This window comes from Paenibacillus chibensis, assembly GCF_004001045.1.
Classification (GTDB): domain Bacteria; phylum Bacillota; class Bacilli; order Paenibacillales; family Paenibacillaceae; genus Paenibacillus_AQ; species Paenibacillus_AQ chibensis.
On record NZ_BIMK01000040.1, the window covers coordinates 1 to 57,671 of the forward strand.

Here is a 57,671-nt window from a genome sequence, read left to right on the forward strand (position 1 = left end):
TTCGACCGAGTTTTGCAAGCTTTTTTTGAAATCTTTTTTTCAGGATTTTCAAAGTCATATGCTTGCTGCCTTGCAGTTTTCACTGCATTTCTTGGCCGGAATAATAATATACCATGGATTCAGAGAGTATGCAAGTGTTTTGTGAAAAATGTTTTAAAAGCATGTTCATATCGTATTACGTGTAAAACCCTTCGAACACACCAGCTCGGTTCCTCACCATGCAAGCACATCGATCTGCGCTTCCATATACGATGCAGTTCCTTGCGACCAATTACAATTCAAGATGGGTTCATCTATTGAAACCGGGTCATGCCAAGCCCTGTTCCTCTAGCGGAGGGTATACGACAACAAACCTCTCCTTTCTCGATTAAGGCTGTACCCCGTGGGACTCGTAAGCACCCTCCCCCCGTCTAGAATGGACCTCTTTGCACGAATGGACGGTATGATGTTCTATGCGATGCTGTCACCCCTTGTAATCGCCATCTGATTTCACGCTGACCATGAGTTCAGCATCCATCGTAGTCAGCAGCTTTGAACGCAAAAAAGGAACAGTCGTGATCAAGCCACGCTGTTCCTTTTATATAACAGAGGGAATGCCTCTGTCAGGCTATAACTGAATACTACTCCTGCGTACGGTTTCTCATATGCGGGAAGAGCAGCACGTCGCGAATGGACGGCGAATTGGTCAACAGCATCACGAGACGGTCCACACCGATGCCCAGACCGCCTGTAGGCGGCATGCCGTATTCCAGGGCATTAAGGAAGTCCTCATCCATCTCATGCGCTTCGTCATTGCCCTGCTCACGTTCTTTGATCTGTGCTTCGAAACGTTGACGCTGGTCGATCGGGTCGTTCAGCTCGCTGAAGGCATTGGCATGCTCACGCGCCACGACAAACAGCTCGAAACGGTCCGTGAAGCGCGGATCCTGCTCGTTTTTCTTCGCCAGCGGCGAAATTTCAACCGGATGTCCGGTCACAAAGGTCGGCTGAATCAGCGTCTCTTCCACGAACTCCTCGAAGAACGCATTCAGGATATGGCCGAAGGTCATATGCGGCTCCACTTTCACGTTATGCTCTTTGGCGAGACGGTGTGCTTCTTCATCGGTCATGTGAACGCCGAAATCGACACCCTTCACTTCTTTAACCGCATCCACCATGGATACGCGGCGCCATCCCGGTGCCAGGTTGACCTCATGCCCTTGATAGTTAACGACTTGAGTTCCCAGCACTTCCTGCGCGATATGCGCGATCAGGCTTTCGGTCAGGTTCATGATGTCCTTATAATCCGCATAGGCTTCATACAGCTCGATCATGGTGAATTCCGGATTGTGGCGTGTGGAAATGCCTTCATTACGGTATACGCGTCCGATTTCGTATACTTTCTCCAGCCCGCCGACGATCAGGCGTTTCAGATGCAGCTCGATTGCGATACGCATGTAAAGCTGCATGTCCAGCGCATTATGATGCGTAATGAACGGCTTGGCCGCCGCGCCGCCTGCGATGGCATGCAGGGTTGGCGTTTCGACTTCCAGATAACCTTGCGAATCGAGATAACGGCGCATCGACTGGATGATCCGGGAACGGGTAATGAAGGTTTGCTGCACTTCAGGGTTAATGATCAGATCGACATAACGCTGACGGTAGCGAAGCTCCACATCCTTCAGTCCGTGATATTTGTCAGGCAGCGGATAGAGAGACTTGGAAAGAACCTCGACTTCGCTTGCTTTGATCGTGGTCTCGCCTGTTTTGGTTTTGAACATGGTGCCGGCGATGCCGACAATATCTCCGAGATCCAGCAGACGGAAGGCTTCAAACGCTGCTTCAGGAACGGAATCCTGGCGCACATAGATTTGAATTTTACCGCTGAGGTCCTGGATATGGGCAAAAATAGCCTTGCCCATGCCGCGCTTTGCCATAATTCGGCCTGCTACGCGAACTTCCGCATGCTGCTCGTCCAGCTCCTCTTTGGTCATGCCGTCGTACTTCGCGATCAGATCGCCCGCATGATGCGTCCGGTCGTATTTTTTACCGAAAGGATCAATGCCCAAGCTGCGAAGCTCGTCCAATTTGCCGCGGCGAATCTGCAGCATCTCGCTAAGTTCAATTTCTTGTTCGTGGTTGTTTGTTTCTTCCGACATTTTAAATTGTCACTCCTTCTATCTCACTGCCTGCCGCCAATCACGTTACAGGGGTCTAGCATCGATTGAATCAAAGAAAGACTCAGCCGCACTGCGCTACATTCCATTATATCTGAAAAAAAAGCTTCCTAAAGGAAGCTTTCTAACAATCCTAAAGACGGATCTTACTTTTTGATATCGATAATTTTGTATTGGATGACGCCAGCAGGAACGTTAACGTCCACCGTAGTACCTTTTTGCTTGCCCAAAATCGCTTTGCCAACCGGGCTTTCGTTCGAAATTTTATTGTTAAGGGGATCGGATTCAGCCGTACCCACAATGGTGTACTCCATGGTATCGCCGTACTCCAGATCCTTCACGATGACCGTTGCGCCGACACCGACAATATCCGTATTGATTTCGTCGTTGTTGATAATGCGCGCGTTGCGAAGCATTTTTTCCAGGGTAATGATGCGCCCTTCAATAAAAGCCTGCTCGTTCTTGGCATCTTCGTATTCCGAGTTTTCGCTGATATCCCCGTAGCCGATGGCTACTTTAATCCGTTCCGCAACCTCGCGCCGTTTGACTGATTTCAGGTTCTCGAGTTCGTCTTCCAGCTTTTTGAGTCCGTCCTGTGTCAGAATGACTTCTTTATCGCTCATCTTAACCGATTCTCCTGTCATGTAAATAAATTTAAAACTACACGATTATAGAGTGAACTACCATGTTAGCTTTAGATCAATCTATATTTATGCAAAGTTTGAAGGATCAGAACATCCCTCTGCTGTTTTAAGGATAAGTCGAATTTATACTGAAAAATTATATGGTAAGCATTTCAAAATGTCAATCGCACCCTCCAGTGGATGCACATGGGCATTATTGGGAAGCGGCAGCCTGTTCCATTTCTTGCACTTCCCGCTCCTCGCGTTCATGCAAACTCGCCACAAATTCCTGCAAAATTCGAACCATTTCATCCCGCTTGGTTCCTTCCATAATCTCGTCCTTGATGCGGGCGGAACCTCGAAGGCCTTTGAGGTACCAGGCCATATGCTTGCGCATTTCGCGCACGGCTACCGCTTCACCTCTCAGGGCAATCAGACGGTCCATATGCAAAATGGCAATGCGGATTTTCTCTTCCGCGCTCGGATCGGGCAACAGCTCGCCGGTCTTCAAATATTCGATCGTTCGATACAGCATCCACGGGTTTCCCAAGGCTCCGCGGCCGATCATGACGCCGTCCACTCCGGTTTGATCCAGCATCCGGCGCGCATCCTCCGGCGTCACCACGTCACCGTTACCAATCACGGGAATGGAAACCGCCTCTTTGACCTGCTTTATCATATCCCAATCGGCATGTCCGGTATACAGCTGCTCGCGGGTACGGCCGTGAACGCTGACCGCTTGGCCACCAGCACGCTCAACCGCCTGCGCGTTCTCGATGGCATAGATATGGTCGCTGTCCCAGCCCGTACGCATTTTCACCGTTACCGGCTTATCCACGGCATCGACCACCGCCGCTACCATTTCGTAAATTTTGTTCGAATCCAGCAGCCAGCGGGCACCGGCATCGATTTTGGTTACCTTGGGCGCAGGGCAGCCCATGTTGATGTCGATAATGTCCGCGTTGGTCTGCGTATCGACCACTTTTGCGGCTTCGACCAGCGAATGGCGGTCCCCTCCAAAAATCTGCAGGCTCAGCGGCTTTTCGCGCTCATCGACAAAAAGCATTTCCTGTGTACGCTGGTTCCCATGGACAATCGCCTTACCGCTGACCATCTCGGCGCAAACGAGTCCCGTTCCGAATTCCTTGGCGATCAGCCGGAAGGCTGGATTGCATACGCCTGCCATCGGAGCCAGAACGACCTGGTTCTTCATTTCAATACCGCCGATTTTCAGCATGTAGTCTATTCGCTCCCTTTCAATTCATGTCTATTCCTATATAAAAACCGTGCCTCATGTTATTCGTTAGTAAGCTCCCGGACTGTAATATTCAACACCTCGGCAATTTTCGCAAGCGTCTGCTCGTCAGCGCGCCGGTTCCCCCGTTCAATGGCACCGAGCACCGCCAGCGAGATGCCGCACCCGGCCGATAGTTCCTGCTGCGTAAATCCCTTTAGTTTCCGGAAGGCGCGGATGCGCTGTGCCAGCTGCAAGTTTTCCAAAGCTGTAATCCTTCCTTTCCATCCAGTCTTTCCATAGAAGCAATCATGACCGTGCGTAAACCGGAAGGCTCATCCGCGGGGACGATGTCCTTCAAAGGGACCAGCACAAATAAGCGTTCGTCCATGCGGGGATGAGGCAAAATCAATTCTTCCGTATTCTCTTTCCGCCCTTCCATCCAGATCAAATCCAGATCGACGGTTCTTGGGCCCCAATGGATATGACGTACTCTTCCGAGTTCCTTCTCGATGTGCTGCATCACATGCAGCAGCCCGTACGGATCAAGGTTCGTGCGAATCCGCACCGCCATATTCAAAAACAGCGGCTGGTCCACATAGCCGACAGGCTCGGTCTCGTAAATATTCGAGCATTCCAGGACGGTAACACCGGGGGTTGCGTCCAGGCGCCGCAGCGCCTCCATGAGCGTATCCTCGCGGTCACCCAAATTGGCCCCTAAAGCAATATAAGCCTCTGATGACTCAGAGGTGGAATGTGCATTCATGATGGGTTCTCACTTTCTTGTTCTGTAAAGCTCCACGGTGACGCCCTGAAAATGGATGTCAAAGGGAGGGTGCGGTTTGGTCACTTGGACCGTTAATGCATCGATATTAGTATAAGTGTCCAGTAAACAGGATGCAATACGTTCGGCCAAAGCCTCGATCAGGCGGAAAGACTCGGTCTCAACGACTTTTTTCACAACTTCATGCACTTCGGCATAATTTACCGTTTGCGTCAGATCGTCATGCTCCCCGGCAGCCCGCAAATCAAGCTCCAGCTCCAGATCGATATAAAAGCGTTGGCCCAGCTTACGCTCCTCTTCAAATACGCCATGGTACCCGTAATATTCCATGCGATGCAGCTTCATTTTATCCATATTTCCGTCATCCCTTCCGTCCGCGTTCGGAGCTTGATTATCCGATAATCTTCGATTTAAGAACGTATCCGTCTCGTGCTCTCGGATGCATACAGCATCGCGTCGCACATCGTGACGGTCCGTTTGATTGACTTCACGTCATGCACGCGTACCATCTGGCACCCCTGCGCGATGCCGAAAGCGACGGTCGCAGCCGTACCTTCGACAATGTCATCCACCGGCAGGTCCAGCACGGCCCGAATGAATTTCTTGCGCGATGTCGCGAGCAGCACCGGATATCCGATATCGACCAGCCGGTCGAGCTGCGTCATGATCTGCAGATTTTCCGTTCCGTTCTTGGCAAACCCGACCCCCGGATCCAGGATGATTTGGCTGTCCTGCACGCCGGCCTCATGCGCCAACCGAACGCTTTCCTTCAAATCCTCCACCACATCAGCCGCGAAATCCCGGTAGTTCATATCTTTCCTGTTATGCATCAAAATAATCGGGCAGCCGAGCTCTGCTGCAGCCTTCAGCATGTCCGGGTCTTTTTTGCCGCCCCAGATATCGTTCATGATGTGGGCTCCGGCTGAAATGGCATGACGGGCAACCTCCGCTTTATAGGTGTCCACCGAGATCGGAATATGCGGAGCCGCTTGATGAAGAGCCTCAATGACCGGAATAATCCGCCGCAGCTCTTCCTCGGCACTGATGGGCTCATAGCCGGGTCGCGTGGATTCGCCTCCGATGTCAATCAGATCTGCCCCGTCCCGCATCATCTGCAGGGCATGCTCTACTGCTTGCCGGGGATCGATGTACCGGCCCCCATCCGAGAAGGAATCGGGCGTGACATTCAGAATCCCCATGATTTTCGTGGATGTTCCTAGCTCCAGCACGGCTTCTCCCATCGTATAGGTCCGCTCATAAATGGTCGTTCTCATGATAACCTCCTGTATGCTGCCGGTATAGTTGAAGCAGCCTCTCCGTCACGGGGCCGATCCGGCCGTCGCCGATGACTGCCGCGTATCCCGAAGCATCGATTAACGTCGTCACGGGGACGAGCTCCTGGACCGAGGTGGTCAGCCAGATTTCATCCGCGTGCATCAAATCCTCCCACGTATAAAAGCCCTCCTCGCAGCTTAACCCTTCCCCATGCGCCAGCTCCATACAGAACCCGCGCGTGATGCCGGGGAGCAGGCCACAGGAGGTATCGGGCGTGTAAATGCGGCGATGTTTTACGAAGAAAAGATTGCTTACCATCCCTTCGGACAAATACCCGTCCGCATTCAGCATCAATCCTTCCGCATGAAGACGGACGGCCTCAGGATAGGTGGAAAGCTCCCTTTTCGCCAAAATGTTATTCATATAATGAAGCGACTTCAGACGCACAGGACCTTCGGGCGAATTGCGGCGGGTGGTAAGCAGCTGCAGCGCTTTGCCATGCGTGTACAGCCGATCCGGCGCCATCGGCAGCGGCTTGGCCATCAGGATCTGATTGGGCTGGCTGTACATCCCTGCCGGCAGGCCAAGGATATCCTCGCCCGCGCTGACCGTGTACCTGATATAAGCCTCTTCCAATTCGTTCGCCTTCATCAATTGTTCGATCAACAACCGCAGTTCATCGGGACCGGGCAAAGACGACGTCTCGATTCCCAGCGCCGCACATCCGGCAGCGAGCCGATTCAGGTGCCGTTCCAGCAGAAACGGTCTGCCTTTGTAGGTCCGGAAGGTTTCAAACAAGCCCATGCCGTATAAAAAGCCGTGATCCATAACGGATACCACGGCTTCAGCAGCATCAATACATTGACCGTTCAGGCAAATCCATTTCATACGTTCGTCGCTTCGGTCCGCTTCAGGAAGTTGCGAAGCATCTGGTGTCCGTGATCGGTAATGATCGACTCCGGATGAAACTGGACGCCCTCCACCAGAAACTCCTTATGGCGCAGTCCCATGATTTCGCCTTCTTCCGTCTCTGCCGTAATTTCGAGGCATTCAGGCAGCGTGCTGCGCTCTACCAGCAGGGAATGATACCGCGTCGCCGTAAATGGGGACGGCAGCCCTTCGAACACGGAGGTCCCATTGTGGAGTATCGGCGAGGTCTTGCCGTGCATCAGCCGCTCCGCGCGAACCACCTGGCCGCCAAACGCCTGACCGATGGCCTGATGGCCTAGGCAGACGCCGAAAATCGGAATCTTTCCTTTGAAATGCTCGATCGTTTCCAGGCTGATTCCCGCTTCATTTGGCGTACAGGGTCCCGGAGAGATCAGAATATGGTCCGGCGCAAGCGCTTCGATCCCTTGAATATCGATTTCGTCATTGCGGAATACCTTCACTTCTTCCCCCAGCTCCCCGAGGTACTGCACCAGGTTATACGTAAAAGAATCATAATTATCGATGACCAGAATCATACGCTCATCTCCTCTTCATGCCGGTTCATGTCGGCAGCCGCTTCCTCTTCGCTCAGCAGGACGGCCTTGACGATGGCTTTGGCTTTGTTATGGCATTCGCGATATTCGCGGTACGGCTCCGAATCGATGACGACGCCGGCGCCGGTCTGAATCATGCCCGTTCCATCCTTAACGACCAGTGTTCTTATGATAATATTTAATTCTAAATTCCCGTTGTAGTCAATCCAGCCCATCGAGCCTGTATATGGCCCGCGCCTTACCGGCTCCAGCTCCTCGATGATTTCCATCGTGCGCACTTTCGGCGCTCCCGTAATCGTTCCGCCGGGGAACAGCGCCGCAATGACGTCAAAAGCTCCCTTTTCTTCAGCCAAACGGCCTTCCACCTGGGAGACCAGATGCATGACATGCGAGTAATGCTCGATGGTCATCAGCTCAGGTACCTTCACGGTACCATAGGCGGCCACCTTGCCGATATCGTTGCGCTCCAGATCCACGAGCATGACATGCTCCGCCCGCTCCTTCTCACTGCCGAGAAGCTCTCCGGCCATGGCTTCATCCTCCTCTGGCGTATGCCCGCGGCGGCGCGTGCCGGCAATCGGCCGGGCGCTGATAAGGTCTCCCTGACGCTTCACCAGCAGCTCGGGCGAAGCGCTCACCAGGCTGAAGCCCGGCGATCGGAGCAGTCCCATGTAAGGGGACGGATTCAGTATCCGCAGCCATTCATAGATGCGCTCCGGCTCCGACTGAAGCTCCCGCTCCTGACGGAGCGACAGGTTCACCTGGAACACGTCACCCTGCCGGATATAAGCCTGAATGCGGGACACGGCCTGCTCGAACGCTGACTGCGAGAATGCGCTTCTCATGCCGGGCCACTGCCCCTCGTCATGCCTGGATTGAGCCTCTGCCATGTATTTTTGCCGAACAAACCGCTCTTCAGCCCGTTCGGCCTGCATTCGACTGGTAAATTGACGCCATTGCTCCAGCATGGACTGTGCCTGATCCCAAGCGGCGCTGTAACGAAGCTCCAGCTCGGCCGAATCCGGATCATCGACCTGACAGTACACGGCGCAGATCAGCTTGCACTCTGCATGGTCATAAATCCACACTTCATTCATCCGCATCCAGAGATAATCGGGAATATCAGGGTCGTCTGCTGCACTGTCGGGCAGGGACTCGAGAAACCGGACTACGTCGTAGCCTATAAATCCGACACAGCCGCCAAGAAATGGAGGTAGCCCGGCTAAAACCGCCGTCAGATCCTGGGATGATGGAGCCTTGAACGGCTCCATCCACCGCTTGATGATCTCGAGCGGTGCTCCGGTCGTATGCTCCGTACTCCCCGCCGGCAATGCGCTGATTTCGGCCTGATCTCCCTTGCCTTTTAACACCGATACAGGCTCAAGGCCCAAATACGTATACCGTCCATCCTTGCCGTTTTCGAGGACAAAGGAATGTGCAGCCGCCTGCTCCCAGGCATCTGCCCACGAGGCCGGCAAACCTGGAGCCTCCTCGGGCAGCTTCGTTTCGAGCACGAACGGAAGCGCCGAGCAGCCCTGCTGGGTCCACCTTTGCCAATGTTTAAGTGTGATCCTGTTGTCGCCTGTCACATTCTTCATCCCCTTTACAGCAAGAGCTCTCTATTGGTTGTCAGTATACTTCGCCCGCAGCCTATTTGAAAAGACATTTCCAAGTTTTTTTCAAAAGCCGGCTAAAATGCAGAAAAAAACCTGCTGCCATAGAAACGGCAGCAGGGGCGAGAATCATAATCAGATGACTCCGGGAACGCTTAGGTCCCGTCGTCTTATCCTTCAAAATTGTAAAGAGGCGTGCTCAGGTAACGTTCTCCGTTACTTGGGATAATCACGACGACGCGTTTGCCTTTTCCAAGCTCCTTGGCAACCTTCAATGCGGCAAATACCGCAGCGCCGGAGGAAATGCCCGCCAGAACGCCTTCTTCTTTCGCGACGCGGCGTGCCGTTTCAAAGGCTTCGTCATTTTCCACGTGAATGATTTCATCGTAAATTTCACGATTCAGAATGTCAGGGATGAAGTTCGCGCCAAGTCCCTGGATTTTGTGAGGACCTGGTTTGCCACCGGCAAGAATCGGGGAGGCTGCTGGCTCTACCGCTACGATTTTGACGTCCGGAAAGCTCTGCTTCAGAACTTCGCCCGCACCGGAAATCGTACCGCCCGTACCGATCCCTGCCACGAAAGCGTCCAGCGTACCGCCGATGGATTCGATCGCTTCCACGATTTCCGGACCTGTCGTTTCCTTATGAATTTTCAGGTTGGCCGGATTCTTGAACTGCTCGGCCATGAAATAGCCATCGTTCTCGCGCACGATTTCCTCCGCTTTTTTAACCGCGCCATTCATGCCCTCCGCTCCCGGTGTAAGCACGAGCTCCGCTCCATAAGCACGAAGCAGATTGCGGCGTTCCAAGCTCATCGTTTCCGGCATTACGATGACGGCTTTGTAGCCCTTCGCCGCAGCAACCATGGCCAGGCCAATACCGGTATTGCCGCTTGTTGCTTCAACGATCGTTCCGCCCGGTTTCAGCGTGCCGTCCTTTTCCGCTTCTTCCACGATGCTGATGGCGATCCGGTCTTTGACGCTGGAACCCGGGTTTTGGTATTCGAGCTTCAAATAAATTTCGGCGCTATCTTCCGATACCAGACGGTTCAGACGGACAAGCGGAGTACTACCGATGAGTTCAGTAACATTGTTAACGACTTTAGCCATAGAAAAAATCCTCCCTTTTTCACTGTAATAATCAAGTGTGAATCTATACGAATTCAGATGGTATATCTGGCTGTTTAAAGGTTTATATCCGAGTAATTAAGTGGGTATTTAGTACCTTTATCTTATCAACCTTCCCTGCGAATGTCAATATGAACCCCGCTGTTCTTAAGGGATTCTTTCGCTGAAGTGACTTGCCAAAAAAACAAACCCCGCTTTTCCGGATGGTGATCCAAAAGCAAAGGTTTGTCTAATCCATTCGGCACTGGAACCTCGTTTAAGGAGTGCCTTTGGCTATCAGTTTGGCTCCGTACTTGTCCCGCAATTCGGCTTCCAGCTGCGTCAGCAGCACCGCTTCGTTCAAGGCAAGCTGCTTGCTCACGCGGGCGCGGATCTCGGCTTCGCTGAGCTCTCCGGTCTTCACGATATCCCGCACCTGCATGACGGCATATCCGTCGTCCCTCAGCTGAATCGGGCCGGCAATATCGCCGGCTTCGAGGTCTTTGGCTGCATCGAGCAGCTCTCCTTGCACGAAAGGATCATCCTCATCGATCATGCCCAGTCTTCCACCCTGCATGCGCGTGTACTCGTCCAGGGAAAGCTCTTCGGCCAGCTTGCCGAAATCCTCGCCCTGCTCGAGGCGATCCAAGGTCCGATTCGCTTCCTTGCGGCTTTTCACCTTGATCCAGGCCAAATCGTACTGCTTCTTCGGCTCGAACTCTTCCTTATGCTGCTCCATATAGCGGTCGATCTCTTCATCCCGGATATGGATGCCCGCAATGGCGATCTTTTCGAGGGTCAGCTGATAAGCCGCATCAGCTCGTATATCCCCGGCCGTCATGCCAAGCTGTGTCGACATTTCCTGGAGGTAAGCGTCCTCCGATTCATAACCCGCGGCGTCAGACCGGATCTTTTCCGCAATTTCCTCCGGTGTGACCTGAATCCGCAGCGACCTTGCCTCCGCGGCAACCGCCTTCTGATTCAGCATTTGCAGCAGCACCTCATGTCCGCGCGCACGCTTCAGTTCGTTCACCCACTCGTCTTCCGTGATGGCTTGTCCGTCAAAGGATGCCACCGCATCCCGGCCGCTTTGCTCTTCTTCCGGCTCATGCACGTCACCCGCCGGCTTCAGTCCGCGGATGATAATCAGGCTTCCCATCAGCAGTACGCCGGCCGTCAAAATGATGACTGCCGCCCACAGCGCCTTATCTTGTCTGGTCATCATCTTCTTGTACCGTGCCTTAATGAATCGCTTTATTCAGGATCTGCTGCAGCTCTTCTTTTTCAAACGTATATTTCTCATTGCAAAAATGGCACACGACTTCCGCCTGCCCATCCTCTTCAATCAACTGCTCCAGCTCGCTTTTGCCCAAGCTGACCAGCGTCTGCTCCACCCGTTCCCGCGAGCAGTGGCATTGGAAGCTGATATCCATCTGCTCCAGGATTTCCACATCCGGAAGCAGCCGGCGCAGCATTTCGTCAAGCTCCAGACCTTGATCCAGCAGCGACGTGACCGGCGGCATAGCCCCGACAGCCTGCTCAATCATCGTAAGCTCCTCTTCGCTGAGACCCGGGAGGATCTGCACGATAAAGCCTCCCGCTACAATGACGGAATTGTCCGGAGCGACGAGTACGCCAAGCCCCACTGCCGAAGGCGTCTGCTCCGACACCGCGAAGTAGTACGTAAAATCCTCACCGAGCTCACCGGAGATGATGGGAATGCTGCCGCGGTAAGGGTCTTTCAATCCCAAATCCTTGGTCACGTGCAAAAATCCTTCTCGGCCCACTGCTCCCGCGACATCCAGCTTCCCCTTGCTGTTGCTGGGCAGATGCACATGCGGCTCATTCACGTAGCCCCGCACTTCGCCTTTGGCGTTCGCATCGACGACGATTTGACCGAGCGGGCCATTGCCCTTCACCTGAATCGTCAGTCTCTCCTCACCCTTCAGCATCGCGCCCATCATCGCGCCCGCCGTCAGCGTGCGTCCCAGGGCTGCCGTAGCGGTCGGCCAGGTATCATGCCGTCTGCGAAGCTCTTCGACAAGCACGGTCGTTCTTACGGCGAAGGCCCGGACGCGTCCGTTCATTGCGGTGCCTCGAATGAGGCAATCTTGTTTATTTTCCATGTCGTATCCAGCCTCCCTTGCTCTCTATTTAACCGAAATCGCAGGTGTCATTCACTGCTCTTTCCCCTATTGTTTCCAAAATACAAAAGAAAAACATGCCTCAGCCTGGTGCTTAAGCACAAGCATGGGCCTCAGTTAGCCACAGAAGTTTTAACTGTTGCGTTCATAAATAATCCGCAGACCTTCCAGGGTCAACAGCGGATTCACTTCATCGATCGCTTCGGTTTCGCTTGCAATAAGCTCCGCCAGGCCTCCCGTGGCAACGACCTTAAGATGGGGAGCGTTCATCTCCTGCTTCATGCGCTTCACGATACCGTCCACCTGCCCGGCATATCCGAAAATAATGCCTGCCTGCATCGCATGCACCGTATTGCGGCCGATGACCTTTTTAGGCTTCTCCAGCTCAATACGCGGCAGCTTGGACGCCCGTTCCACCAGAGCCTCGGTCGCAATCCCGATTCCCGGCACGATGGCGCCGCCAAGATAAGCCCCTTTTTCATCAATGCAGTCAAACGTGGTTGCAGTGCCGAAATCCACCACCACCAGCGGTCCTTTGTACAGATCGACGGCGGCCACCGCGTTAACGATCCGATCCGCGCCAACCTCGCGCGGGTTCTCGTAGCGGAGATTCAGCCCCGTTTTGATGCCAGGCCCAACCATGAGCGGCTGTTTATGAATATATTTGCGGCACATCTCCTCGATGACATGCACCATCGGCGGGACCACGGAGGACATGATAACCCCGCGGATATCCGAAACCGGGATCCCGGACATGTGGAACAAGTTGTGAAACCAAACACCATACTCATCCGCTGTAGACTGCCGAACGGTGCTGAGACGGAAATGATGCAGGAGCTCGCGCCCCTTGTAGATGCCCAGCACAATGTTGGTGTTCCCGATATCGATGACAAGGATCACCGGGACGATCCCTCCTTTACTTAACAGCGTTGAGGTCCAGACTGATATCAAGACTCTCAAAAGAATAGGTTAACCGCCCTACGGATATCACGTCAACCCCGCACTCGGCGATTCCTTTGACGGTTTGCAGCGAAACGTTGCCGGAAGCTTCCACACGGACATGCGGGGCCTTGGTCTTGATGCGTCTGACCGCCTCTTTCATCATATCCTTGTCCATGTTATCCAGCATAATGATATCTGCACCGGCTTCCAAAGCCTCCTCGACCTGCTGCAGCGATTCCGTCTCCACTTCGATTGTCATCGTGTGCGGAATATGCGCGCGTGCCCGCTCCACCGCTCTGCGGATACCACCCGCTCCTTTGATATGGTTGTCCTTAATCATGACGGCGTCATACAGGCCAAACCGGTGATTGGCCCCGCCGCCGATCCGGACCGCGTATTTCTCGAGCATGCGGTGTCCCGGCGTCGTTTTCCGCGTATCGACCAGGCGCGTTGGCAGCCCTTCCAGCGCACTGACGAACATGCGCGTCCGAGTGGCGATGCCGGATAGCCGCTGCAGCAAATTGAGCGCGATCCGCTCCCCCGTCAAAATATGATGGGTGCTTCCCTCCACGACCGCCAGCACGGTGCCTTTCTTCACCTGATCCCCGTCTTTCACATGAGCCGTGAAGGACAAGGACGGATCCACCACCTGAAAAACTAGCTCCGCCACGGGGATACCTGCCACAATGCCATCTTCCTTGGCATGAATAATCCCTTTCGATTCATGTCCTGCCGGAATGGTCGTCATGGTGGTTATATCGCCGGAGCCCACATCCTCTTTCAGCCATAAGCGGATCGATTCCACCAGATTTTCGTTATATCCATTAAACATCATCGCTGAATTCCTCCATGATTTCATGTTGGCGATGCAAAAGCAAATGCTTGCGCCATACCGCGTCGTCCTTCTGAGGGTAATCCTCTCTGTAATGCGCCCCACGGCTCTCCTTGCGCTCCAAGGCCGCCTGTGTAACCAGCAAGCAGCTGGTCAGCATGTTCGCGAATTCGAACTCCTCCTTCTTGGAGAGCTCAGAGGTAAAGATGGATAGCTGGCGTTTCAGCTCATCCAGCCCTTTGTGCAGCAGCGCCTCATTGCGGCGCAGTCCGGCGTAACGCACCATGACCTTCTGCAGCTTCAGTCTGCGTTCAATCATGGCCTGCTTCGGAACTCCTGTCCGATCCTGCTCCTGATAAGCAATGGCCGCAGGGGCGACGAGCGGAACAAGCTCCCGAATCCGGTTGACGATCCGCTTGCCAAATACAATAGCCTCGGACAGCGAATTGCTCGCAAGACGGTTCGCGCCATGAACGCCTGTCGAGGAAACCTCGCCGCAGGCAAACAATCGCGGTACGCTGCTCTCGCCGTTCAAATCCGTTTTGACCCCGCCCATCATATAATGCGCAGCCGGCGCCACGGGAATCCAGTCCGCCGCCATATCGAGCCCATAATTCATGCAGGTTTCATAGATGGTTGGAAAACGATGCTTGATCATATCTTCCGGTTCATGCGTAATATCCAGGTATACGAATGTGGACTTCGTTTCCTCCATCTCGCTCACGATGGCGCGGGCGACGATATCGCGCGGTGCCAGTTCGAGCAGTTCATGGTATTTTTCCATAAAACGCTCGCCTTTGATATTCCGCAGCACTGCGCCCTCGCCCCGGACAGCTTCCGAGATGAGAAAACGCGGCGCGCCGGGATAGCACAGAGCCGTAGGATGGAACTGGATGAATTCCATATCACGGATTTGCGCCCCGGCCCGGTAGGCCATGGCTATGCCATCCGCAGTCGCCACTTCGGGATTCGTCGTATAGCGGTAGAGCTGACCGGCGCCTCCGGTACATAAAATGGTGGCAGCGGCTTTGACGTATACCCGCTGCCCATCCGGCCGCTGCAGCAGCACGCCGATACACTCGTTGCCGTCGTTCAGTACGTCAATGACGAAATGATGTTCCCATACCTGCACCCGCTCGTGCATCCGCACCTGTGCAGCAAGCGCCCGCACGATCTCGAAGCCGGTCGCATCCCCGTTGGCATGCAGGATGCGTCGCCGGCTGTGCGCCCCCTCCTGCGTCAAGGCCAGCTCCCCGTTCTCCACATCGAAGGCCGTTCCGAGACGGATCAATTCCTGCACGTTATCTGGACCCTCGTTCACGAGGACATCCACCGCAGCGGAGGAGCATAATCCGGCGCCTGCCATCAACGTATCCTCGCGGTGGTAAGCCGGGGAGTCGTCCTCCGAGGTCACGGCAGCGATTCCGCCCTGTGCATAGCGGGTGTTGCTCTCGAGAAGCGCGTTTTTGGTAATCATGATAACGTGATGGTCTTTGCCAGCCTCAATAGCCGTATACAATCCCGCAATTCCCGAGCCGATCACGATGACATCCGTTTTGACGCAGGGGAGCGTTTGCAAATCGAAATCAACCAAATACTGTGGAATCATAGTTCCGTTCACCTGTCTTAAGAGAGTAGCGCATGCAAGCGATCAAAAAATGGTTGCTATAATTAGAAAGTGCCCACTGTTAAGGGCACCTAATTGTTCTATTATTTTTTTGATCGCGCCCTGCTAAACCTGTAACATGCGCTCTAAGGAAATGCGGGCTTGGTCTGCAACAGCCGGCGGCACATAAATCTGCGGCTTCATCGTTTCCAGACACTTCACCAATTTTTTGAGGTTGTTGACTTTCATGTTCGGACATACCAGATATTTCGTTGCGAAATGGAAGGTTTTGTTCGGGCTGTCGAGGCGCAGCTGATATCCCGTGCCATCCTCGGTACCGACGATAAATTCCTGGCAATCGGATTTTTTGCAGTAATCGATAATTGCGGTGGTGCTGCCGACGAAATCACCCATGGCCACAACTTCAGGACGGCACTCGGGATGCACGACGAACTGGGCGGTCGGATGCTTCGCTTTCATTTCGACAACGTCCTTGACGGTCAGCATATCGTGCGTGTTGCAGTACCCTTCCCAGATGATCATTTTTTTGTCGGTATGCTGCTGCACGTAATGCCCCAGGTTTTTATCCGGCACCCAGATGATCTCATCGCAGTCCAGCGACTGAATCACTTTGACGGCATTGGCCGATGTGCAGCATATATCTGTTTCAGCTTTGACGTCCGCGGAAGAGTTGATATAAGTAACGACTTTGGCATTCGGATGCTGCGCCTTCAGTTTGCGGAGACCGTCTACATTGACCATGTCGGCCATCGGGCAGCCTGCGCGTTCGTCCGGGATCAGCACCGTCTTGTTTGGAGCCAGAATCTTCGCGCTCTCCCCCATGAAATGCACGCCGCAGAATACGATGACGTCCGCATCCGTTTGCGCCGCTTTTTGGGCAAGTAAAAAGGAATCGCCGCGGAAATCAGCAACCTCCTGAATTTCGTCCCTTTGATAATAATGAGCAAGAATGATTGCGTTTCTTTCTTTTTTGAGCTGCATGAGCCTTTCCGTCAATTCGCGTTTTTGTTCCTCTTTATGCTGCAGCGCAAGAGCTTCCACCAGCGACCCACTCCTTTTATGAAGTCATGACATGATTAAAATGATTGTGAAAATTCTCTCAAAGTTGGGTGTCTAAGCTTCGAGGGCTTTTCAGTTACCAACTAATGTACACAAGGTTTCTCGGGCTGTCAATCCGCCCCAATGCGGCTCCGGCGCCGTTTCAGCAATCAGGAAAACGCTTTGCAGCGCGCTTTCATCCGCTTCCTTTTCATCTCATGCCCGCGTGAATTAAAAAATAAAATTTTAAATACGGTGAAATGCCTCTCCTCAAACAGCAAAAAAGCCCGGAGGACGATTGCCGTCGTCTTCCGGGCTATTCATTCTAAGCTATGGTACTAAGCAGCAAGGCCAAGGCCGAATCCGTTTAGGATCTGGACTCCGGAGGCGTGCCTCCATTGCCAGGATTTCCGTCGTTTCCAGGGCCTGGGTTCGGAACATCATTCGGAATGTCTCCAGGAAGGTCCGCCGGACCTTCCTGTGTGTTGTCATTCGTGATATTCTCAGGAACGTCATTCGGAATTTCACTCGTCGGCAGATCGGATGCATCATCCTTGCCTTGAATGCGGACGCGTACATCGCCAATGTTGTCGATGACAGGTGCGCCGCCTTCGGAGGAGCCTCCGTCTTCGCCGTCACGCGGTCCGTCTTCCGTCAGATATCCTTGCTCGATCAGTTCTCTGATCTGATCCAGCTCCAGTGTTTCCTTCTCAAGCAGCGTGTTGGCAATGAGATGAACTTCTTTGGAGTGCTTGATCAGCAGGTCCTTACAACGCTGATAACATTCGTTGGTCATGCGCTGCATTTCCTGATCGATTTCGTAAGCGATGGAATCACTGTAGTTCTGCTCATGTCCGAGATCGCGGCCCAGGAATACCTGGCCTTGGGTCGAACCGAACTGCAGCGGTCCAAGCTTCTCGCTCATACCGTATTCCATAATCATGCTGCGGACAATGCCCGTGGCCTGTTGGAAGTCGCTGTATGCGCCTGTACCGATTTCTCCGATGAAAATTTCTTCGGATACACGGCCGCCCAAGAGACCCGTTACTTTATCCAGCAATTCCTGCTTGGTTACAAGCATACGGTCTTCCTTCGGCATCATGATGACGTATCCGCCGGCACGGCCGCGAGGAATAATGGTAACCTTGTGCACCATATCGGCATTCTCAAGGAAATAACCGACGATGGTATGACCTGCTTCGTGATAAGCCACGATACGCTTCTCGCGGTCACTGATTACGCGGCTGCGTTTCTCCGTACCGACGATGACGCGGTCAATCGCCTCGTCAACCTCACGCATGGAGATGTCTTTCCGGTTGCGGCGTGCCGCAAGCAGGGCAGCTTCGTTCATCAGGTTCTCGAGCTCCGCACCCGTAAAGCCTGTGGTGCGTTTTGCAACAATATCCAGCTTAACATCTTTCGTCAGCGGCTTATTGCGCGCATGGACTTTCAGTACAGCTTCGCGGCCTTTTACGTCTGGGCGGTCCACCGTGATTTGACGGTCAAAACGTCCCGGACGCAGGAGTGCAGGGTCGAGGATATCGGCACGGTTGGTTGCCGCAACGATAATGATACCCTCGTTGCCGCCGAAACCGTCCATCTCGACGAGCAATTGGTTCAGCGTTTGCTCGCGCTCGTCATGGCCACCGCCAAGACCGGCACCGCGCTGACGGCCAACCGCGTCAATCTCATCGATAAAGATAATACATGGGGCATTCTTTTTGGCGTTCTCGAACAAATCACGCACACGGGATGCACCCACACCTACGAACATTTCCACAAAGTCGGAACCGGAAATGCTGAAGAATGGAACGCCGGCTTCACCAGCGACCGCACGGGCGAGGAGTGTTTTACCGGTTCCCGGAGGACCTACAAGCAATACCCCTTTCGGAATACGCGCGCCTACGGCGGCAAACTTGCGTGGATCCTTCAGGAATTCCACGACCTCAACGAGTTCCTGCTTCTCTTCATCGGCTCCAGCCACATCCTCGAATGTGACTCTCTTCTTCTCTTCATTATACAGACGGGCACGGCTTTTGCCGAAGTTCATGACTTTGCCTCCGCCGCCTTGCGCCTGATTAAACAGGAAGAAGAAGAGAATGAACATAATGACCAAAGGAATCATGGAAGATAGCAGCGTCAGCCAGATGCTTTCGCCTTCCATTTTCTTTTGGGTATATGTCATGCCGTTTTTGTCACTGGCATCCACCAGTTCCTGAATCGCGGCATCTGTAGCCGGAATGTAGGTTGAGAAGCTGTCGGATTTGACCCCGTCCGGTTTTTGATTATATTTACCGGTTACGAGATAGGCGTAACCGTCAAATTGAACCGTGATATCCTTCACATTGCCAGCCTTGATCTCTTGCCGAAATTCATCGTATCTAGGATTGTGAGCAGATTCACCGCTGTTGCTTACAAACTGGACAATGCCCACCACAACTAAAAAAAGAATCAAATAAAAACCAGAATTCCGGATGAACCGATTCATCCCCTACCTCCTCTCAAAACACTTTAATTATTTTACCATAGCCCGTCTGACCATCTCAACAGAGGTGGTATGAGCATGAACCAAGGATAGGTCCATAGGCTGGAGTATCACCATTAGTGGGAATAGATTTCCGGTTTCAAGATCCCGATGTAGGGCAAGTTCCGGTAGTGTTCGGCGTAATCCAAACCGTATCCGACGACAAAAGCGTCAGGTAAGGAGAAGCCCGTATAATCCGCTTCCAGATTTACGGTGCGGCGCGCCGGTTTGTCAAACAAGGTGACCACGCACGTCGATTTGGCGTTGCGGCTCTTCAGAAGTTCGATCAAATGGCTGAGCGTGAGACCGCTGTCGATAATGTCCTCAACGATCAGCACGTCGCGTCCTTCAACTGGCACATCCAAATCCTTGATGATTTTGACGACGCCCGACGATTTGGTGGACACGCCGTAGCTCGACACAGCCATGAAATCGAGTTCCATCGGCACTGTAATATTTTTAACCAAATCAGCCATGAAAATAAACGCACCTTTGAGCACGCAAATCACCAAAGGATTCCGTCCTTCATAAACCTTGCTGAGCTCTGCTCCAAGTTCCTTAATTTTCTTCTGGATTTCTTCTTCGCTGATGAGAACTTCTTGAATATCGTTTTGCAACTGAGCGAACCTCCTACGTTTATACTATGAAAGTCTTACAATGACCATTACAGTTGCTCCACTGCTGTATCCTCCAGACACATGTGGAGAACCGATGTCGTTTGTAACCCGACTGCTGCATGCATGGAGCGCCGGACCCCCGGTATCCAGATCATGTTGCCTGAACCATCAACTAACACAGGAATGCGGGAGCGAACGGATGGAGGTATCTTCGCGTCAATGAAAATATCTTTTACCTTTTTGCTTCCGTTTAATCCCATGACTTTCATGGTATCTCCAGGCAGCCTTGAGCGGAGTGTTAATGGAAACTTCAGCTGACCGGCATCAAAGACGGCTTCGGCGCACGAGCCAGCCATTTCAGAAAAATAACGGTCATGCGGCGACTGCACCTTCATTTTCAACGTTTTGCCAATCTCAGGAATAAAGAGCTCTGGAACAGCAGTTTGAAGCTCATATGTATAGCTCTTGGACTGCTCTGGCGGCTTTTGCATAAACCATATCATATCGTATTCGCGTATGCAGGCCAAGCCTCCTCCAATATCGAGGCTCCAGGTGGTACTTTTGTTCTGAATAATACCTTGGCGGATCAATTCAATCTTGTGAAAATCGGTGATTTCAATGCCTGCCGACAGATAATTTAATATTAGTTTAATCAACCTTCGTTGTAAAGCGACATGTAAGGCCAAAAAGGAAGGCGCTTTAAAGTAGAGCCTCCCACCCTTATGCTGCACCAAATCATGATAGGTATGATCGGCAGCCTGCTCCATGTAATCATCTTCCATACCCGCAATATCGGCCAGTTGAATCAGCGATTGCCGGATCTGTCCATTATATTGCCCCAAAAACGGGAGGACATCCAGCCGGATCGCATTTCTGCGGTACTGATTGGAGTGATTGGAGCTGTCTAGGGCATAGGCGTAGCCATTTTGCTCGCATATGCCCAAAAGGTCCGTTTTGTATATACGTAGAAAAGGACGAATGAGTTCCACATTTTTTTCGCGTCTTTTAATTTTCATGCCTTTGAGGCCTCCGGGGCCGCTTCCGCGGAGCAAGTGCAGCAGCACCGTCTCGGCCTGGTCGTCGGCATGATGGGCAAGCGCGATCGAAGCCGCCCCATACCGCTGCGCGATTTCATGCAAAAAAGCATACCGTTTGTCCCGCGCCGCCTCCTCCATTCCTTTGCCGCTTTCCTTCATATAAGAAGGAACATCGATGCGGACCCCCTCAAACGGCAGATGGAGCTCCCGCGCAAGTTCTTGGACAAGCTCCTCCTCTTGATCGGATTCTGCCCGCAGGCCGTGATGGACATGCGCACAAACAAGGTGCAGCGGGACATACTGCTGCGAAATGCGATGCAGGACATGCAAAAGAGCCACAGAATCCGGTCCGCCGGATACTGCGACTACGATGGTGTCGTGAGGCAGCCATAGGTCATCCTCCCGAGCCGTTCGGAGAACATGATCCATCAGCATATTCAAGTCAGTCCTGCTCTCCATTTGAGATCCCCTCTTCTAAAGCACAACTATGTATTCATCCAAGCCCAGAGAAAAGCCAGAAGCACGATGACGATCGATAAGGCAAACGCGTTCATCAGCCAGCGCGGCGTCTTGCCGGGCAGCCTGCCCACCAGCGCCGGTGCATAAATGGTATCCTTCCACAGCTTAAGCGCTTCCTGTGAACCGGAAAATTCCCCGCGGATTGCCCGGCGCAGCCACTCCGAATACGGCTTGAGCTTTGGACTCCGCTGGATCAAGGACAGCAGCTGTCCCGGACTCCGGGTCTGCGGCAGATGCTGCGCAGCGGTTTTTTTCAACTCTTCTTCGTTTAAAAGCTGAATAATGAGCACGGCAAAAGCAAACAGATCATAACCCTCATCGCTTGTGCGGGAGCCGGCATTCCAATAGCCTCTGTCATACCACTCCGTAAACTGCTTGACGCTCCGACCGATGGAGCTCACGCCGCCGTAATCGACCAGCTCGACCTGACCGACATCGGATACCATGACATTTTCCGGCTTCAAGTCGCCGAATATAAAGCCCGAACGATGCAGCCCGTTGAGCTTCTCCAGCAGTCGCAGACCGGTCAAACCCATCCATTCCTTCCCGCGTTTGCGCATGAAATGGCTCAGCGAGCTGCCACGGATGTAGCGCATCACATAGAACGGGATGTCTCCGTCCTCTCCCTTGAAGTCATCCACTTCCAACAAAAACGTGCGAGGCCCGTTTTTAAGCGGATCAGCGGCCTTGCGCTTCGATTGCAGCGACATCAATACATTGATCTCGGACTGCAAATCGAGCGTGTCATAGCCCATTTTAAGCGCATAAGGGTGGCTCGCCCCCTCCTTTTGCACCAGATACACAATCCCGTTGGCACCCTGACCCAGCACGCGCCGGATGATAAAGCGGCCCTTGCGCCATTTCCCCGTAATGACCATTCCGGCCGGATACGCCGGATTAGACGACGTAATCACCGAGCATCCCTTCTCCTTCATCGGTACTTCCCCGCCATGTTAGATGTTCATCTAGTGTACCATAACGGAAGAAATCAATCACCCTCATGATCGCGGGACCGGTCGGCGTTGCCCCTTTCATCTGAAGGCGCTGGAACAGAGATCGAAGCGTACCCGCATCGCGCGTCCAGTCGCTGTCCATTACCGCATGCTCTTCGCCGCGGCGGCCCGGGAAGTGGAATACCGCTAACTCGCTCATGCCCTCCCTGGCTTGAAGGCTGAGCATCAGATCGCGGATCGCGTCCTCGACCGCACTGAGCTTCGGCTTCATGCTGGCGCTTGCATCGATCAGAAGGGCAACCTTCAGCGGCGTCGTTTCGGTCATTTCATCGACGACCTGCACGACCTGCGAACGCTGCGAAGGCGGGAGATCCTCCAAAGCGGTCCCTCCCAATATTTGTTTTAGCTCTTTATTAACCGCCTGCTGAATGGTTTGAACCACTGTTTTCCGCGTCATCATTTGCATCGTCTGTGCAAGCTGCCTTGTCCCGACGATCCGGCTGATTCCCCCGCCTGCTTTGGCGATCTCCGCGATTTCCAGGCTGCCTAGCTCCCCGATCGTTCCGTAATCCACCACGCCCGCCACATTGACCGTAATCCCCTCCTGAAAAGCATGGGCTGCCGCCAGCACCGGGCTTGTCCCTACGTTCGAGCATCCATCCGTTATCAAAAGAATTTGTTTCACGATCTATCATCCTCCCAAAAGTGGCTTTCTCTACCCTCCTATCATTTCCACTTTTGAGAGATTCCAAACGCGCATCCCCTCCTTAAGCCGCATTTCCCGGGCAATGCTGAAGGCCGGTCAGCTCACCGTGCGCGGCCGTTCCATCCGCTCCAGACCAGGCACATGCAGCGTTGTCCATTCCGGGCGGAGGTGCTCGACTTTGCCTACGACGACCGTCATGTCGTCATGAATAATATTTTGCTGGTACCGGATCACTTTTTCCAAGAGGACATCGGCAATCTGCTGCGGATCCTCGCTGTCGATTTCCTGAATCAGCCGTTTCATCCACAGCTCTTTGTTCACCGCATGCCCTGGCGCATCATAAATTCCATCGGTCATCATGATGACAATGTCCCCGGCCTGCAGTGTCAGCGTAACCAGATCCACCTCGATATCCTGAATGATGCCGATCGGCAAATTGCTCGCGGACACTGGAATCACTTCGAGACCGCGTTTAATGAAGCTTGGTGTTGAGGCGATTTTCATAAAGGTCGTTTCGGCCGTATATTGGTCGATCAGCGCCATATCGACGGTCGCATATACCTCATCCGGGGAGCGCAGCATGAGAATCGAGTTGACGGATTTGATCGCCAGCTTTTCGTCCATCCCGCTCTGCAGCAGCTGCTCCAGAATCGACAGCGCGCTGCTGCTCTCCTGTTTGGCGCGTTCCCCATTCCCCATGCCGTCGCTGAGCGCGACCGCAAAGGTGCCGTTGCCAAGCTCCATCATGCTGAAGCTATCCCCCGACAGCAGATCTCCGCCTTTGGCCGCTCCGGCAATGCCCGTCGTAATCTCGAAGGTTTTGGCGGAGCCGAACATAACCGTGGCCAATCCGTCTTTGGAAGAAACAGCAGACTCTTGAAGAACGGCAACATGCTCGTCCAAAATATCCGAAAGCAGCGGTGCAATGATTTTCCGGCACTCGTCATAGCCCCGCGTAAATGCATGCACGATTTCAATCTCGACATGGCCCGGATCCAGACTGATGATCTCAATGCCCTGGATGGAGAGGCCGAGCTGTTCCAGCGCTTCGCGGATTTGCTCCTCCTGACGGTACATGGCTTGTCCTTCCCGTTGGATTTCCCGCGCGAGATCCTCCATGACCTGCGAAACTCCCGACAATTGTTCTGCAACCAGATGACGGCTGTCGTATATTTGGCGTTTCCACTGCATATCATGCTGGTAGAGGCTGTACTGCTGCTTCATCTCCTGAAGCACTTCACCGGTTTTCCCGCAGATCCGCATCCATTCTTTCGGAATCTGTTTATCCGTCATTTCCGGACGTTCTTCCACGGCGGTCATCACGTCGGTCATATATTTATAGGTTTGATAGAATTTTGCATCCCAGCAATGGTTTCTTTTCACGCAGCTTGAACAGACGCCTTCCGCTACGGCATTCATGAAATGATCCATTTCACCGCTGCGCTTGCTCACTTCCTCGGTACCGGCCATCTGGCCGAAGCTTTGAGACAGTTGCCGGAATACCTGGGAAAACTGGGTTACCCGCTCGGCTGTCAGATCACGGACTCTTTTGGCATACTCATGTTGGGATTTGCTGTGATCATTCGTGCCGGGCACATATTTGGAAATCATCGTGATGACCGTTTTCGGTGTCAGTAAAAATAAAACGATGGCCGCGCAGGACTCCCAAGTCGATGTCATTACATCTTTCGGTCCGCTGAAATATATAGATAGAATCGAGGAGCCGAGCAGCATCCCGAGCATCACTGCTCCCTTCCTGCCTTCACGCAGCATGCCGGCCAGCATGCCGGAAAAAGCGAGCAGGCTCATCTGGTAAATCGCCGATATATCGGCAAGGCTGAGGATCAATCCGGTTACAACCCCTACCGAGGCCCCGAGCGGCGCACCGCCCACCAATGCAAAGAGGAGAATGAGATAACGTGACAGCACATGCTCCACGGACAGGGAATATACCGTCCAGCCTACCGCCCCTGTCATTACGGAAGCCAGCAGAATGATCAGACATAGAATTTCTTCGCTGCGCAGCTGATAATTTTTCTTGCGGTAGGTGAATACGGGGATCGCTTGGATGAACACCAGCGTGAGCACGAAGCTGAGAACGGCGTCCAGCGAGCCCATCATCAGCGTGTACCAGGTAAACGGCGGGCCGGTCATGATCGTAAACAGCTTGATGACAAAGGAAGAGACGAAAACCATCAGAGGCGCATACGACAATTCGGCATGCTCGAAAGCGTTCAATCCGCGGTGGATTAAATAAAATATGAGAAGTTCCGACGCAACGATCAGCGGTGCAGGAAACGGGGCAAACAAGCTGCCTGCAATGAGCGCGACGGATACGGGCAAGAGATAATCACGGCGCATAAAGGCAATGACGGCAAAGTAGGCGATCGCAAATGGCGACAGTTCGTTCAAGATCATGGCTTTCCCCAGCAAAAACGCCATCAGCGTCAGCAGCAGCATCCACTTCTTGGCTGCAAACAGCTGAAGCGGGCGCTGGAGCATCGGAAGGCCTCGCAGCCTGCCCATCCAGCCGTTATCCTCCGTCACCGCTTCTGATTGCATCGTTTTAAATCCGGGAATGTTTATGTTCAACTTCTCCATGTGACTTCGCACCACCATTTCGTATGATTTGATGGTACCCATTATAGTGTCCCTGAAACATGAAAGTTTGTCATAACAGCGGACGGGCTTCAAAAAACTTTCCGACAAAAAAGCCCGTCCTGCGAAATGTCGGGAATCGCATGCGGTACCCTTTAGCCATAACCGTTTGCGCGTTCCTGAAGCTGACGCCGGCTGTAAAGACTTCACTGCCCGGCTCCAAGAATCCGCTAGCGATTGCGAAAGACAGAGCCGGAAAACCGTTGGATGCTGTCGGTAATTTTTTTTGGAGCGACAAAAAAACCGCAGCAGGCTCGAACCTGCTGCGGTTTATCTCAATTCAAGTCTTTGGCGCACGCGCCGGAAGCATGATACTACATGCGTTTGGCGCCGCGTCCTCCGCGCTTGGATTCCGTTTGTTTCTTGATCGAAGAAATGCGCTCTTCGCTATCCTTCAGGAAACGTGACATTTTATCCTCAAACGAAGTTTTGCTGGCTGCAGGCTTGAATGGGCGCCCGCCACGTTCACGATTATAGCCTCCACCGCCGCCGCCAAAACGCTCTCCACTTCCGCCACCGGTACGTTCCGGTCTTGGTCCTCTCGGAGGCCTAGCTTCGGATGCCGGTTTATCGACAGCTTGTTTGATGGAAAGTCCGATCTTGCCGTCCTTGTCGACATTGATCACCTTCACGGTTACAACATCATTGATCTTCAGGTGATCGTTGACATCCTTGACGTAATTATCGGCGATTTCCGAGATGTGAACGAGACCCGTGACACCTCCTGACAGATCCACAAATGCTCCAAAATGCGTTATGCCTGTCACCTTGCCTTCTAACTTGGTGCCCACTTCGATTGCCATAGAATAAAATGATCCTCCCTTAAAAATATACAACAAGATTTGAGTCAAACCTTGGCTGTGGTGATTTGATTATACATAAAGCGCAAACCGAGGTCAACTGAGTAATAACCCAGTTTCAGCGCGATATTACGGGCTTGTTTCCTCCGTATGGATGGGGGTTTCCCCTGGTAAATACATTCCGAAATTCTTGCGTGCCAGCTGTCCGATGTATTCGGGATCGTTCAGCCTCTTGACGTCGTTGTTCAGCTGCATTTCGGTGTTCTTCGTCGTATCGTGCTCCACCTTCTTCTTGGAGAGCTCGGCACTCTTGGCCGAAATTTGCGATTGCTGGGAAATGTAGGTGTAGCCCGCCCAACTCATAAAGACAACCATAAAAGAAACCCAGATCATGATCCGCCTGCGCGCACCGGCACTTTTGACGGTTTTGCTCTCCTGCGTGGTTCTTGCCGTTTTTGTCCGTGCTTGCTCTTTGGCAGCATACTTTCCCATGGGTCTCCTCCTTCTAAAGGATTGGCATCCTGATTATTAGGGCAGCTGCATCCTTCCCTATTCCTCATCCTTACGGAACCACTTGTTCCACAGAACGATCGCAGCCTTGACTGGCTTGTCAAGCCACTTCGGCGTCCGAAGACGCGAGGTGATCGGCCTTGCCATCCACTTGGCCAACTTCCAGAAAGGCAGCAGAATTTTCAGCACGACGTGGAAAACAAACATCAACAAGCCGCCGAGCATGACAGCCAGTCCCTTCAGCAGCTTCAGCAGCAGCCGGATTGGCGTCCATACCATAAGCCTGAAAAGTCGCTTCAGCACATCGATTAAATAACGCACTACCTTTATTAACATTACCACAAATCGCTGAGTTGTAACACTTAAGAATAAAAAATATAACCATACTCCTAGAAAGAGTCCCACGAATACGTAGAACCGAAGCTGCCCGTAGTTGCTTACATACAGCATTCGGAACACAAAAAGGGCTGCCCCGCACCAATAGAAGAGGTCCAGAACATGGAGGGTCCATCTCGGAAAATGCAGCTGGCCCGACAGCACCCGGTAGCTGTCATAGGCCAGTCCCATCGCCGCTCCCGAAAACAGCATCCAGAGCAGGGTGATCCACTGAATATGCGGACTCATTTAAACAGCTTGCCGAGCATTCCCTTATTTTTGCCGTGTGAACCGGGATCCAGGTAAATCAGGGAATGGACCATACCTTCAATGGAGAGCAGGCCTTCTTCCAGGCTTAAGTTTTTGATATGTAAATTCTGTCCTTTGATAGTCAGGTGTCCAAGCTCGGTATGGAGCAGAAATTCTTCACTGTCAAAGCTCTCCACGTTATGGACTCCCGTCAGGTTCAGCTGCTTGCGGTTAAGCATATGCAGCTCATGCTGCTTGCTTTTGGCTGGCTCGATCATGGCATGTACCCCTCCTTCTTACCAATAGCTTATGGAGGGGATATGCGGTTTAGAACCATGCATCGCCGAAGAACTTGAGCCGTTTCCGGTCATGGATTCAGCCTGTAAAAACGTCTATCTCGCCTGGAGGTTTCGTCTTTCGGATGGCTATAAAAAAAGCATGGCACCCCCCGAATGCTCGGGAGGTGCCTGTATATGCTGACTATGAAAGTGCTTGCCGTTACCAGTTCAAACCGTTATCTTTTGCAATCGGCTCTTCCTTGACCAAGGAATACAGGCTTGTCGCCTCATCCTTGCGGGTGCTCTCGGCGAGGCGTTCCACCTTCACGGTGACGAGCTTCTGACCGAACTGAACCGTGATCTCGTCGCCGATCTTCACGGTGCTGCTCGGCTTGGCTTCCCTGCCGTTAATGAGAACCCGTCCTTGATCCGAGACATCCTTGGCTACGGTACGCCGTTTAATCAGCCTGGATACCTTCAGGAATTTGTCGACACGCATTTATTTTACGGCTTCTTTAAGCTTGTTGCCTGCTTTGAACGCAGGTACGTTAGCTTCTGGAATTTCAATGGTCTTGCCGGTTTGAGGGTTACGACCCGTACGTCCGGAACGCTTGCGAGTTTCGAAGGTACCGAAGCCGATCAGTTGCACTTTGTCGCCGCTTGCCAGAGCATCTGTGATTTCACCAAGGAAACCGTTCAGAACGGACTCCACGTCTTTTTTGGTCAAGCCGCTTTTAGTCGAAATGTTGTTGATCAAGTCTGTCTTGTTCATAAATTATTATCCTCCCAATATACAAAGAAATAAGTATTGGCGCGTCATGGATGCAGGATGTTGCATTCACTACCGCAAATTTTCATGAGTATGGTTATTCTGGATGCCTTACCCGAATTCCTGCTTCGAGCTGCCAAAATTTTATCATTTATGAGGAAATTCTTGTCAAAAACCCTAAACTCGACGCAATTCCCTCAGAAATATAGTAAATTTTAGCAATCAGGCGCTTGGGTTGCCTCAATGCAGTCCCTGTCCCAAGCAGGTCGAGTCCTTATCATACCTGATTTTTTGCCTGTTGCCAAATTTCGTCCATTTCCTCCAGGCTGCTTTCCTGCACGGTCTTGCCTCTTGCTTTCAGCTCTTCTTCAATAAAACGGAACCGTTTGATGAATTTGCGATTGGTTCGGGCCAGAGCCTCTTCCGGATCGGCATGAAGGAATCTCGCTGCATTGGAAACCGCAAAAAGCAGGTCCCCGAGCTCCGCCACTTGCTCTTCAGGATCGAAGCCCTGCTCGACGGCTTCGCGCAGCTCCCCGAGCTCCTCTTCGATTTTGAGGAAAACATGGCCGATCTGATCCCAGTCGAAGCCGACCTTGGATGCCTTTTTCTGCAGCTTGTACGCCTTCATCAGCGCAGGCAGATCGCGTGGAATGCCGTCGAGAACGGAAGCCTCCTCCGGCATCAGTCCCTTGCGGCGCTTCTCCTCCGCCTTCATTTGCTCCCAGTTTGCAAGCGCGGCATCGGCATCTTCGGCCTGATTTTGCCCGAACACATGCGGATGGCGGAAGATAAGCTTGTCGTTCAGCCCTTGAATGACGTCAAAGACGTTAAAGGTTCCGACTTCCTCCTCCATCTGGGAATGCAGCATGACCTGCAGCAGCAGGTCTCCGAGCTCCTCCTGCATATGCTCCGGATCATCCTCGTCGATCGTTTCGATGACCTCATACGTTTCCTCGATCAGGTTCTTGCGGATGGATTCATGCGTCTGCTCCCGGTCCCAAGGACAGCCTCCCGGGCTGCGCAGAATGCCGACGATCTCATGAAGCCGGGCAAAGGTGCGCTGGCGCAGCATATCATCCTCGCTCCGGGGCACGTAGATGAGAGACAGATTCCCATATCCCTCCACCCGATCAAGTTCATAGACAGGCACCTGGAGGATCTCCTCCTGCCCGTCCACGCCGAGCGCATGGCCGACGGTCACCAGGTAATCATCCGGATACAGCTCCATCAGCGCCAGCTTCACGTCCGAGGCTGTAAATGCGTCATATACCTGTCCGATAACGGTATGCAGCTGCGGTTGAAGAAGGCTTGCATTCAGGCCGCTGGCATCGAGCAGCTGGAAGCCCTCGATCGGATCGAAGCCGAGCCGTACGAACGCTTCATCCAGAAAGGATTCCCCGCCCAGAATGCTCAGCCCGATGCCTTCGTTCGCGCAGCGTTCCCGCAATATCTGCACCGTGGATTCGGCCACCATCGGATGGCCCGGAACGGCATAGACGATCACGCTGCCTTCATCTGCCGTCGCCGCTTTTTCAAGCAAAATGTCGGCGATGGACGCGTAGACCTCGGGAAAGGAATCCCGGGCCTCGTAAATATGGTCAAACGACTGGATGGCTACCTTCAGCTCGTCCAGCACGGACATCACCGGATGCTCCTTGGTCCGGACGTATACCTCCGATGCCGTCTGCAATGTTTTGACAATCCCCATCGTCAGGCGATCCGGATTTCCGGAGCCCAAGCCGACTATTGTTATGGATGCACTCACCCTTCATTCCCCCCGCTCTATCAATCATTCTTCCGGTAATTGGCAACAGCTATACTATATCACGCCCGGCATCCGCACAAAAATATGAATGACGCCGCGGCTAGGCAAGCAGCCGGAGCCGGCGCAGCAGACCGGCAAGCGAAGCGCCGATCTTCGGCAGCATGCGCAGCTCCTGCTCGCTGAGCAGGCGTGTCTTCACGGCGCCGGCCAGGAACGCGGCGCCACCGGCCGCGGCCCCGGCCAGACTGGCCGCGGCGGCCGTGAGGCGGGCGTGCAGCCCGGCCGCGGACAGCAGCGCGTCCGCGGCGAGCATGGCGGCGCCCGCCGCCAGCGCCATGCCGGCGAGTACGGCCGCCGGCTTGAATAGCGTCGTACCGGCGCGAATGCGCAGGCCGGTACGGCGGGTCAGCAGCGCGATATTGAGCGCGGCTGCCAGGAAATGCGCGGCGACGCTGGCGATGGCCGCGCCGGTAATGCCAAGCTGCGGTACGAGCAGCAGGTTGAGAAGCGTCTTCGCCGCCGCTGCGGCCAGCAGATGCAGCGCCGGCGCCTTCACGATGCTGATGCCCTGCAGCAGGGCGGCCGAAATAATGCTGAGGGCGCTGCCGGCCGCCGTAAACGCGATCCAGCGGATCACGCTTGTTCCGTCCGTATCCTGATACAGGGCGATATTGACCGGCTGCGCGAGCATGGCGATTCCGATCGAAGCCGCCATGCCCGTCAGCCAGAACCAGCGCAGCGACAGGCGGCTCCGCTCCGCGACCAGCTGCTTGTCCCCCGTCACCTTGGCTTCAGCCAGCGCCGGAATGAACAGGACGGATAGCGAGGTCGCCAGCATTGTAATCAGCTGAACAATCGGCATGCCGCGGTTATACACGCCAAACTGCACCATCGCACCTGCCTCGCCGGCTCCCCCCGCTTTCAAGAGGCGCGGTACGGTAAAGGTATCGGCCAGGCTGACCAGCGATACGGCCAAAGCACCCAGGCAAACGGGAATCGCATACTTCAGCATGCTCCACAGCAGCTTGCCGCTGCCTTCGCGTTCACCTTCGTTCCCGGACCGTAAACTGTCTTCTATAACCGCATGGTGGCTGCGGCGATACCGGCGCCAATAGCCGCCCATCACGACCAGGCCTGCCGCTCCGCCGGCCGCCGAGCCGATGAGCGCTCCCGCAGCGATATGCTCCGCCGTGGCACCTGTGCTCGTTAAATAAACAAGCAGCACAATCATGACGCCAACCCGGACGCTCTGCTCCGTAATTTGCGATACGGCGGTCGGCATCATGTCCTGATATCCCTGAAAAAAGCCTCTTAGGCCGGACATGACCGGAACGAACAGCATGGCGATTGCCGAAGCCCGCAGCGCGGGCTCGACGCTCGCATTGTCGATCCAGCCTCCGATCAGCGGTGCGCCGAAATAAATCAATGAGCCTAACAGCAGGCCCGAGCAGGCAAGAGTCACTGATGCAATCCCGATAACCTGCCTGCTGCGGGCTTGCCTGCCCAGCGCAGCGTCCTCGGCCACAAATTTGGAAATGGCCGCCGGGAATCCGGCCAGCGCGAGCACAACCATCAAATTATAAAAGGGATATACCGTGTTATAAATACCAAATACCACGTCGCCGCCCATATTTTGCAGCGGTATTTTTTGCACTGTTCCGATCAGCTTCGACAGCACCATCGCGATGCTCAGCACGAACGCGCCCTGCAATATTTTCGAGGTTGTCCCCGCTTCTTTCATAGTCGTTTCCCTACTTCTTCCCCGAATTCAGACGATCAAGACCTGTTGATACCAGGCCGTATGGCCGTCAGCTTTCATTATACCTGGGAATCCGGACACAAAAAACTCCCGCTTCTTCTCCTGAACGCGGTATGCGTCCCGGAAGCGGGAGTTTGCCTTTCTTACTGCTCCATTTGTTTACCGAGAAACGCCGCAGCGGTTTCGGCCATTTTGATTTCAAGCTGCGACATTTTAACCGAGTCGTCCTTACTCAGGAGAATCACGGTACCGATCGGGTCACCGCCGGAGATGATCGGCGCCGCCACGAAGGACGACAGCGTTTCCTGATGATCTTTGCCAATCTCATAGCTGCCGGCGTTGGTTTCCAGCAGCGTCTTCCGGTTATCCATGCAGCTTTCGATCGGAGCCCCGATTTGCTTCTCCAGATACTCTTTCTTGGAGCCGCCGGCTACGGCGATGAACGTGTCTCGATCCGAAATAATGGTCGTGTGTCCCGTACCTTCATACAGCGATTCGGCATATTCCTTGGCGAAATCGCCAAGCTCTCCGATCGGCGAGTATTTCTTCAAAATGACTTCACCATCACGGTCAACAAAAATTTCAAGCGGATCTCCTTCACGGATTCGCAGTGTTCTTCTAATTTCTTTGGGGATGACCACTCTGCCCAGGTCATCGATTCGACGGACTATTCCAGTAGCTTTCATTGACATGTTGCCCCGCTTTCTCGAGAAGATTTTTCAACTACTGTTCGGATGGGAAGAGGTGTGTCCCAGGAATATAAGTGTGATATCTGACCATAGTATTCATCCTTTCCCAAATCCTTATACATGATCTTGGAATGAATAGTTGCGGTCCAATTGCGCACTTGCTCAGTAATGTATCCCCGTTTCCGGTCATGATAAAAACGCGGATCGCTCCGCGTTTTATATCTTATCACGGCATGTTGAGGCCAAGCCCGGGAGGTGTTACTTCGCGCTTGTGTCCCCGGATTTCACGTCTTCTTTGTTTGCTCCCGTGGAGTCTTGTTTATTCGTGCCGTCCGTGCTGCCGGACGTCTTGTCATCGGTCTTCGGCAAGTCGATTTTCGTAATGATATCCTTCAGCTCGTTCTGCATGAAGTTATCAATTTTGGCCGCGCCCAGGTTCTGCTTAATAATATCCTTCTGTTCCGCGGTGAGTTTGTCGTAAGGGGTCTCCTGCCGGGAATCGACCTTGAGGATATGGTAACCCAGCGTGGATTCGAACGGGTCGCTGACTTTGTCTAGCGGCAGCGTCAGCACCTTTTCTTTGAATTCCTGAACGCTCGTTTGACCCAGCGTGAATTTCTCGTACAATCCGCCGCTTTCCTTGGTGGCCGAATCATCGGAATACTTTTTGGCCATCTCGGCAAAATCCGCACCATTGTCCAGCTGCGCTTTCACGTCCTTGGCGATTTTAAGCGCCTCTTCCTTCGTGCGCTCCTTCTTGTCGCCGTACTGCAGACCAATCAGCACATGATGAAGCGTTGCCACCGTATAATCCTGCTTGGAGGATTCGTATTTGTTCTTGATATCGTCTTCGGTAACCTTTCCGGTCATATCCGCCAAAGCCGTCATGGCTTGTACCAGATATGCTTTCAGGTCCTCTTCCTTCAGGTTTTGGCCATCAAGCAGCTTTTTGAACTGCGCATCCCCCATGCTCTTTTTGTTCTGGTCGAGCACCTGGGTGGCTTGCTTCTCGCCCTCTTTTTTTGCCGTCTCATCCGCTTTGTTGCTCAAATATTCAAAAGCAATCTTCTGCTTTACCACATAATCCTGAAAATCGCTTAAGTTAATGAACTGGGAATATTCCGGCGACATGAAGGAGATGATCTTTTTCTGATTATCCAGCTCCTGCTCGGTAATTTCCCCGCCTTTATAGGTTGCTACGATCTTGCTAGAGTCGCTTTGATCCGCAGACTGGCTCTTTTCGCAAGCAGCCAGCATGGACACGGTCACCGCGGCGACGAGCGTCAGCACGAGACCCTTCCATGCCTTTTTGTTATTGAACAACATCCTGAAGCTCCTCCTTCGATTTAAACAGCTCTCGAATTGCCTTCAAGAATTGCTCCAGCAAACCCAGCAGCTGCCCGTCATCGAGCCCCTTACCCTTGATTCGGATCGACAAATGGGACTCCTGCTCAAATTGTACACGTCTTTCGAACTTATTGCCAACCTGGGCCAGCTTCGACGTGCTAAGCTTCTTCTCTTGTCCTTCATAAAACTTCAGCACGAGATCATCGCCGCGCCGGGTAATCGAGTCGATGCCGTACATTTTTCCGTATATTTTGAGGCGTGCGACCGTCAGCAGATTGACGACTGCGGCAGGCAGCTCTCCGAAGCGGTCGAGCAGCTCATCCTCGAGCTCCCGTTCATCGTTGAACGTTCCGACCGCCGCCACTTTTTTATAAATTTCGATCTTCTGAATGCTGTCATAAATATAATCGGCCGGCAAATACGCATCGATGCCGATGTCGATCATCGTGTTCCAAGCCTTCGAAGGCTCTTCCTTTTCGCCGAGCATGGAGACCTTGCGTTTCTTGATCTCTTCCGCAAGCATTTGCGAATACAGGTCAAAGCCGACAGAGGCAATAAAGCCGTGCTGCTCCGCCCCGAGCAGGTTCCCTGCGCCGCGGATGGACAAGTCGCGCATCGCGATCTTGAAGCCGGAACCGAGCTCCGTGAATTCCTTGATGGACTGCAGCCGCTTCTCCGCCACTTCGGTCAATACCTTGTCCCGCTGGTAGGTGAAATACGCATACGCGATCCGGTTGGACCGGCCTACGCGGCCGCGCAGCTGATACAGCTGGGACAGGCCCATTTTATCCGCATCATGCACGATCAACGTGTTGACGTTCGGGATGTCCACCCCGGTTTCAATGATGCTCGTGCTGACGAGTACATCGTATTCACCGTCGAGGAAATCGAGAATAGTCTTCTCAAGCTCCGATTCGGACATCTGTCCATGACCCACGCCGACTCTTGCCTCAGGGACAAGCGCCGTGATCTGGCTTGCCATTTCCTGAATGCCCTGAACCCGGTTGTACAGATAGTACACCTGTCCGCCGCGCGCCAGCTCGCGCTCGATCGCCTCGCGCACGAGCGTCTGACTGTACTCCACGACATAGGTTTGCACAGGAAAACGATTTTCCGGCGGAGTTTCGATGACCGACAAATCACGCACGCCCAGCATCGACATATGCAGCGTACGCGGAATTGGCGTCGCCGTCAGGGTGAGCACGTCGACATTCGTTTTCAGCTTCTTCAGCTTTTCCTTGTGCGTCACGCCAAAGCGCTGCTCCTCGTCCACGATGAGGAGTCCCAAATCCTTGAAGATTAAATCCTGGGAGAGCAGGCGGTGAGTACCGATGACGATGTCCACGGTTCCCTGGCGGATGCCCTTAATCGTCTCGTTTTGCTCCTTGCGGGAGCGGAAACGGCTCAGCACCTGAATATTGATCGGATATCCGGAAAAACGCTCTCGGAACGTCTCGTAATGCTGCTGCGCCAAAATGGTCGTTGGTACGAGAACCGCAACCTGTTTGCCTTCCATGGCCGCCTTGAAGGCCGCCCGGATGGCCACCTCTGTTTTGCCGTAACCTACGTCTCCGCACAGCAGCCGGTCCATCGGACGATTCTGCTCCATGTCTTTCTTGATTTCCTCGATGGCGCGCAGCTGATCCCGCGTCTCATCATACGGGAACATCTCCTCGAATTCGCGCTGCTCGGCCGTATCCTTTTCAAAGCCAAATCCCGTCGTCGACTGGCGCTCCGCGTACAGCTTAATAAGATCGTCGGCGATATCCTGCACGGATGAACGGACTTTGCTTTTGACCTTATTCCACTCGTTGCCGCCAAGCTTATATACTTTGGGCTCCTTGTCCTCGGAACCGACATATTTCTGGATCAGATCGATTTGTTCAATCGGTACGGACAGCTTGTCGCCGCCGGCGTAAAGAATATGCATATAATCTTTATGGATGCCGTTGATTTCCAGGGTGCCGATCCCCATATATTTACCGATCCCGTGATTTTGGTGGACGACGTAATCTCCCACCTTCAGCTCGGTATAGCTCTTGATGCGTTCGGCATTGTCGATGTTCTTGCCCAGCTTGCGGATTTTACGCTGTTTCTGCGAGAACATTTCGCCTTCGGTAATGACGGCCAGATGAATGGAAGGCATTTCGAAACCGGTCTGGAGGTTACCCTGCAGCATCACCGGCTCATCAATGTTATAGTCCTGCAGCACGCGCCGCATCCGGTCCAGCCGCTCCTCGCCGCTTGCGAGCATAATGACCTGGACGCCGGACTTATGCCAACGCTCCATTTCGGATTTGAGCACGTTCATTTGTCCATGAAAATCCTGCATTCCGCGGCTAATGAAGTTCAGAATGTTTTGCGGCTGGGTATGCGGCACCTGACGCAGGAAAATGGACATGAATACCGTCTGGAACGGACGGTGGTAGAGGACCGTTTCATTTTCCACCGATAAATGAAGCTGCGGTAACGTTTTACCGTTCTGAAGCAGATGCAGGTTCCACTCCGACTCATCACGCTCCAGTTGTCTTGCCGTCTCCAGGAGACGGGCGGGCTCATCCAGAATCAGTACCGTATCCTTCGGCATGTAATCATATAACGTTTTGCGCTCCGGATAGAGGAGAGATATATATTTATAGATTTCAGGAAAATAGACCTGCTCGCGCAAAAGCTCCATTTCCCGGTTCATTTCTTCCGTCAGGCGAAGCTTGGCTTGGCGGTCGGTCATTTTGCCGAGCTGCTCCTCCAGCAAATGCCCTGCAGCCTCCGCGGCCTGCACCAGCCGGTGCTGATCGGCAATGATTTCCTTGCACGGCGTAATGTTCACTTCTTTGACCTTATCAATCGAACGCTGATCCGCGGGGTCGAAGGTGCGGATCGAGTCCACCTCGTCGTCAAACAGCTCCACACGGAATGCCAACTGCGAGGTCATCGGGTAGAAATCGATGATTCCGCCTCGCAGGCTCATCTCGCCTTTGCCTTCCACGCGCTCCACACGCTCATAACCCATTTCAATCATGCGGGCCATGAATTCATCCACGCTCAGCGTGCCGCCGTCTTCAATGCGAATCCGTGCGCTTCTCATGACTTCCGGCGCAGGCAGAAACCGGCGCACCCCCGAAAAAGGTGCCACCACGACGCCCGAAAAGCCCTGGGCACATTTCATCAGCACATCGATGCGCTGAGCCAGGGTTTCCGGACTGGAGACGGCTGACTCCGCAGCTACCAGTTCATTCGCCGGATACAGAAGAACCTGCTCGGGTGTAAGCGCTTCCTGTAAATCCTCCGCGATTTTTTGTGCGGAAAACATATTATGGGTCACAATCAGCATCGGACGTTTCACTTCTTCAAACAACGCCGCCAGCATGATCTGCCGCGCAGAGCCCGACAAGCCGGACACCAGCTGTTCTTTCATTCCGGCCTTCACGCCGGCCATAACGGACTGTAGATCCGGATCTTTGGAAAACGCTTCTATAAGTGCTTGTAACAAAAGGGGCACCTCTCTCATGCTAACTTTTAGGGACTTTTCAAAAAGACTGCTCTATGTTTATTCATCCATAGCCTGTTGATTCTTGTACTCATTGCCGGGTATCCGAAATTTTACCATAAAAATGGTTCGATGTTGCGATTCTTTCTTTTCCTTGTACAAAGAATCCTCAGGGAATACCGAAAAGAAGCCTCAGCAAACCGCCAAGGCCCCAAAAACGAAGGGTATCCCGATCGTAACGTTATTGCAGCGGACTTGTTACCAAGCTCAGCTCCGGATTCTGTTCCAGTGCCTCTCTGCAGTAATCGCAGATCACTTTTACCGTCATATCTCCGCTTAAATCATACGCTATTATATCTCTACGTTCCGCAGGGGTCAAGGAATGAAGCCCCAGCTGCATGTCGGTCACTTGGGCCGAATCAATACTTCCTAGCGGCGTGCGGCAGTGTCGGCAGATATAATTTATAGCCATCTTATGCCTCCTGAAGGTGTTTTATACCCTCATTATGCCCTTTATCCGCCAGATTTAGCCCTGGCTCCGCAGCAGTCCCCCATTTTTTTGCCTACCCGTTAAACTTCGCCATCGTTTGCTCATACGTATGACCGAGACTGAATTCAGCGGCGTCGCATGCATGCTCGATCATTCGTTCAAGGGGCTCCTTTTCCTTTTTGGGAAAAGCGGACAAGACATAATCCACAACAGCAAAGCCCGGCTCCGGACGCGAAATCCCCATGCGGATGCGGTTGAACACCTGCGTTCCCGTATGCTGAATGATCGACTTGATGCCATTGTGGCCGCCGGCGCTGCCCTGATATCGCAGACGAATTTTGCCGATCTCCGTATCCAGGTCATCATACACGACGATCATATCTTCCAATTTGACCTTGTAATAATCCATATAGGCACGCACGGCTTCGCCTGATAGATTCATGTAAGTCATCGGCTTGATGAGCACGACCTTGTCCGTTCCGATAAAGCCTTCACCGATCAGGGCTTTGCATTTGCTCGGACCAAAGCTGATTCCATGTCTCTTTGCCAAAGCGTCGAGCATCATAAATCCGACATTATGGCGAGTCTTCTCGTAATTTGAACCGGGATTCCCGAGTCCGACAATCCATTTCATGTTGATTCTATTCCTCCAGGCCGCATGATATGGCGAGAAGGGTTATATTTCCCTTGGCGGGAAACATAACCCTCTCTGCACTTTTCTATCGAGTAAACGCAAGTTCACGAGAACTTGCCCCACTCCATAGCTCTATTCGATTTCAAACAGCTTGCTGATCGACAGTTCTTCATGAACCCGGATAATCGCTTCGCCCATAAGCGGAGCTACCGAAAGCACTTTAATTTTGTTGCTAGGGTCAGGATGCATGATCGGAATGGTATCCGTCACAATCACTTCACTCAGCGGAGAGTTTTCAAGACGTTCCATCGCCGGTCCGGAGAATACCGGATGCGTACAGCAGGCGTAGACTTCCTTCACGCCGCCTTCCATCAGTGCGTTGGCACCCAGGACGATCGTTCCGGCTGTGTCGATGATATCATCGATCAGAATCGCGGTTTTGCCTTCGATGTTCCCGATGATGTTCATGACTTCACTCACATTTGGTTCCGGACGGCGCTTGTCGATGATCGCGAGCGGCGCATTCAGGAAATCCGCCAGCTTTCTGGCACGTACCACGCCGCCATGGTCAGGCGATACGACGACCGGATTTTCGATCTGCTTGGAACGGAAATACTGTGCCAGAATCGGCACGCCCAGCAAATGATCCACCGGAATATCGAAAAAACCTTGAATCTGCATCGCATGCAAATCCATCGTGATGACACGATGCGCACCCGCTTTTTCAATCAGGTTCGCCACCAGCTTCGCCGTGATCGGATCGCGGGAACGGGCCTTGCGGTCCTGACGCGCATAACCGTAGTAAGGAATAACCACGTTAATGCTTTTCGCGGAAGCGCGTTTCAAGGCATCGACCATGATGAGCAGCTCCATCAAATTGTCGTTAACCGGCCCGCAGGTAGACTGCACTACGTACACATGGCAGCCGCGAACGCTCTCATTCAGTTTTACCTGAATTTCGCCGTCGCTGAAGCTGGTCGTATGAGAATCGCCCATAGGAATTCCGATGTAATCAGCAATTTGCTGCGCGAGCTTCGGATTGGAGTTACAAGTAAAAATCTTTAATTTCGAATCACAATAAGTCATAGAATAAAAACCCTCCGTGCTGGTTCATTGAAATTCATGCCTGTCTCCATTGCCGTTTGAACAATGTTCGTTTCCTATTACTATTTAATCATCCTTTGGACGTGAAAGCTACTTCTTGTCTTTTTTTGCCTTTGCGCGGGCGCGGATTTTCTCTGCATATCCCGGTTTGTTCTCTTGACGCTGTCTGGCGATTGCCAGATCATTCTCAGGCACGGACTGCGTAATGGTCGAGCCGGCAACCACGTAGGCACCTTTTCCAACCGTCACAGGGGCAATCAGATTCACGTTGCTGCCGATAAAAGCATCATCTTTGATATCCGTTACGAACTTATTATACCCATCGTAGTTGACAGTTATCGCTCCGCAGCCGACATTGACGTTTTTGCCTACGTTCGCGTCACCGATGTAGCTGAGATGAGACACCTTGGAACCGTTATCGATCTTGGCATTTTTAATCTCCACGAAATCGCCGACCTTCACGTCTTCGCCGAGGCACGCCTTCGGACGCAGATATGCAAAAGGACCGACAGTGGTACGGCTACCGACTTCGGCCTGATCGAGCACGGAATGCTTGATGGCGACGCCGTCGCCAATTACGGAATCCTTGATATCGCTTTGCGGTCCGATGTGGCAGTCTTCACCGATCACGGTGCTGCCCTTCAGCACGGTACCCGGATGAACAACGGTATCGGAACCTATGGTTACGTCTGCGCCAATATACGTAGAAGCCGGATCAATGATCGTTACCCCGTTCAGCATATGGCGTTTGTTGATGCGCTCGCGCATCAGCCGTTCTGCTTCCGAGAGGGCCAGACGGTCATTCACGCCGATGGATTCTGCATAGTCCTCGGTCATGTGTCCCAGAACCGTCTCATTTTGATTCACCAGAATGCCGATGACATCGGTCAAATAATATTCCTGCTGCACGTTCTGGTTGGTTACCTTCTCCAAGGCTGCGAACAGCTTGGCATTATCAAAGCAGTAAGTACCTGTATTAAATTCACGAACGGCATCCTCTTCCGGCGAGCAGTCCTTCTGTTCGACGATGCGAAGAACACTGCCATCCTCGCTGCGGATGACGCGTCCGTAGCCCTTTGGATTTTCCGTATACGCAGTGAGTACCGTTGCGGCCGCATGGTTGCTTTCATGAAGCTCGGTCAGAGCCTCCAGCGTTTCGGCGGTCACAAGTGGGGTATCTCCGCAAATCACAATGGTGGAGCCTTGCTCCGAGCCCAGCAGATCCTTCGCCATTTTGACGGCATGACCTGTTCCGAGCTGCTGCTCCTGCAGTACATATTCAGCGGTCTCACCCAGATAAGATTGGACAGCTTCCGCGCCGTGTCCTACAATAACAACGCTGCGCTCACAGTTGACTTGTTTCACCGTATCCAGCACATGCCCTACCATAGGCTTTCCACAGACGGGGTGCAGCACTTTGTACAGTTTCGATTTCATTCGTTTACCCTGCCCTGCGGCAAGAACAATCGCCATTCTTTTCAAGGGTCTTGACCTCCTACTCTTGAACTCACTACTGAATATATCGTATTCTACGCAAAAAGAAAAGAGAGCCATAGTCCTGGCTCTCTTTTCCTTGAACCCCAATTGTAAAGCTTAAGCGCCTTCCTCAATCACTTCTTCTTCATTGGCAGCGCGTTCATATTCCGCCAGAACAGCCGTTTGGATCTTCTCCCGAGTACCGGAAGAGATCGGATGGGCGATGTCGCGGAATTCTCCGTCAGGAGTACGCTTGCTCGGCATAGCAACGAACATTCCATTGTTTCCATCGATGACCCGAATATCATGAACCACAAATTCGTTATCAATGGTAATGGATGCGATTGCTTTCATTCTCCCCTCAGAGTTGACTCGGCGGAGTCTGACATCCGTAATTTGCATGTGTGTCACCACCTTTTTCCATCAGAGACTTGGGTAGTATAATTCCACACAGCGAAGCGAAATCCTCTTTTTTGGGGCAACAAAATGTCCTAAATTCAGGAATTTTTTTATAAGATTGAAAATGTCGACAGACTTCGGAACTATTCGCCGATAAAAGATTTTAATCGACAAAATTTGCAGCATCCACCAACATTTATCGTTTGTTAAAATAGTTTCCGGGATTGACGTCAATTTCCTTCGATTTCGAATCGACCCCTGTCAGGGTCGCCAGCGAAACGTAATCATGAAGTAAACGCTCCTCCGACTCCACGGCTCCCGACTCGACCAAAACACCGACGCCTGCCACTTCCGCATCAAATTCAGCCAGCAGGTCCACCATGCCTTGAATCGTCCCGCCCGCCTTCATGAAGTCATCCACGATCAGGACTTTGGATTTCTCCTTCAGCGCGCGGCGCGACAGAGACATCGTATGGATGCTCTTATGTGAACCGGACACATAGTTGATGCTTACCGCCGAACCTTCCGTCACCTGATGGTCCCTCCGAACCAGAACAACCGGCAGGTTCAGCTGGGCTCCGGTCGCATAGGCCAAAGGAATGCCTTTGGTTTCCACCGTCATGACCACATCGATTTCCTGATCGCCAAAGACGGTGGCGAAAATTTTGCCCGCTTCGTTCATCAGCGACGGCTGCCCCAGCAGATCAGACATGTACAAATATCCGCCCGGAAGAATCCGGTCCTTCTGCTGCAGCTGGCTGCACAGCTCCTGAGCAAACACGAGAGCCCGCTCCTTCGGGATCTTGGGAATAAACTTGACCCCACCCGCAGCCCCGGCCAGCGTCAGCAGTTCTCCCATGCCCTCGTCCTCGAACACTTCCTTGATAATGACCAGATCCTCGCTGATGGAGGATTTGGCGGCCCCGTACCGGTCAGCGAACGTGGTAAGCGGGATTAATGTATGGGGTCTGGACAGCAGATACTGGGTCATCTCAACCAGACGCGCGCTTCGCTTTAACTTTTTCACGAAAGACTCCTCGCTATCACTTATTCATTAAAAATCCAGTCCCAAAATTAAAGTCGAATGCGTAATTTCAAGACATTTTCCAATTCATTTCCTTTTATATGTGCAAAATCCGAATATTATAGTATAAATATAACATTTTTGTACGTGTTTGTACAATCCCTGGAAGCTCTTAGGTCAGCAGCCGCACCGCGTAAACTTCTTTGCAGAAGCCCCGCAGTCCATTGTAAATCCGCGCTACCTTCGATTCCTTATATACCAGACCAAAGACTGTAGGTCCGCTCCCCGACATCAAGGCGCCGTCGGCTCCGAGCTTCAGCATGGCTTCCTTCAGCTGTTCCACCTGCGGATGGAGCCTAAGCGTGACATCCTCCAGCACATTGCCGAGACCGGCGCATACCGCGCCGAAATCGCCCGCTTCAATCGCCTGGATCATCCCGCTTGCGGACGGATGCCGTTTGACCTCTGCCGCTCTGAATTTTCCATAAACCTCGGCGGTCGATACGTTAATCGGCGGCTTGGCCAAAATCACCCAGCACTGCAGCGGATTGCTGACAGGCGTCAGCTTTTCTCCGCGGCCCGTCGCCAGGGCAGTTCCTCCCGTTACGCAGAAGGGAACATCCGAGCCCAGCTCAGCGCCCAGCTCCTGCAGCTCTGAGACCGGGATGTTTAAGTTCCACAGCCGGTTTAATCCCCGCAGTGCCGCGGCTGCATCACTGCTTCCTCCGGCCAGGCCTGCGGCTACCGGTATTTTTTTATCCAGATGGATATGCACGCCGCTTCTGACATCATAACGGTCTTTAATCAGCTTGGCCGCCTGAAAGGCTAGGTTCTTCTCATCCAGCGGAATATATCCGGCCTGGCTCGTAATAATGATTGTATCGCGCGGCAGTGCCGACATCTCTAAGCGATCCGCCAGGTCCACCATCGTCATGACCATTTCGACCTCGTGAAACCCGTCAGGCCGTTTATGTAGTACGTCCAGCATCAAATTAATTTTGGCTGGCGCTTTCTCGTAAATTTTCAAGGCGTTCACCCACCCTTAAGTATCCCTCTTATCAGCTTCAAATCATTATATCAAACTGGACCATGCAAGTCATTTCGAACCTGATTTTCGTTATGAAAAACGGAGATCCCCATGCAACATGGAGGTCTCCGCCGCAATTCCGTTATTCTTTTACGACTTGCGCGCGGCTGCCTCTTCGGCGAGCTGAATGGCGCGTTTCACCATATTGCCGGCATCCTTGGCTTTGATTCCGCCCCAGCCTTCCTGCTGCACGGTCTCGTAAAAGCCCAAATCCTTGGCAAGCTCGTTTTTCAGCTCTTCCGACATGACGCTGCGACGTCTGCGGCTCATGGCAAAATCCCCCTTCTCATCCTCTTCTACGATTACTGCGAAAAGCGGTCCTGCACCCGCCCCCTGGCAGAGACGGCTCCCTTCAGATTGAATCCATGGATATAGGCCATGCTTTATGTATTATTTCTCACCACGGATCAGCTCATTCGAAAAAATCGCTGCCAACAAAAAACAGCCCTCCGCGAAGGATGGCTGTTCCGAAATAATAAAGTTACGCTTTTTCCAGCTCAATCCGCGTGTTCACATTATCATCGCAAATGGTGACTTCCACGGATTCAGTAAGAATATCTGCATAGCTGTATGAAACACGTTTAAAGGTTTGCTGTTCTTGGTCCAGCTTGACGATAAAAACAGATGGGTACGTTTCTTCCAAGACACCAGTTCGTTCGACGGTCTTTCGGCGACCACCGTTTGCCCGAAGCGATATTTTTTGACCCACATGGGCTTCGAGATTTCGTTTGATTTCCAACAGCGCATTTTTAGCCATTGTCGACGACCACCTCTTTCCTTGTCCATTATAACTCAGACAGAAGTTTTTGTCAAATAAAACTTAAATTATATCAGCATTAATTTTATGTTGTCAACGGATTTTTTTGCGGGATTTTGTCATCTTTCCGCATACACGCCGTAAACGACAAAAAACCTTAATCGATAAAGCATGATTAAGGTTCAAGGAACTTATTTTCACATGACCGAAGGCGTGACCTTCAGCTGCGTGAGATCATTCAGACGCGGCAATCCGATGCGGTAGCTGCCGCGGGTCTCGATGCCGCCTACGCCCTGCGTTCCACTGATCGTATTGTGAAGCACATCCGTCATGTCGATCGTCTCCCTGATGGACGTAAATGAAGCCTTAGCCGCGACATAGACCGGATCCAGCGCATGGATGAGGATGCGCCCCGGCGAGCTGGCGAAGTTCGCTCCCGCTTGCAGCAGCGCCTCAAAATGCGACTGGCACGCACCCGCGATCACCGTCAGGGTGTCATAATGCCGTTCGTACTGTCTAGCCACCTGAATGGCTGTCACGAAATTTTGCGAATTTTTGTAGCTGTTCAAGCTGTACAAGTCATTATTCGGACGCTGCTTCAGCACCCCGTCATGGCCTGTGATGACGACGATATCCGGCCTTACTCTCGGCAAAAGCCGGTATAGCGCATCCGCCATCCCCGATTCGTTGACATAATGGCCTTCCACCGGTACGCGCAGCTGCTGGTATAGGCTGAGACTCTTCTTTAAGTAATTTAAATCTCCATCGAGATGGAGCACTTTACCCGGAACCTCAAAATAAGACGGCTGTTCCACCATCGGCCAATCTCCGCCCAGATTCACCTGATTGCGCTGGGTTTGTTCCTCGCGGAGGCGCTTCAGCCTGCTCAGTGACTCGTTTGCTCTAATATTGGCCTTCTGGGATCTCTCGCTAAGCGGTGCATACGGCACCCTGACGAGATCATCCAGGGGCGAATCAGCCAGCAGCCGAAACTCGGTCCCCTTGATTACAGCCAGATTGCTCCGCATATCCTCCACACGAAAAGCGACATCACCGCCATATGATTTGCGGACGACCAGGTCTCCTACATTCATCACAACATCACCCCTACCCCATGGTATGGGCAAATCTCCCTAATGGTTCTTCCCTTTTGCCAAAATAAGCTTGGAACGCCGCTTCGGGCCTGTCCCCCGTGAATCCTGTCATACGCCCATTTCGAAGGGTTTTATCCGCGGATTCCTGCCTTCAGCAGTATATTGCTAAGCGTGGCATACTCCTGCAGGCTCAGGGTTTCGCCGCGGCGTGAAGGCTCGATTCCCGCTTCGGACAGCAAAGCCTCCAGCCGTTCTCTTCCCTCCCCCGGGAAGAAGCGCGACTTCAAATTGTTGGCGATCGTCTTCCGCCGCTGCGCGAAGGAAGCTTGGACAACCAGGAAGAAGAACGCCTCGTCGTCGACTTCGACCGGAGGCTGCTCGCGCACGGTCAGCCGGATGACGGCCGATTCCACGTTAGGCTGAGGAATAAACACCGTCCTTGGTACGATGCAGACCAGCTCCGGAACGCTGTAGTACTGCACGGCGATGCTGAGGCTGCCGTAATCCTTCGTTCCCGGTGATGCGGCCATGCGCTCCGCTACCTCTTTTTGGATCATAACGACGATGTTCTCGAGCGGCAGCTTCTCTTCCAGCAGCTTCATCAGAATCGGGGTCGTTACGTAGTACGGCAGATTAGCTACAACGCTTACCTTGGAGACATCGGCAAAATCCTGCTGAAAGAGCGCCTCCAGATCGGTTTTCAGTACATCGGCGTGATGGATACGTACATGCGGGTACGGCTCCAGAACCTCCTGGAGGATCGGTACCAGCCTTTGGTCGATCTCGACAGCCGTTACCGCCTTGGCCTGCTGCGCCAGCTTCTCGGTCAGCGCCCCGATCCCGGGTCCGATTTCAAGCGCTCCCTTGGTGGAATCCAGGTCGGCAGCCGCAACGATTTTATTCAAAATATTCTGGTCGATCAAAAAGTTCTGCCCCAGGCTTTTCTTGAATGAAAAACCATGGCGCTGAATAATCTCCTTCGTCCGCCTTGGCGAGGCGATATCATCCATGCCGTTCATCATATATTATTGTCCCCTTCCTGTTCCAAACGGGCCAGCGCCTCCGCAAATTCCTCCCGCGTGATCTGAAAAACGGCCAAGCGCTTGTAAAACTGCTTGCCGTTGCAATATCCGATGCCGAGAAGGTTCCCCATCGTCATTCGTCTGTGAGCCGCATCCGGATGCACCAGCAGACCGGCTGTTACCAGGTCCTCCATCTCAATCTGGCTCTCAGCTCCCTCATAGGACGTATGTACGCGCGAGAGCGCCTTTCGGATCGCCTCCGGCGAGGCGTTCTCTACGCCGATATCGCCTTTTCGCGTCGCGTCCTCTTCCGGGATGAAGGCATGCTTGCATCCGGGCACCTTGTTTGCAATAATTTTGCGGATCCGCTCACCCGCATGATCCGGATCAGTCAGCACGATGACCCCGCGGCGCTCCTGTGCGAGCGCGATCCGCTTCAGAATCCGGCTGTTGATTGCCGAGCCCCCGGTTTCGATCGTATCGGCCTCCACCGCACGTTTGATTGCCACGGTGTCGTCCCGTCCCTCAACGACGATGACTTCTTTAATCATGACCCTTTCTTCCTTTCCACAAAAAGCTCATCCGTCCTTGCGCCAAGCGTTTTTCGGACATCCAAACAACAAAAAGAAGAGGAGTGCTCCTCTTCTTTAGCATGACATTTTCATGATCATAATACTATAACATTAGAATGGCAATGTAAAACCAAATTAATTCAGTTCCGGCTTCACCGGACCGATGACATATACCTTGAGTCCGGACTTGCGGCCAAAGCTGTTAGCACGCTTCGTGGAGTCATAATAGATGTCGATCTTATTGCCCTTGATGGCTCCGCCTGTATCTTCTGCGCGGCGGAAGCCTACGCCTTCGATGTATACCCACCAGCCGAGCGGAATCACGCTTGGGTCCACGGCAATGGTACGGCCTTCCGTGACGCGCGTTCCTGTGGCGGTTCGGGTTCCGATGCCCGGCTCGCCGGCGGAATAGGCGGTCATGGATACATGAATCATTTTTTTATATGAGAAATCAACGCCGGCCTTACTTACCCGGTTATTGCTGCTGACAGCATTTTTGGTCTGGACCTTGCTCGCCGGTTTCGCCGACGCCGTTTTGACGACAGCTTCAACCGGTTTCTTTTTGGTGCCGACCGCAATGACTTTATCCAGTGTTTTGGTCTGCACTTCTTTGCCTACCATGCGCATGGAAACCATTTTCCCGTCATGGTATACCTTTTCGATGTGCTGCACCATCACGCCCGGCGAACCTTGCTGCACGACGCGGACCTCACCGGCCGTCAAGCTGGGATCAGCCGTCTTAATGACGCGGAAAGGCAGGCTTTCCTGGCGCTGTACAACCTGTTTGCTGACACGCACGATTCGAATATCCGTTTGACCTGTCACAGGCTCGTTCAGAGCCGGCGTTACTTTGTCTGTCTCTTTCAGCGAAATGCCCATTTCCTTCAGGACTTCGCTCACGGTGTTGCCCGTTGTATTCCAATGCTTTGTTGCTCTATCAGCTGTCAGTGAAACAGATACCGCACGATCGATGACCACTTTGTCTCCATCCTGAAGCGAACCGCTCAGCGGCATGGAAATCTGATCTTCCGGTCTAAGACTGATAGACTGCTCCTCCAGCATTTCTTGTAATAAAGATGTATGGGTCTGTATCGATTTGACCTGACCGTCTACCACCAGGTATACCTGCTTACGCGTCTGCGTGTTGACAAGCAGCAGTACCATGACGGTAACCGCGATTGAAACGATAGCTGCAGTAGAGATTTGGCGCAAATTCTCATGCTTCCATCGCAATGCGTAAGACATGCTGGAGTTTTTGGAATCATGGGACTCTTCTGGTCGGAAAATGCCCACTTTCTCGATCCTCCTTCATAGCCTCGCCATTTTAGAGTTACGCATGAATGACTTTGACGCGGGCTATACTCAGATTTTTACAAGGTCGCACAAGGATCATGCGCTCTCGCACCATGAACCTGTCTTTTTTTCATGATTTGTCACCTCCTGTTATACAACAGTATGACGACGCCTTCTCCTTTATTCAAAACAAAAGAAGCCGGATAAAGAGCTTATGAGGACTCTTTCGTGGCTTCTCGGATGTCGGAATGACGGAAAAGGATATGCACGAATACCTCTCTTATTGGCGCTTACGGGGTTAGCTGTCGGGTTTGGGCGAAAGAGAGCCGCCCGATCTCCATCAGCCCGCTCATGGCGGACGATGCAGAATTCACCCCAGAGACCCTGGAAAAGAAATCAAATACATAACGAGTTTCACACCGGCTTGCTGCCTTGCATTTTCACTCTATGTATCGGTTCCCCCGCTCCTTCGTTACCCGAAGGACTCAGCGAGACTAGGTTCACGGAAGCCGCCGAAGAGGAAGTCTCTTACAGCGGCTCAAGGTTACTGACAAGATGATATCCTGTTTTGATGCATGTTGTAAAGCGGGAATCAACCACGTTTATTTGAATATATGGTTAAAAAAATGTAATATTCTTCGTTTTTTTGGTTAAAATTCTTTAATCCATCGTTTATCCTCGTTTTTTTAGCTGTTTTTCTCCCGTTTTCATACAATTCCAAATCGTTCCAGTGCGTTCTGGGTTGTGATTTGAGCAATTTCTTCCAGTTCAACCCCTTTGATTTGGGCTGCCGCTTCCGCGACCAGACGGACGTGGGCGGACTCGTTTCGCTTCCCACGAAATGGATGCGGCGTTAAATATGGGGAGTCGGTTTCGATCAGCAAACGGTCCATCGGCACCTGTGCGAGCACCTCTTTAGGCTGTCTGGCATTTTTGAACGTGATCGGTCCGCCGAAGGAAAGGTGAAAGCCCATATGGAGGCATAATTTGGCCGTTTCCCAGCTGCCGGAATAAGAGTGCATGACCCCTCCGACTTCACTGGCCCTCTCTTCGCGCAAAATTTTCACGATATCCTCATGCGCATCCCGGTTATGGATGACGATCGGCATCTTCAGCTCGCGGGCAAGTCCGATCTGCTGGCGCAGAACATGATGCTGGACTTCCTTCGGTGAAGTATCCCAGTAATAATCCAGGCCAATCTCGCCGATGGCGACGACCTTCTCATGGCTGCATAAGGATGCAATCCATTCCAGGTCGCCTTCCTGCATCGTAATCGCATCCTGCGGGTGCCAGCCGACGGCGGCATATATAAAATCATGCGTCTCCGCGAGCTTCATCGTGGACGGGATTGTCTCCCGGTTGAAGCCGACGTTAATCATCCGGCTGACGCCGGCATCCAGTGCCCGCTGGATGATTTCCTCACGGTCTTCGTCGAACTGCGGCGCGTCAAGATGCGTATGTGTGTCGAATAAATTCATCGGTAAATCTCCCTTCATGTCGCAAAGCAGGGCTTCGCAATCCTGTAGTATTTGTCGTTATCGCTTGAAAATATGGGATACGGCGTCGGGAAGTGAAGAAATGACATCCTTCACCTTCGACCCCGGATAATATAAGTGGTATTTGCCGCGGTGAATGCCGCTGATCGAGCGGACAATATCCGACACCTCCGAAATTTCACGCAGCCGCTCCTCACGGTCCAGCAGGAGAATCTGTTTTTGGCTGGCCTCGTCTCCGGGACGAAATACATCGTACGGAAGATCCGTCGGAAAATCAATCTCGAGATCATACTCCGGGTTCAGTCCTGCCCGTTTGAATGCTCTGCGGATTTCGTCAATCATCTCTAGGTCCACCGATTCAACCTCTACATATTTATACAACCTGCGATGCATAAAACGGCAGCATAATTCACTCAGCACCGCATCCTTTTCAGTCGTCCATTGTAAAAATGCCGTTTGAATCAGGGCTTCATCCAGCTGAAGATAATCCTGCACCGTGAGGCGGTCTTCAAAAAGTCCCGGAAGCGGCTTCACCATAAAGCCAAAATCGTAGCCCTCTGTATACAGCTCCTTGGCACGCCGGAAAATCTGCCGCAAAATAATCTCCGAGCTGCGGGTCACCGGATGGAAATAAACCTGCCAGTACATCTGATATCTAGACATCAGGTAATCCTCCACGGCATGCATCCCCGATTCTTTCACAACGACTCTTCCCTGATAGGGACGCAGCATGCGGAGAATCCGGTCGATATCGATGGTGCCGTAGTTGACCCCCGTATAATACGCATCCCGCAGCAAATAATCCATCCGGTCCGCATCCAGCGGGCTCGATACCAGATTTACCACGATCGGGTTCACATAGTCCTTGGCGATAACCGATGCGACTTTAGCCGGAAAATCCACGGCCACCTCGGTCAGGATTTCATTCACTTCGGTATCCCCTAGAATGATTCGGCGGGTCCATTCCTCATGGTCCATATGAAATGCCTCTTCAATGGAATGGGAAAATGGGCCGTGTCCGAGGTCATGCAGCAGGGCCGCGCACAATGCCAGCAGCTTCTCGCTGCTCGGCCAGTCGGAGTATCCGCTTCGCTCAAACTGCGAAATAATCCGGCGGGTAATTTCGTACACGCCAAGCGAATGCGAGAAACGGCTGTGCTCTGCCCCATGGAAAGTCAGGTACGACGTGCCCAGCTGGCGGATGCGCCGCAGCCGCTGAAATTCCCTGGTGTTGATCAGTCGCCAAATGGTCGAGTGCTGCACATGAATATAATTATGTACCGGGTCTTTAAAAACTTTTTCTTCATTCAAGGTATGCATGAATAGCCGCTCCTCTCTTTTCAATACCTATAATTTAAAATAATTTTGAAATTTTTTCGACAATCTATGTCGAAATGTGTCGTTCAAGGTAGAAAAAGTGATTTCCAAATCGACATTATCCTACCAACCTTATATAATGGGAAAAGAATCCTGATATGAGTGATATCCCAGCAAATACGCGATCTGTACAGATTTCGATGACAAATTTCCAGGTTGACTGTTTTGGGAATCGTTGGTATTATTGATATCATAAAAGAGAGAACGTTGTCGAATTATGACACTTTTAAACTATGGCGAGAGGAGCAATGATCAGTTATGATGAAATCAACTGGTATTGTAAGAAAAGTAGATGAACTGGGCCGGGTCGTTATTCCAATTGAATTGCGCCGCACATTGGGCATCGGGGAAAAAGACGCTTTGGAAATTTATGTGGACGGCGAGCGCATCATGCTCAAGAAATACGAGCCAGCCTGCATCTTCTGTGGAAACGCTGAGAACGTGACATACTTCAAAGGAAAAATTGTTTGCCACGAATGTATCTCGGAAATCCCAACACCTGTGACAAATTAAGTTTTTTAGTATATAATAGTATTATTCTATTTGTTAATTCTAACCTTTTTCATATCTCCTTGGTGTCTCCTAGGCTATGAACCCGGCCTTGGGAGACATTTTTTTGCCGTTTTTTCGGTTGCTCTCCTCTGCGGGGGTGCATTAACGCGGCAATCCCCCGCTGAAGAGCCATATGCTTTCGATTATTTTCCAAGGAAAACCGTTAAATCAGAGCATTATAAATATCCCGCTTCGAAACGCCGCGATCTCCCGCTGTCTTTTTCATCGCTTCCTTGCGCGGATGTCCTTCCGCCTCGTAATGAGCCACATGCTCCTCGATGCTCAAGTTCTGCCACCATGCCGATAGCTGCTCCTGTTCTTCTTCTACGCTTGTCCCTTCGACAACGATGCAATATTCGCCCAGAGGCGGATGCTCTTCCAGGTATGCCAGGCATTCTTCCACGCTGCCGCGCACAAATTCCTCATAACGCTTCGTCAGCTCCCGGGCCAGTGCTACCCGCCGGTTGCCGTATACGCTCAGCACCGCGTTCAGGGTTTTGATTACCCGATGCGGCGATTCATAAAACAATAACGTTCCCTGCGCTGCGCGGAATGACGAAAGTACAGCCTCCACCTCTTTACGCTCCCGTGGAAGAAAACCGATAAAGGTAAACCGCTCCGTCGGCAAGCCTGACGCGATCAAGGATGATAATGCGGCATTGGCTCCAGGGATCGGAATGACGCTGATTCCTTCCTCCACCGCCAGCCTCACAAGATCTGCGCCGGGATCGGAAATCGCCGGCAAACCGGCGTCGCTGACGAGCGCCAAATTTTTTCCTTCTATTATATAGCGTATCAGCTCCGGTCCGCTGGCTGCCTTATTATGCTCATGGTAGCTGAACAGCATTTGCGGGCTGATTTCGAAATGGGTCAGCAGTTTTCGCGTTTGACGCGTGTCCTCTGCCGCGATAATCTCGCATTCCTTTAACGTCCGGATGGCCCGGAAAGTCATATCCTCCAGATTCCCGATCGGCGTGCCGACGAGATACAAGGATCCTTTGCTGCCACTGGACGGCTCTTGAAAGCTGCTTTGACGTGTCAGACTCATGCTTCTCCCTCTTTGGAACCATAGTAAATGTCCATAATTTCCGGACAATATTGATTATGCTCATCATAGACGATCAGCGGCGGAAGCAGCCGAACCTCCGGTTTGCCGTCCCGCATGGCTTCGATCAGTACCATATTCGCCTCCAAATGGGCGCGCGGGTGGACAAAACGGATACGCTTCGGCTCTAGACGGTATTGCCGCATAAGCGCCATAATATCGCCTAACCGCTGCGGTTTATGCACCATGCTTACCTTTCCGCCCGGCTTAACCAATTTGAAGCAGGATTGAATGACTTCCTCCAGCGTGCAGCTGATTTCGTGACGCGCGATCGCCTGATGGGGATTCAGCTTGATGTCGCTCCCGTTTAACGGCATATACGGCGGATTCACCGTGATCGCGTCGTACACGCCATGCCCCGTTTCCTTATGAAGCTCACGCAAATCGCCTTCCCGGATCGTAACCCGATCCTGCAAATCATTCAAAGCCACGCTGCGTCGTGCCATGCCGGCAAGCCTTGGCTGTATTTCAATGCCCTCGATTTCGGCCTTTGTACGCGTCGTCAAGAGTAACGGAATCACCCCGTTGCCCGTACATAAATCAAGTACTTTTCCGCGCGGCGGAATACCGGCAAAGCGGGCCAGCAGGACAGCGTCCATGGAGAAGCTGAACACCTCGTCGCTTTGAATAATATGCAAATCATGGGTCAGCAGATCGTCAATGCGCTCCGATGGCTCTAATAGCGTATGTTCTTTATTCATCATTCCATTATCCTTTATCCGTTGTTCTCTAGTTTTACCATTCCATCCATCAACATAACTTCCCGTGTGCGACTCGCTACGGACTATCGAATAAACGCATGAGTCCCGTTTACCTGAAAAAAAACCGTAGGAATCGCTCCTACGGCCTCATTTATTCAAAAAAGACAGGCAGAAAAGGCAATCGCCTTCCGTGCGCAAATGTCCATAATAGACGTTGCAAATGTGAAAGCCCTCATGATAAAGCCGCGCCAAGTTGTCGTAGCCTTCACCGACCACGTCACTCGGATGCTCCGGCTTCAACGAAGGATGAGGCGGTTGCGGCAGAGCAATGCCTTCTTCAGCGGGTAAAGCTTCCTTCAAGATTTTGCGGAGATGCTCATTTTCCAACGTCAGACGATGATTCTCCTCCAGCAGCTCTTTCATGATCAGCTTCATTTCACCCAGATCACTGTGGATCTGTCCCATTTGTGTTTCCATTTCTTGAATGTGTGCAAAAATACTTTTCTTTTCCAAGTTTCCACCTCGAAAGTAACCCTATGGTCTACTTAATGACAACGTCATCCATTTGCAGTTCCTTGACCTTGCCGACTTCAAACAGCTGGACATGAACAGAACGTGCGTCGGCGTTAATTCCGACGACTTTGCCTTCGCCCAAGGACGTGATGACGATTTTGCCTACCGATGGCAGTTCTTCCTTCACACTTTCATAATTATCATGCTCAAATTTCAGGCAGCACATCAGTCTTCCGCACAGACCGGAAATTTTGGTCGGATTCAGCGACAAGCTTTGATCCTTGGCCATTTTGATCGATACTGGTTCGAAATCGCCGAGCCACGAGGAGCAGCAAAGAATGCGACCGCATGGGCCAATACCGCCCAACATCTTCGCTTCGTCCCGTACCCCGATTTGTCTTAACTCAATTCTGGTCCGGAAGATCCCGGCCAGATCCTTCACCAGCTCCCGGAAATCCACTCTTCCCTCAGCCGTGAAATAAAAAATGATTTTGTTACGGTCGAATGTAAATTCCACGTCCACCAGCTTCATTTTGAGCCCATGGTCACGGATTTTATTTAAACAGGTGGTAAAAGCCTCTTTCGCAGCCTGCTTGTTCTCTTCCACAACTCGTGCGTCCGAGTCACCGGCGATGCGGATGACTTTTTTCAAAGGCAGCACCACATCGGCTTCCTGCACCTCTTTTTTTCCAACGACAACTTTACCGTACTCGATACCGCGCGCCGTTTCGACGATAACGCTGTTATCTTTCTCAATCGGAAAATCCAGCGGATCGAAGTAATAAATTTTGCCCGCTTTTTTAAAACGGACACCCACTACACTGTACAAAAACTAACCCCCTTGTATGCCAGAGAAAAATGGCTGGCCTTGAAGCTATCCTTCCAAACCGATCAAAAATTGTTCAAGACAAAGTTGGCCGTTCACATTGTAGCGCAATTTTTTCCTACACTCTGCGGCCAAATCCATATAGGAGACCCATTGTGCGGTGCTGCGGGATGAAGCATGTGTGGATAAGAACTCCAACTGATCTATAAAAACGATACTTTCGTGCTTTCCGTATTGGACGTGAAGCATATCCTTGAACCACAAATGAAACAAACTAAACAGGTAATCCAGATGGTCGGAAAGTCCGGCTTTGAACACCTTCTGCCCTGCGGTCACCAGAGCGGAGCTGCCTCTTCCCAGAGCTTCCTTCCCTAATTGTAACATTACGTTTCTAATTTCTGCAAACCAATTCTGCTCCATCAGCTCACGGCATCCGTCAAGTCCAGAGGACAGCTGCACTGCACAGCGCGCGAGTACTGGCGCAAAGCCCTCATCCACCAGCTGCTGCAGCATTAACGCCGGTTTCAATGGAAAAAATGGAATCGTCTGCGCCCGCGATTGAATCGTCGGCAGCAGTGCTTGTCCATTCTCCGTGATCAGGATGGCCACCGCCGGAACGGGCGGCTCCTCCAAAAATTTCAGCAGGCTGTTTGCCGCTTGTACGGTCATGGTGTCCGCATGGTCAATAATATATACCTTCGGATTTTTCGATTCCGAACGATAGGAAAAGACCCGCTGCAATTCGCGGATCTGGTCGATTTTGATAGAAGATCCGTCCGGTGCCAGCAGATGAAGATCAGGATGGTTGCCGTGCAGAACCTTACGGCATTCGAGGCATTGTCCACAGGCATCATCCACCTGTTCGGTACAGAATAATGCCTGGGCAAACGTCATGGCCGTCTTCATCTGCCCGCATCCGGCGGGTCCGCTGAATATATAAGCGTGGTTGACGGAGTCGCTGCGGAGCGCAGTTTGCAGCATTTGCTTGGCAGCATCCTGCCCTAGTGTATCCTGAAAAGACATATTGCCTCTCTTCCTTTGATGATTTTGCACATCCAAGCGTGGATGGCCGCAAAATCTCTCCTTCAATCTAGTTCTTAAATCGTCTTATGCTGCTCGATAGATAGCTCAAAAATCGAACGAAAGAAAGAACGCTTACTTCCCCTTTAGTTCTTTTATATATACCTTAGTGTATCACGAGTCGAGCCGAATGTTCATTCCTATTTCTTCAAAATGCGAGATTGATGAGCATCCCGCGGATTTCGCCGATCTTCTGCAGCAGTTCGATTTTGCCCTGCTCGCTGTCCAGCATCTCATCCGCCATGCCCAGCAGGGCAGAGTCGATTTCATCGATCAGCTTGTAGCGCTTTCCCCGGCCGCGCCGGTCCCAGCCCCGGGCTTCCTTCATCGTAACGCCGCGTCTGACCGTGTCCTCCAAAAAACGTTTGACCAGCATACGATACGCCTTTAACTCCCGAATGGTCATCGCTTTGGCTAATCGGTCGCCCTGCATCTGAATCTCTTTGAACCGGCGCCCGAGCTCCTCCTGGGAAGCATTAGCCGTCTGCTGCTGCATCACGTCAAGAAAGGATTTCTGCTGAACCGGCTTTGCCGAACTGTCTGTTACCGGAAGTTCGCTTTTGATGGGCCTAAACCCCGGGTTGATTTTCACGATAATCTCCTGCCTTTATACATCGCACATCATGAATTTACGAACGAAAGCCTTGCTGATCCCGCAAAGCTTCAATGACGTTCGGATGATTATATTTCGAAGAATCTAATATACAATCCAGTACAAGTGAATGTGACTTAGAAATGCTCAAAGCGGTCAACCGGCAGCACGAACACCGTGGCTCCGCCCACTTGAACTTCAACGGGAAGAGGCAAATAGGAATCTGTCGTGCCGCTCATCGGCGTAACCGGAGTGACAAGCTGCTCCCTAACCTTGCAACTGCTGCGGATGACATTCATCACTGCCTCAACCTGACTGTCGTCCACCCCGATCATAAATGTGGTGTTACCCGCCCGAAGAAACCCGCCAGTACTTGCCAGCTTGGTCGCCCGGAAATTGGCTTTTACCAGTCCCCCCGACAGACGGTTGCTGTCTTTATCCTGTACAATCGCAATGATCAGTTTCATTCTGCATTCCCTCCTTTTTGATTTGAAGCCTGCATGCAAAGCGCAAATACAAGCCATACCTTACTTATTTGACAAAGATCCTCAAAAATCCTTTAAAATCCGCTCTT

General features: G+C 52.4%; 58 protein-coding genes and 1 riboswitch (1 of these 59 running past the window's edge). Of the genes, 1 reads left to right on the plus strand and 57 read right to left on the minus strand.

What is annotated here, in order from left to right:
* Window positions 1–620: 620 nt before the first annotated feature.
* The 49 genes from lysS to PCH05_RS24010 form a co-directional block, all read right to left on the minus strand.
* Window positions 621–2,138 (minus strand): lysine--tRNA ligase, encoded by a 1,518-nt coding sequence (lysS, locus tag PCH05_RS23770; protein ID WP_127606600.1) that lies wholly within the window; start codon window positions 2,136–2,138, stop codon window positions 621–623.
* 164 nt (window positions 2,139–2,302) lie between these two features.
* Window positions 2,303–2,779, minus strand: a complete 477-nt coding sequence (greA, locus tag PCH05_RS23775; RefSeq protein ID WP_127606602.1) for a transcription elongation factor GreA — start codon at window positions 2,777–2,779, stop codon at window positions 2,303–2,305.
* Between the two features lie 214 nt (window positions 2,780–2,993).
* Window positions 2,994–4,016, minus strand: coding sequence for a tRNA dihydrouridine synthase DusB (gene dusB / locus PCH05_RS23780; protein WP_127606604.1), 1,023 nt, complete (start codon window positions 4,014–4,016; stop codon window positions 2,994–2,996).
* Window positions 4,017–4,075: 59 nt separating this feature from the next.
* Window positions 4,076–4,279, minus strand: coding sequence for a helix-turn-helix domain-containing protein (locus tag PCH05_RS23785; protein ID WP_127606606.1), 204 nt, complete (start codon window positions 4,277–4,279; stop codon window positions 4,076–4,078).
* Window positions 4,231–4,779: a 2-amino-4-hydroxy-6-hydroxymethyldihydropteridine diphosphokinase gene (folK, locus tag PCH05_RS23790; protein ID WP_127606608.1), complete on the minus strand. Its 549-nt coding sequence runs from the start codon at window positions 4,777–4,779 to the stop codon at window positions 4,231–4,233. Before folK ends, PCH05_RS23785 begins: the two co-directional genes overlap by 49 nt.
* A gap of 9 nt (window positions 4,780–4,788) precedes the next feature.
* Window positions 4,789–5,151 (minus strand): dihydroneopterin aldolase, encoded by a 363-nt coding sequence (folB, locus tag PCH05_RS23795; protein WP_127606610.1) that lies wholly within the window; start codon window positions 5,149–5,151, stop codon window positions 4,789–4,791.
* Between the two features lie 56 nt (window positions 5,152–5,207).
* On the minus strand, window positions 5,208–6,071 hold the full coding sequence (gene folP, locus PCH05_RS23800) for a dihydropteroate synthase (protein WP_127606612.1): 864 nt from the start codon (window positions 6,069–6,071) through the stop codon (window positions 5,208–5,210).
* Window positions 6,052–6,960, minus strand: a complete 909-nt coding sequence (locus tag PCH05_RS23805; RefSeq protein ID WP_127606614.1) for an aminotransferase class IV — start codon at window positions 6,958–6,960, stop codon at window positions 6,052–6,054. The genes folP and PCH05_RS23805 overlap by 20 nt, the downstream gene beginning before the upstream one ends.
* Window positions 6,957–7,538, minus strand: coding sequence for an aminodeoxychorismate/anthranilate synthase component II (gene pabA / locus PCH05_RS23810; protein WP_127606616.1), 582 nt, complete (start codon window positions 7,536–7,538; stop codon window positions 6,957–6,959). Before pabA ends, PCH05_RS23805 begins: the two co-directional genes overlap by 4 nt.
* Window positions 7,535–9,145, minus strand: coding sequence for an anthranilate synthase component I family protein (locus PCH05_RS23815; RefSeq protein WP_371860581.1), 1,611 nt, complete (start codon window positions 9,143–9,145; stop codon window positions 7,535–7,537). The genes pabA and PCH05_RS23815 overlap by 4 nt, the downstream gene beginning before the upstream one ends.
* 194 nt (window positions 9,146–9,339) lie before the next feature.
* Complete coding sequence (gene cysK / locus PCH05_RS23820) at window positions 9,340–10,278, minus strand: cysteine synthase A (protein ID WP_127606620.1); 939 nt, start codon at window positions 10,276–10,278, stop codon at window positions 9,340–9,342.
* A gap of 274 nt (window positions 10,279–10,552) precedes the next feature.
* Window positions 10,553–11,500 (minus strand): peptidyl-prolyl cis-trans isomerase, encoded by a 948-nt coding sequence (locus PCH05_RS23825; protein ID WP_246049927.1) that lies wholly within the window; start codon window positions 11,498–11,500, stop codon window positions 10,553–10,555.
* A gap of 16 nt (window positions 11,501–11,516) precedes the next feature.
* The gene (hslO, locus tag PCH05_RS23830; RefSeq protein WP_127606621.1) at window positions 11,517–12,401 is read right to left on the minus strand and encodes an Hsp33 family molecular chaperone HslO; all 885 of its coding nucleotides are present in this window, start codon (window positions 12,399–12,401) and stop codon (window positions 11,517–11,519) included.
* Between the two features lie 150 nt (window positions 12,402–12,551).
* On the minus strand, window positions 12,552–13,319 hold the full coding sequence (locus tag PCH05_RS23835; RefSeq protein ID WP_127606623.1) for a type III pantothenate kinase: 768 nt from the start codon (window positions 13,317–13,319) through the stop codon (window positions 12,552–12,554).
* Window positions 13,320–13,335: 16 nt separating this feature from the next.
* On the minus strand, window positions 13,336–14,196 hold the full coding sequence (nadC, locus tag PCH05_RS23840; protein ID WP_127606625.1) for a carboxylating nicotinate-nucleotide diphosphorylase: 861 nt from the start codon (window positions 14,194–14,196) through the stop codon (window positions 13,336–13,338).
* Complete coding sequence (gene nadB / locus PCH05_RS23845) at window positions 14,186–15,802, minus strand: L-aspartate oxidase (protein WP_127606627.1); 1,617 nt, start codon at window positions 15,800–15,802, stop codon at window positions 14,186–14,188. The genes nadC and nadB overlap by 11 nt, the downstream gene beginning before the upstream one ends.
* Window positions 15,803–15,925: 123 nt before the next feature.
* Window positions 15,926–16,861: a quinolinate synthase NadA gene (gene nadA / locus PCH05_RS23850; RefSeq protein ID WP_127606629.1), complete on the minus strand. Its 936-nt coding sequence runs from the start codon at window positions 16,859–16,861 to the stop codon at window positions 15,926–15,928.
* Window positions 16,862–17,225: 364 nt separating this feature from the next.
* Window positions 17,226–19,346: an ATP-dependent zinc metalloprotease FtsH gene (gene ftsH, locus PCH05_RS23855; protein WP_127606631.1), complete on the minus strand. Its 2,121-nt coding sequence runs from the start codon at window positions 19,344–19,346 to the stop codon at window positions 17,226–17,228.
* Window positions 19,347–19,459: 113 nt separating this feature from the next.
* Entirely contained in the window at window positions 19,460–19,999 is a 540-nt protein-coding gene (gene hpt, locus PCH05_RS23860; RefSeq protein ID WP_127606633.1) for a hypoxanthine phosphoribosyltransferase, read from the minus strand.
* Between the two features lie 47 nt (window positions 20,000–20,046).
* Entirely contained in the window at window positions 20,047–21,495 is a 1,449-nt protein-coding gene (tilS, locus tag PCH05_RS23865) for a tRNA lysidine(34) synthetase TilS (RefSeq protein WP_127606635.1), read from the minus strand.
* Window positions 21,496–21,521: 26 nt separating this feature from the next.
* Window positions 21,522–22,469 (minus strand): serine/threonine protein kinase, encoded by a 948-nt coding sequence (locus PCH05_RS23870; protein WP_127606637.1) that lies wholly within the window; start codon window positions 22,467–22,469, stop codon window positions 21,522–21,524.
* Window positions 22,453–23,193 (minus strand): vWA domain-containing protein, encoded by a 741-nt coding sequence (locus PCH05_RS23875; protein WP_127606639.1) that lies wholly within the window; start codon window positions 23,191–23,193, stop codon window positions 22,453–22,455. Before PCH05_RS23875 ends, PCH05_RS23870 begins: the two co-directional genes overlap by 17 nt.
* A gap of 117 nt (window positions 23,194–23,310) precedes the next feature.
* On the minus strand, window positions 23,311–25,776 hold the full coding sequence (gene spoIIE / locus PCH05_RS23880) for a stage II sporulation protein E (RefSeq protein WP_371860582.1): 2,466 nt from the start codon (window positions 25,774–25,776) through the stop codon (window positions 23,311–23,313).
* A 410-nt stretch (window positions 25,777–26,186) separates the two neighbouring features.
* On the minus strand, window positions 26,187–26,675 hold the full coding sequence (locus tag PCH05_RS23885) for a S1 domain-containing RNA-binding protein (protein ID WP_127606643.1): 489 nt from the start codon (window positions 26,673–26,675) through the stop codon (window positions 26,187–26,189).
* Window positions 26,676–26,801: 126 nt separating this feature from the next.
* Window positions 26,802–27,164, minus strand: coding sequence for an FtsB family cell division protein (locus PCH05_RS23890; RefSeq protein ID WP_127606645.1), 363 nt, complete (start codon window positions 27,162–27,164; stop codon window positions 26,802–26,804).
* Window positions 27,165–27,221: 57 nt separating this feature from the next.
* Window positions 27,222–27,806, minus strand: coding sequence for a spore cortex biosynthesis protein YabQ (gene yabQ / locus PCH05_RS23895; protein WP_127606647.1), 585 nt, complete (start codon window positions 27,804–27,806; stop codon window positions 27,222–27,224).
* A complete protein-coding gene (yabP, locus tag PCH05_RS23900; RefSeq protein WP_127606649.1) occupies window positions 27,803–28,084 on the minus strand; it encodes a sporulation protein YabP in 282 nt (93 codons plus the stop codon). The genes yabQ and yabP overlap by 4 nt, the downstream gene beginning before the upstream one ends.
* A 220-nt stretch (window positions 28,085–28,304) precedes the next feature.
* Window positions 28,305–28,583, minus strand: a complete 279-nt coding sequence (locus tag PCH05_RS23905) for an RNA-binding S4 domain-containing protein (protein WP_127606651.1) — start codon at window positions 28,581–28,583, stop codon at window positions 28,305–28,307.
* The gene (locus tag PCH05_RS23910; RefSeq protein WP_127606653.1) at window positions 28,584–28,856 is read right to left on the minus strand and encodes an HU family DNA-binding protein; all 273 of its coding nucleotides are present in this window, start codon (window positions 28,854–28,856) and stop codon (window positions 28,584–28,586) included.
* 274 nt (window positions 28,857–29,130) lie between these two features.
* Complete coding sequence (gene yabN, locus PCH05_RS23915; protein WP_127606655.1) at window positions 29,131–30,621, minus strand: bifunctional methyltransferase/pyrophosphohydrolase YabN; 1,491 nt, start codon at window positions 30,619–30,621, stop codon at window positions 29,131–29,133.
* Between the two features lie 100 nt (window positions 30,622–30,721).
* Window positions 30,722–32,362, minus strand: coding sequence for a putative polysaccharide biosynthesis protein (locus PCH05_RS23920; protein WP_127606657.1), 1,641 nt, complete (start codon window positions 32,360–32,362; stop codon window positions 30,722–30,724).
* 161 nt (window positions 32,363–32,523) lie between these two features.
* Window positions 32,524–33,066, minus strand: coding sequence for a stage V sporulation protein T (gene spoVT / locus PCH05_RS23925; RefSeq protein WP_127606659.1), 543 nt, complete (start codon window positions 33,064–33,066; stop codon window positions 32,524–32,526).
* Between the two features lie 261 nt (window positions 33,067–33,327).
* A complete protein-coding gene (locus PCH05_RS23930) occupies window positions 33,328–34,395 on the minus strand; it encodes a peptidylprolyl isomerase (protein WP_127606661.1) in 1,068 nt (355 codons plus the stop codon).
* Window positions 34,382–37,906, minus strand: coding sequence for a transcription-repair coupling factor (gene mfd, locus PCH05_RS23935; protein WP_127606663.1), 3,525 nt, complete (start codon window positions 37,904–37,906; stop codon window positions 34,382–34,384). The genes PCH05_RS23930 and mfd overlap by 14 nt, the downstream gene beginning before the upstream one ends.
* A gap of 238 nt (window positions 37,907–38,144) precedes the next feature.
* Window positions 38,145–38,375 carry an anti-sigma-F factor Fin gene (gene fin / locus PCH05_RS23940; protein ID WP_127606665.1) on the minus strand — a complete coding sequence of 77 codons (231 nt, stop codon included), beginning with the start codon at window positions 38,373–38,375 and terminating at the stop codon, window positions 38,145–38,147.
* Between the two features lie 91 nt (window positions 38,376–38,466).
* A complete protein-coding gene (pth, locus tag PCH05_RS23945) occupies window positions 38,467–39,027 on the minus strand; it encodes an aminoacyl-tRNA hydrolase (RefSeq protein ID WP_127606667.1) in 561 nt (186 codons plus the stop codon).
* A gap of 132 nt (window positions 39,028–39,159) precedes the next feature.
* Window positions 39,160–40,113, minus strand: coding sequence for a ribose-phosphate diphosphokinase (locus tag PCH05_RS23950; RefSeq protein ID WP_127606669.1), 954 nt, complete (start codon window positions 40,111–40,113; stop codon window positions 39,160–39,162).
* A gap of 108 nt (window positions 40,114–40,221) precedes the next feature.
* Window positions 40,222–41,613, minus strand: coding sequence for a bifunctional UDP-N-acetylglucosamine diphosphorylase/glucosamine-1-phosphate N-acetyltransferase GlmU (gene glmU, locus PCH05_RS23955; protein ID WP_127606671.1), 1,392 nt, complete (start codon window positions 41,611–41,613; stop codon window positions 40,222–40,224).
* A gap of 111 nt (window positions 41,614–41,724) precedes the next feature.
* Window positions 41,725–42,009, minus strand: a complete 285-nt coding sequence (spoVG, locus tag PCH05_RS23960; RefSeq protein WP_036712730.1) for a septation regulator SpoVG — start codon at window positions 42,007–42,009, stop codon at window positions 41,725–41,727.
* 193 nt (window positions 42,010–42,202) lie between these two features.
* Window positions 42,203–43,033 (minus strand): pur operon repressor, encoded by an 831-nt coding sequence (gene purR, locus PCH05_RS23965; RefSeq protein ID WP_127606673.1) that lies wholly within the window; start codon window positions 43,031–43,033, stop codon window positions 42,203–42,205.
* 169 nt (window positions 43,034–43,202) lie between these two features.
* Complete coding sequence (gene ispE / locus PCH05_RS23970) at window positions 43,203–44,057, minus strand: 4-(cytidine 5'-diphospho)-2-C-methyl-D-erythritol kinase (RefSeq protein WP_127606675.1); 855 nt, start codon at window positions 44,055–44,057, stop codon at window positions 43,203–43,205.
* Window positions 44,058–44,207: 150 nt separating this feature from the next.
* Window positions 44,208–44,387, minus strand: coding sequence for a small, acid-soluble spore protein, alpha/beta type (locus tag PCH05_RS23975; RefSeq protein ID WP_127606677.1), 180 nt, complete (start codon window positions 44,385–44,387; stop codon window positions 44,208–44,210).
* A 211-nt stretch (window positions 44,388–44,598) separates the two neighbouring features.
* Complete coding sequence (gene veg / locus PCH05_RS23980; RefSeq protein WP_127606679.1) at window positions 44,599–44,874, minus strand: biofilm formation stimulator Veg; 276 nt, start codon at window positions 44,872–44,874, stop codon at window positions 44,599–44,601.
* Between the two features lie 197 nt (window positions 44,875–45,071).
* The gene (yabG, locus tag PCH05_RS23985; RefSeq protein ID WP_127606681.1) at window positions 45,072–45,968 is read right to left on the minus strand and encodes a sporulation peptidase YabG; all 897 of its coding nucleotides are present in this window, start codon (window positions 45,966–45,968) and stop codon (window positions 45,072–45,074) included.
* Between the two features lie 131 nt (window positions 45,969–46,099).
* Window positions 46,100–46,987: a 16S rRNA (adenine(1518)-N(6)/adenine(1519)-N(6))-dimethyltransferase RsmA gene (gene rsmA, locus PCH05_RS23990; protein WP_127606717.1), complete on the minus strand. Its 888-nt coding sequence runs from the start codon at window positions 46,985–46,987 to the stop codon at window positions 46,100–46,102.
* The gene (rnmV, locus tag PCH05_RS23995; RefSeq protein WP_127606683.1) at window positions 46,987–47,541 is read right to left on the minus strand and encodes a ribonuclease M5; all 555 of its coding nucleotides are present in this window, start codon (window positions 47,539–47,541) and stop codon (window positions 46,987–46,989) included. Before rnmV ends, rsmA begins: the two co-directional genes overlap by 1 nt.
* Before the next feature lie 156 nt (window positions 47,542–47,697).
* Window positions 47,698–48,855 carry a resuscitation-promoting factor gene (locus PCH05_RS24000; protein WP_127606685.1) on the minus strand — a complete coding sequence of 386 codons (1,158 nt, stop codon included), beginning with the start codon at window positions 48,853–48,855 and terminating at the stop codon, window positions 47,698–47,700.
* 272 nt (window positions 48,856–49,127) lie between these two features.
* Window positions 49,128–49,356: riboswitch (cyclic di-AMP (ydaO/yuaA leader) on the minus strand.
* A 206-nt stretch (window positions 49,357–49,562) separates the two neighbouring features.
* Entirely contained in the window at window positions 49,563–50,333 is a 771-nt protein-coding gene (locus tag PCH05_RS24005; RefSeq protein WP_127606687.1) for a TatD family hydrolase, read from the minus strand.
* 57 nt (window positions 50,334–50,390) lie between these two features.
* Window positions 50,391–51,671, minus strand: coding sequence for an HD domain-containing protein (locus PCH05_RS24010; RefSeq protein ID WP_127606689.1), 1,281 nt, complete (start codon window positions 51,669–51,671; stop codon window positions 50,391–50,393).
* A gap of 315 nt (window positions 51,672–51,986) precedes the next feature.
* Between PCH05_RS24010 and PCH05_RS24015 the strand changes: the two genes are divergently transcribed.
* Window positions 51,987–52,241: an AbrB/MazE/SpoVT family DNA-binding domain-containing protein gene (locus PCH05_RS24015; protein WP_006207408.1), complete on the plus strand. Its 255-nt coding sequence runs from the start codon at window positions 51,987–51,989 to the stop codon at window positions 52,239–52,241.
* Window positions 52,242–52,443: 202 nt separating this feature from the next.
* On the opposite strand, the gene rsmI is transcribed toward PCH05_RS24015, so the two are convergent.
* The 8 genes from rsmI to tmk all read right to left on the minus strand — a co-directional run.
* Window positions 52,444–53,328, minus strand: a complete 885-nt coding sequence (rsmI, locus tag PCH05_RS24020) for a 16S rRNA (cytidine(1402)-2'-O)-methyltransferase (protein ID WP_127606691.1) — start codon at window positions 53,326–53,328, stop codon at window positions 52,444–52,446.
* The gene (locus PCH05_RS24025; RefSeq protein WP_127606693.1) at window positions 53,325–54,086 is read right to left on the minus strand and encodes a tRNA1(Val) (adenine(37)-N6)-methyltransferase; all 762 of its coding nucleotides are present in this window, start codon (window positions 54,084–54,086) and stop codon (window positions 53,325–53,327) included. The genes rsmI and PCH05_RS24025 overlap by 4 nt, the downstream gene beginning before the upstream one ends.
* 147 nt (window positions 54,087–54,233) lie before the next feature.
* Window positions 54,234–54,599, minus strand: a complete 366-nt coding sequence (gene yabA / locus PCH05_RS24030; RefSeq protein WP_127606695.1) for a DNA replication initiation control protein YabA — start codon at window positions 54,597–54,599, stop codon at window positions 54,234–54,236.
* A gap of 28 nt (window positions 54,600–54,627) precedes the next feature.
* Window positions 54,628–55,428: a PSP1 domain-containing protein gene (locus PCH05_RS24035; RefSeq protein ID WP_127606697.1), complete on the minus strand. Its 801-nt coding sequence runs from the start codon at window positions 55,426–55,428 to the stop codon at window positions 54,628–54,630.
* Between the two features lie 45 nt (window positions 55,429–55,473).
* Window positions 55,474–56,448 (minus strand): DNA polymerase III subunit delta', encoded by a 975-nt coding sequence (gene holB / locus PCH05_RS24040; protein ID WP_127606699.1) that lies wholly within the window; start codon window positions 56,446–56,448, stop codon window positions 55,474–55,476.
* A gap of 205 nt (window positions 56,449–56,653) precedes the next feature.
* Window positions 56,654–57,097 carry a YaaR family protein gene (locus tag PCH05_RS24045; protein WP_127606701.1) on the minus strand — a complete coding sequence of 148 codons (444 nt, stop codon included), beginning with the start codon at window positions 57,095–57,097 and terminating at the stop codon, window positions 56,654–56,656.
* A 137-nt stretch (window positions 57,098–57,234) separates the two neighbouring features.
* Window positions 57,235–57,564: a cyclic di-AMP receptor DarA gene (gene darA / locus PCH05_RS24050; RefSeq protein ID WP_127606703.1), complete on the minus strand. Its 330-nt coding sequence runs from the start codon at window positions 57,562–57,564 to the stop codon at window positions 57,235–57,237.
* Window positions 57,565–57,645: 81 nt separating this feature from the next.
* Window positions 57,646–57,671: the end of a dTMP kinase gene (gene tmk, locus PCH05_RS24055; protein ID WP_127606705.1), read on the minus strand. 619 nt of this gene lie beyond the right edge of the window; only the last 26 of its 645 coding nucleotides appear in the window; its start codon lies off the right edge, out of view — the gene reads right to left on this strand; its stop codon occupies window positions 57,646–57,648.

Coding starts and splice junctions, on each gene's coding strand:
- lysS (WP_127606600.1), bottom strand. CDS start 2,138: ATGTCGGAAGAAACAAACAACCACGAACAAGAAATTGAACTTAGCGAG.
- greA (WP_127606602.1), bottom strand. CDS start 2,779: ATGAGCGATAAAGAAGTCATTCTGACACAGGACGGACTCAAAAAGCTG.
- dusB (WP_127606604.1), bottom strand. CDS start 4,016: ATGCTGAAAATCGGCGGTATTGAAATGAAGAACCAGGTCGTTCTGGCT.
- folK (WP_127606608.1), bottom strand. CDS start 4,779: ATGAATGCACATTCCACCTCTGAGTCATCAGAGGCTTATATTGCTTTA.
- folB (WP_127606610.1), bottom strand. CDS start 5,151: ATGGATAAAATGAAGCTGCATCGCATGGAATATTACGGGTACCATGGC.
- folP (WP_127606612.1), bottom strand. CDS start 6,071: ATGAGAACGACCATTTATGAGCGGACCTATACGATGGGAGAAGCCGTG.
- PCH05_RS23805 (WP_127606614.1), bottom strand. CDS start 6,960: ATGAAATGGATTTGCCTGAACGGTCAATGTATTGATGCTGCTGAAGCC.
- pabA (WP_127606616.1), bottom strand. CDS start 7,538: ATGATTCTGGTCATCGATAATTATGATTCTTTTACGTATAACCTGGTG.
- cysK (WP_127606620.1), bottom strand. CDS start 10,278: ATGGCTAAAGTCGTTAACAATGTTACTGAACTCATCGGTAGTACTCCG.
- PCH05_RS23825 (WP_246049927.1), bottom strand. CDS start 11,500: ATGATGACCAGACAAGATAAGGCGCTGTGGGCGGCAGTCATCATTTTG.
- hslO (WP_127606621.1), bottom strand. CDS start 12,401: ATGGAAAATAAACAAGATTGCCTCATTCGAGGCACCGCAATGAACGGA.
- nadC (WP_127606625.1), bottom strand. CDS start 14,196: ATGATGTTTAATGGATATAACGAAAATCTGGTGGAATCGATCCGCTTA.
- nadB (WP_127606627.1), bottom strand. CDS start 15,802: ATGATTCCACAGTATTTGGTTGATTTCGATTTGCAAACGCTCCCCTGC.
- ftsH (WP_127606631.1), bottom strand. CDS start 19,346: ATGAATCGGTTCATCCGGAATTCTGGTTTTTATTTGATTCTTTTTTTA.
- tilS (WP_127606635.1), bottom strand. CDS start 21,495: ATGGAGAGCAGGACTGACTTGAATATGCTGATGGATCATGTTCTCCGA.
- spoIIE (WP_371860582.1), bottom strand. CDS start 25,776: ATGCAATCAGAAGCGGTGACGGAGGATAACGGCTGGATGGGCAGGCTG.
- PCH05_RS23885 (WP_127606643.1), bottom strand. CDS start 26,675: ATGGCAATCGAAGTGGGCACCAAGTTAGAAGGCAAGGTGACAGGCATA.
- PCH05_RS23890 (WP_127606645.1), bottom strand. CDS start 27,164: ATGGGAAAGTATGCTGCCAAAGAGCAAGCACGGACAAAAACGGCAAGA.
- yabQ (WP_127606647.1), bottom strand. CDS start 27,806: ATGAGTCCGCATATTCAGTGGATCACCCTGCTCTGGATGCTGTTTTCG.
- yabP (WP_127606649.1), bottom strand. CDS start 28,084: ATGATCGAGCCAGCCAAAAGCAAGCAGCATGAGCTGCATATGCTTAAC.
- PCH05_RS23905 (WP_127606651.1), bottom strand. CDS start 28,583: ATGCGTGTCGACAAATTCCTGAAGGTATCCAGGCTGATTAAACGGCGT.
- PCH05_RS23910 (WP_127606653.1), bottom strand. CDS start 28,856: ATGAACAAGACAGACTTGATCAACAACATTTCGACTAAAAGCGGCTTG.
- PCH05_RS23920 (WP_127606657.1), bottom strand. CDS start 32,362: ATGAAAGAAGCGGGGACAACCTCGAAAATATTGCAGGGCGCGTTCGTG.
- spoVT (WP_127606659.1), bottom strand. CDS start 33,066: ATGAAAGCTACTGGAATAGTCCGTCGAATCGATGACCTGGGCAGAGTG.
- PCH05_RS23930 (WP_127606661.1), bottom strand. CDS start 34,395: ATGTTGTTCAATAACAAAAAGGCATGGAAGGGTCTCGTGCTGACGCTC.
- fin (WP_127606665.1), bottom strand. CDS start 38,375: ATGGCTATAAATTATATCTGCCGACACTGCCGCACGCCGCTAGGAAGT.
- pth (WP_127606667.1), bottom strand. CDS start 39,027: ATGAAATGGATTGTCGGACTCGGGAATCCCGGTTCAAATTACGAGAAG.
- PCH05_RS23950 (WP_127606669.1), bottom strand. CDS start 40,113: ATGACTTATTGTGATTCGAAATTAAAGATTTTTACTTGTAACTCCAAT.
- spoVG (WP_036712730.1), bottom strand. CDS start 42,009: ATGCAAATTACGGATGTCAGACTCCGCCGAGTCAACTCTGAGGGGAGA.
- PCH05_RS23975 (WP_127606677.1), bottom strand. CDS start 44,387: ATGAGCCGCAGACGTCGCAGCGTCATGTCGGAAGAGCTGAAAAACGAG.
- veg (WP_127606679.1), bottom strand. CDS start 44,874: ATGGCTAAAAATGCGCTGTTGGAAATCAAACGAAATCTCGAAGCCCAT.
- yabG (WP_127606681.1), bottom strand. CDS start 45,968: ATGAATGTAGGAGACCTGGTCGTCCGCAAATCATATGGCGGTGATGTC.
- rsmA (WP_127606717.1), bottom strand. CDS start 46,987: ATGAACGGCATGGATGATATCGCCTCGCCAAGGCGGACGAAGGAGATT.
- rnmV (WP_127606683.1), bottom strand. CDS start 47,541: ATGATTAAAGAAGTCATCGTCGTTGAGGGACGGGACGACACCGTGGCA.
- PCH05_RS24005 (WP_127606687.1), bottom strand. CDS start 50,333: ATGAATTTATTCGACACACATACGCATCTTGACGCGCCGCAGTTCGAC.
- PCH05_RS24010 (WP_127606689.1), bottom strand. CDS start 51,671: ATGCATACCTTGAATGAAGAAAAAGTTTTTAAAGACCCGGTACATAAT.
- PCH05_RS24015 (WP_006207408.1), top strand. CDS start 51,987: ATGATGAAATCAACTGGTATTGTAAGAAAAGTAGATGAACTGGGCCGG.
- rsmI (WP_127606691.1), bottom strand. CDS start 53,328: ATGAGTCTGACACGTCAAAGCAGCTTTCAAGAGCCGTCCAGTGGCAGC.
- PCH05_RS24025 (WP_127606693.1), bottom strand. CDS start 54,086: ATGAATAAAGAACATACGCTATTAGAGCCATCGGAGCGCATTGACGAT.
- holB (WP_127606699.1), bottom strand. CDS start 56,448: ATGTCTTTTCAGGATACACTAGGGCAGGATGCTGCCAAGCAAATGCTG.
- darA (WP_127606703.1), bottom strand. CDS start 57,564: ATGAAACTGATCATTGCGATTGTACAGGATAAAGACAGCAACCGTCTG.